The 57,671-nt window shown below is 56.5% G+C and carries 49 protein-coding genes (1 of these 49 running past the window's edge); 22 read left to right on the plus strand and 27 right to left on the minus strand.

Annotation, left to right across the window (positions count from 1 at the left end; all coding sequences use genetic code 11):
• The 3 genes from AB3175_RS08275 to AB3175_RS08285 all read right to left on the minus strand — a co-directional run.
• A partial coding sequence (locus AB3175_RS08275) for a calcium-binding protein (protein WP_367360472.1) occupies positions 1-1,347 on the minus strand: 1,347 nt, incomplete at its 3' end.
• Positions 1,348-1,988: 641 nt separating this feature from the next.
• Complete coding sequence (locus tag AB3175_RS08280) at positions 1,989-2,408, minus strand: universal stress protein (RefSeq protein ID WP_367360473.1); 420 nt, start codon at positions 2,406-2,408, stop codon at positions 1,989-1,991.
• Positions 2,409-2,447: 39 nt separating this feature from the next.
• Complete coding sequence (locus AB3175_RS08285) at positions 2,448-3,002, minus strand: HDIG domain-containing metalloprotein (RefSeq protein ID WP_367360474.1); 555 nt, start codon at positions 3,000-3,002, stop codon at positions 2,448-2,450.
• 401 nt (positions 3,003-3,403) lie between these two features.
• On the opposite strand from AB3175_RS08285, the gene AB3175_RS08290 reads away from it, so the two are divergent.
• The 3 genes from AB3175_RS08290 to AB3175_RS08300 are packed head-to-tail and all read left to right on the plus strand — an operon-like array spanning position 3,404 to position 5,988.
• Entirely contained in the window at positions 3,404-4,783 is a 1,380-nt protein-coding gene (locus AB3175_RS08290) for an FAD-binding oxidoreductase (protein WP_367360475.1), read from the plus strand.
• Between the two features lie 39 nt (positions 4,784-4,822).
• On the plus strand, positions 4,823-5,269 hold the full coding sequence (locus tag AB3175_RS08295; RefSeq protein ID WP_367360476.1) for a PPC domain-containing DNA-binding protein: 447 nt from the start codon (positions 4,823-4,825) through the stop codon (positions 5,267-5,269).
• Positions 5,270-5,319: 50 nt separating this feature from the next.
• Positions 5,320-5,988, plus strand: a complete 669-nt coding sequence (locus tag AB3175_RS08300) for an MBL fold metallo-hydrolase (RefSeq protein ID WP_367360477.1) — start codon at positions 5,320-5,322, stop codon at positions 5,986-5,988.
• Positions 5,989-5,994: 6 nt separating this feature from the next.
• Here the strand turns inward: AB3175_RS08300 and AB3175_RS08305 are convergent, their stop codons facing one another.
• Positions 5,995-6,960, minus strand: coding sequence for an MBL fold metallo-hydrolase (locus AB3175_RS08305; RefSeq protein ID WP_367360478.1), 966 nt, complete (start codon positions 6,958-6,960; stop codon positions 5,995-5,997).
• Between the two features lie 177 nt (positions 6,961-7,137).
• Between AB3175_RS08305 and AB3175_RS08310 the strand changes: the two genes are divergently transcribed.
• Together AB3175_RS08310 and AB3175_RS08315 are read left to right on the plus strand one after the other, a co-directional pair.
• Positions 7,138-8,274 carry a site-2 protease family protein gene (locus AB3175_RS08310; RefSeq protein WP_367360479.1) on the plus strand — a complete coding sequence of 379 codons (1,137 nt, stop codon included), beginning with the start codon at positions 7,138-7,140 and terminating at the stop codon, positions 8,272-8,274.
• A 76-nt stretch (positions 8,275-8,350) separates the two neighbouring features.
• Positions 8,351-9,202 carry a ferritin-like domain-containing protein gene (locus tag AB3175_RS08315; RefSeq protein WP_367360480.1) on the plus strand — a complete coding sequence of 284 codons (852 nt, stop codon included), beginning with the start codon at positions 8,351-8,353 and terminating at the stop codon, positions 9,200-9,202.
• Positions 9,203-9,321: 119 nt separating this feature from the next.
• Here AB3175_RS08315 and AB3175_RS08320 read toward each other — a convergent pair whose 3' ends face one another.
• Positions 9,322-9,537 carry a hypothetical protein gene (locus AB3175_RS08320; protein WP_367360481.1) on the minus strand — a complete coding sequence of 72 codons (216 nt, stop codon included), beginning with the start codon at positions 9,535-9,537 and terminating at the stop codon, positions 9,322-9,324.
• Positions 9,538-10,180: 643 nt separating this feature from the next.
• On the opposite strand from AB3175_RS08320, the gene AB3175_RS08325 reads away from it, so the two are divergent.
• Entirely contained in the window at positions 10,181-12,319 is a 2,139-nt protein-coding gene (locus tag AB3175_RS08325) for an HDOD domain-containing protein (RefSeq protein WP_367360482.1), read from the plus strand.
• Positions 12,320-12,350: 31 nt separating this feature from the next.
• Here the strand turns inward: AB3175_RS08325 and AB3175_RS08330 are convergent, their stop codons facing one another.
• The 4 genes from AB3175_RS08330 to zupT form a co-directional block, all read right to left on the minus strand.
• Positions 12,351-13,511, minus strand: a complete 1,161-nt coding sequence (locus tag AB3175_RS08330) for a M20 family metallopeptidase (RefSeq protein WP_367360483.1) — start codon at positions 13,509-13,511, stop codon at positions 12,351-12,353.
• Positions 13,512-13,513: 2 nt separating this feature from the next.
• Positions 13,514-14,029: an N-acetyltransferase family protein gene (locus tag AB3175_RS08335; protein ID WP_367360484.1), complete on the minus strand. Its 516-nt coding sequence runs from the start codon at positions 14,027-14,029 to the stop codon at positions 13,514-13,516.
• Positions 14,030-14,080: 51 nt separating this feature from the next.
• Positions 14,081-14,518, minus strand: coding sequence for a hypothetical protein (locus AB3175_RS08340; RefSeq protein WP_367360485.1), 438 nt, complete (start codon positions 14,516-14,518; stop codon positions 14,081-14,083).
• Positions 14,519-14,988: 470 nt separating this feature from the next.
• A complete protein-coding gene (gene zupT, locus AB3175_RS08345) occupies positions 14,989-15,891 on the minus strand; it encodes a zinc transporter ZupT (protein WP_367360486.1) in 903 nt (300 codons plus the stop codon).
• 286 nt (positions 15,892-16,177) lie between these two features.
• Here zupT and AB3175_RS08350 point away from each other — a divergent pair, with 286 nt between their 5' ends.
• Positions 16,178-17,941, plus strand: a complete 1,764-nt coding sequence (locus tag AB3175_RS08350) for a mechanosensitive ion channel family protein (RefSeq protein ID WP_367360487.1) — start codon at positions 16,178-16,180, stop codon at positions 17,939-17,941.
• Between the two features lie 13 nt (positions 17,942-17,954).
• Here the strand turns inward: AB3175_RS08350 and AB3175_RS08355 are convergent, their stop codons facing one another.
• Positions 17,955-20,657 (minus strand): glycogen/starch synthase, encoded by a 2,703-nt coding sequence (locus tag AB3175_RS08355; protein WP_367360488.1) that lies wholly within the window; start codon positions 20,655-20,657, stop codon positions 17,955-17,957.
• 355 nt (positions 20,658-21,012) lie between these two features.
• On the opposite strand from AB3175_RS08355, the gene AB3175_RS08360 reads away from it, so the two are divergent.
• From AB3175_RS08360 to AB3175_RS08380, 5 genes are all read left to right on the plus strand, one after another.
• The gene (locus AB3175_RS08360; RefSeq protein ID WP_367360489.1) at positions 21,013-21,903 is read left to right on the plus strand and encodes a DUF4384 domain-containing protein; all 891 of its coding nucleotides are present in this window, start codon (positions 21,013-21,015) and stop codon (positions 21,901-21,903) included.
• A 14-nt stretch (positions 21,904-21,917) separates the two neighbouring features.
• Complete coding sequence (locus tag AB3175_RS08365; RefSeq protein WP_367360490.1) at positions 21,918-22,733, plus strand: hypothetical protein; 816 nt, start codon at positions 21,918-21,920, stop codon at positions 22,731-22,733.
• A gap of 23 nt (positions 22,734-22,756) precedes the next feature.
• Positions 22,757-24,085, plus strand: a complete 1,329-nt coding sequence (locus tag AB3175_RS08370; protein WP_367360491.1) for a caspase domain-containing protein — start codon at positions 22,757-22,759, stop codon at positions 24,083-24,085.
• A 33-nt stretch (positions 24,086-24,118) separates the two neighbouring features.
• Positions 24,119-24,778: a tetratricopeptide repeat protein gene (locus tag AB3175_RS08375; RefSeq protein WP_367360492.1), complete on the plus strand. Its 660-nt coding sequence runs from the start codon at positions 24,119-24,121 to the stop codon at positions 24,776-24,778.
• 136 nt (positions 24,779-24,914) lie between these two features.
• A complete protein-coding gene (locus tag AB3175_RS08380) occupies positions 24,915-33,902 on the plus strand; it encodes a hypothetical protein (protein WP_367360493.1) in 8,988 nt (2,995 codons plus the stop codon).
• Here the strand turns inward: AB3175_RS08380 and AB3175_RS08385 are convergent.
• From AB3175_RS08385 to AB3175_RS08465, 17 genes are all read right to left on the minus strand, one after another.
• Complete coding sequence (locus tag AB3175_RS08385) at positions 33,850-35,001, minus strand: TolB family protein (protein ID WP_367360494.1); 1,152 nt, start codon at positions 34,999-35,001, stop codon at positions 33,850-33,852. The two genes, AB3175_RS08380 and AB3175_RS08385, sit on opposite strands and share 53 nt — an antisense overlap.
• Entirely contained in the window at positions 34,998-35,660 is a 663-nt protein-coding gene (locus AB3175_RS08390; protein WP_367360495.1) for a hypothetical protein, read from the minus strand. Before AB3175_RS08390 ends, AB3175_RS08385 begins: the two co-directional genes overlap by 4 nt.
• 10 nt (positions 35,661-35,670) lie before the next feature.
• On the minus strand, positions 35,671-36,516 hold the full coding sequence (nudC, locus tag AB3175_RS08395; RefSeq protein WP_367360496.1) for an NAD(+) diphosphatase: 846 nt from the start codon (positions 36,514-36,516) through the stop codon (positions 35,671-35,673).
• 66 nt (positions 36,517-36,582) lie between these two features.
• The gene (tpx, locus tag AB3175_RS08400) at positions 36,583-37,092 is read right to left on the minus strand and encodes a thiol peroxidase (RefSeq protein ID WP_367360497.1); all 510 of its coding nucleotides are present in this window, start codon (positions 37,090-37,092) and stop codon (positions 36,583-36,585) included.
• Positions 37,093-37,234: 142 nt separating this feature from the next.
• On the minus strand, positions 37,235-38,074 hold the full coding sequence (locus tag AB3175_RS08405) for an alpha/beta hydrolase (RefSeq protein ID WP_367360498.1): 840 nt from the start codon (positions 38,072-38,074) through the stop codon (positions 37,235-37,237).
• A 74-nt stretch (positions 38,075-38,148) separates the two neighbouring features.
• The gene (locus AB3175_RS08410) at positions 38,149-39,423 is read right to left on the minus strand and encodes a radical SAM protein (RefSeq protein ID WP_367360499.1); all 1,275 of its coding nucleotides are present in this window, start codon (positions 39,421-39,423) and stop codon (positions 38,149-38,151) included.
• Positions 39,424-39,775: 352 nt separating this feature from the next.
• Positions 39,776-40,084, minus strand: coding sequence for an IscA/HesB family protein (locus tag AB3175_RS08415; protein WP_367360500.1), 309 nt, complete (start codon positions 40,082-40,084; stop codon positions 39,776-39,778).
• A 67-nt stretch (positions 40,085-40,151) separates the two neighbouring features.
• Positions 40,152-40,397: a UXX-star (seleno)protein family 1 gene (locus AB3175_RS08420; protein ID WP_367360501.1), complete on the minus strand. Its 246-nt coding sequence runs from the start codon at positions 40,395-40,397 to the stop codon at positions 40,152-40,154.
• A 154-nt stretch (positions 40,398-40,551) separates the two neighbouring features.
• Entirely contained in the window at positions 40,552-41,967 is a 1,416-nt protein-coding gene (locus tag AB3175_RS08425) for a VWA domain-containing protein (RefSeq protein WP_367360502.1), read from the minus strand.
• A 3-nt stretch (positions 41,968-41,970) separates the two neighbouring features.
• The gene (locus AB3175_RS08430; RefSeq protein WP_367360503.1) at positions 41,971-42,906 is read right to left on the minus strand and encodes an AAA family ATPase; all 936 of its coding nucleotides are present in this window, start codon (positions 42,904-42,906) and stop codon (positions 41,971-41,973) included.
• A gap of 197 nt (positions 42,907-43,103) precedes the next feature.
• Entirely contained in the window at positions 43,104-44,393 is a 1,290-nt protein-coding gene (locus AB3175_RS08435; RefSeq protein ID WP_367360504.1) for an IS701 family transposase, read from the minus strand.
• A gap of 184 nt (positions 44,394-44,577) precedes the next feature.
• Complete coding sequence (locus tag AB3175_RS08440) at positions 44,578-44,805, minus strand: UXX-star (seleno)protein family 1 (protein ID WP_367360505.1); 228 nt, start codon at positions 44,803-44,805, stop codon at positions 44,578-44,580.
• Positions 44,806-44,903: 98 nt separating this feature from the next.
• Positions 44,904-45,320, minus strand: coding sequence for an arsenate reductase ArsC (locus AB3175_RS08445; RefSeq protein ID WP_367360506.1), 417 nt, complete (start codon positions 45,318-45,320; stop codon positions 44,904-44,906).
• A 20-nt stretch (positions 45,321-45,340) separates the two neighbouring features.
• Entirely contained in the window at positions 45,341-45,574 is a 234-nt protein-coding gene (locus AB3175_RS08450; protein ID WP_367360507.1) for a thioredoxin family protein, read from the minus strand.
• Between the two features lie 55 nt (positions 45,575-45,629).
• Positions 45,630-46,802 (minus strand): permease, encoded by a 1,173-nt coding sequence (locus AB3175_RS08455; protein WP_367360508.1) that lies wholly within the window; start codon positions 46,800-46,802, stop codon positions 45,630-45,632.
• A 24-nt stretch (positions 46,803-46,826) separates the two neighbouring features.
• On the minus strand, positions 46,827-47,918 hold the full coding sequence (arsB, locus tag AB3175_RS08460) for an ACR3 family arsenite efflux transporter (RefSeq protein ID WP_367360509.1): 1,092 nt from the start codon (positions 47,916-47,918) through the stop codon (positions 46,827-46,829).
• A gap of 127 nt (positions 47,919-48,045) precedes the next feature.
• Positions 48,046-48,393, minus strand: coding sequence for an ArsR/SmtB family transcription factor (locus tag AB3175_RS08465; protein ID WP_367360510.1), 348 nt, complete (start codon positions 48,391-48,393; stop codon positions 48,046-48,048).
• A 249-nt stretch (positions 48,394-48,642) separates the two neighbouring features.
• Between AB3175_RS08465 and AB3175_RS08470 the strand changes: the two genes are divergently transcribed.
• From AB3175_RS08470 to AB3175_RS08515, 10 genes are all read left to right on the plus strand, one after another.
• Positions 48,643-49,083 (plus strand): MarR family winged helix-turn-helix transcriptional regulator, encoded by a 441-nt coding sequence (locus tag AB3175_RS08470; protein WP_367360612.1) that lies wholly within the window; start codon positions 48,643-48,645, stop codon positions 49,081-49,083.
• 150 nt (positions 49,084-49,233) lie between these two features.
• A complete protein-coding gene (hgcA, locus tag AB3175_RS08475) occupies positions 49,234-50,355 on the plus strand; it encodes a mercury methylation corrinoid protein HgcA (RefSeq protein ID WP_367360613.1) in 1,122 nt (373 codons plus the stop codon).
• A gap of 13 nt (positions 50,356-50,368) precedes the next feature.
• Complete coding sequence (gene hgcB, locus AB3175_RS08480) at positions 50,369-50,659, plus strand: mercury methylation ferredoxin HgcB (protein WP_367360511.1); 291 nt, start codon at positions 50,369-50,371, stop codon at positions 50,657-50,659.
• A gap of 88 nt (positions 50,660-50,747) precedes the next feature.
• On the plus strand, positions 50,748-51,179 hold the full coding sequence (locus AB3175_RS08485; RefSeq protein ID WP_367360512.1) for a DUF2703 domain-containing protein: 432 nt from the start codon (positions 50,748-50,750) through the stop codon (positions 51,177-51,179).
• A 123-nt stretch (positions 51,180-51,302) separates the two neighbouring features.
• A complete protein-coding gene (locus AB3175_RS08490) occupies positions 51,303-51,518 on the plus strand; it encodes a hypothetical protein (protein WP_367360513.1) in 216 nt (71 codons plus the stop codon).
• Between the two features lie 527 nt (positions 51,519-52,045).
• Complete coding sequence (locus tag AB3175_RS08495) at positions 52,046-53,599, plus strand: flavocytochrome c (protein WP_367360514.1); 1,554 nt, start codon at positions 52,046-52,048, stop codon at positions 53,597-53,599.
• A 601-nt stretch (positions 53,600-54,200) separates the two neighbouring features.
• Positions 54,201-54,362 (plus strand): hypothetical protein, encoded by a 162-nt coding sequence (locus AB3175_RS08500; RefSeq protein ID WP_367360515.1) that lies wholly within the window; start codon positions 54,201-54,203, stop codon positions 54,360-54,362.
• A gap of 75 nt (positions 54,363-54,437) precedes the next feature.
• Entirely contained in the window at positions 54,438-54,734 is a 297-nt protein-coding gene (locus AB3175_RS08505) for a HesB-like (seleno)protein (RefSeq protein ID WP_367360516.1), read from the plus strand.
• A gap of 447 nt (positions 54,735-55,181) precedes the next feature.
• The gene (locus AB3175_RS08510) at positions 55,182-56,867 is read left to right on the plus strand and encodes a FecR domain-containing protein (RefSeq protein ID WP_367360517.1); all 1,686 of its coding nucleotides are present in this window, start codon (positions 55,182-55,184) and stop codon (positions 56,865-56,867) included.
• Positions 56,868-57,024: 157 nt separating this feature from the next.
• Positions 57,025-57,671, plus strand: partial view of a CHASE2 domain-containing protein gene (locus AB3175_RS08515; RefSeq protein WP_367360518.1) — the beginning only. Its footprint extends 1,633 nt past the window's final position; 647 of the gene's 2,280 nt are visible here — the first part of the coding sequence; the start codon lies at positions 57,025-57,027; its stop codon lies beyond the right edge, outside the window.

Below are 57,671 nucleotides of genomic sequence, written 5' to 3' on the forward strand. Positions count from 1 at the left end.
GTCATTGCCGTCGCCCCCGGAAATATACTCGATGCCCGCCGTGCCCAGGTTGAGGGTGTTCCCGACGGTCCCGTTGATGTAGACCCGGTCGTAACCGGCGCCGCCGCTGAGGCTGGAAAAGGCGGTGCCGACCGTGATCGTGTCGTCCCCGGCTCCGCCGCTGACGCTGTCGGCTCCGCTGTTGCCGGCGTTGATCGAGTCGTTTCCCGCCCCGCCGATAATCGTGTCATTGCCCGTGCCCGTGGAAATAGAATCGTTGCCGGTGCCTCCGTCTACGGAATTGTTGCCGTTCCCGACGCTGACGGTATCATCGCCGCTCCCGCCGTAGACAATGTCTCGGCCGGTACCGCCGTACAATCGGTCGTTACCTCCATTGCCATAGAGGGTGTTGTTTCCGTTGTCGCCGTAGATGTAGTCGTTGAAGTTGCCGCCCCGGAGGACGTCATTGCCGAGATTTCCGTCGATCGTCAGGTCTACGGATTGTGCGGTTCCATCAAAACTGTCGTCGCCGCTCCCTCCGGAAATATACTCGATGCCCGCCGTGGTCAGGTTGAGGGTGTTCCCGATGGTTCCATTGATGTAAACCCGGTCGTAACCGTCGTTGCCGCTGACGCCGGCAAAGGCGGTGTTGATGGTGATTGTGTCATCCCCATCCCCGCCGCTGACGCTGTCGATACCGCTGCTGCCGGCATTGATCGAGTCATTTCCTCGGCCACCCACAATGGAGTCGTTGCCCGTGCCCGTGGAAATAGAATCGTTGCCGTCATTACCGTAGACGGTATTGTTTCCATTATAAGCGTTGATCGAGTCGTTGCCGCTGCCTCCAGAGGCGGTGTCGTTACCGTTGCCGCCGTAAAGGTGGTCATTGCCTCCATTGCCGTAGAGGGAGTTGGTTCCGTCACCGCCGTAAATGTAGTCGTTGGCGTTTCCGCCCCGGAGGACGTCAGACCCGAGATTGCCGTCGATTGTCAGGGCCACCGTTTGCGAACTCCCATTGAAATTGTCATTGCCGTCCCCACCGGAGATCCATTCAATGCCCGCGGTAGTCAGGTTGAGGGAATTTCCAGCCGTCCCGCTGATGTAAACCCGGTCGTAACCGCCGCCACCGCTGACACTGGCAAAGTCGGTGGTGAGGTAGATCGTGTCATCTCCATTCCCCCCTCTGACGGTATCGGCCCCGCTTCCCGCATCGATCCAGTCGTTGCCGCCACCCCCATCAATCGTATCATTCCCTGCGTAACCATAGATGGTGTCGGCCGCATCGGAAGGAATACCGCCTGTCACTCCCGGTGAAACAGATTCGGGAGTAATTGTGTCGTTGCCGGAAGTACCTTTAATCGTAGCCATTTTTTGTATTCCTTTCATTAGTTGTTGTTGAGGCCATAAAAAATGTCATTTGTTTTTTTAAGAAACAGGTCGAAGTAAATGAATAATTCACTTGTTACCCCGTCAGATGGGGCGTGATCAAATGCTTCGAATCATCATGTCGGATGGGGAGGATGATCCGAAAAAAATGTTCTTGAGCAGGTTCATTTGTTGAATGGATATAAAAACAGATATATTCAATAAATTAAACGGTTTAACCATACCTTATCTTCGCTTTAAAGTCAATAAGCATGAAGTTCTAGATGTACTTTTCTATAAAATCAGGAAGACAGGAAGAGAGGAGATGAAAAGAATTTTTGATTGAGAAAAGACGACGAACATTGGAGAGGCTTTTTATTGCGGCCGTCCCGCTGATAAAAAGACCTTATTGTCCCCGTGCTGTTTACACGGGCAACGGTATCCAGGACAGGGACATCTGTATCAACATGACAACCGGCACCCGCGAAGGCTGCGCGGGGAGCCGAGCTGTCGGGTTTGCGGCCGCTTCATGCCTCAATAAAGCCTGCTTTGCCAAGGGTTCCTTCATGGTTGCCTGAATCGCTTCATGGGTTGTTTCCGGAAGGCACCCGCATTTGATGCGCCCTGTTCAACCGGCGTTTCCTTCACTTCACCAGGAGAACGGGGCACTGAGACAGGATTCCGATTTTATAACTGATGGTTCCCCAGTCCCGTGACGGCTCGTCCAGGTGAAGCTTGTGAGAGCTCATGACGATGAGATCCACCCCCGTTTCGGAGGCATAGTTGAGGATTTCCTTGACACGATTGCCAAAGGCGATCTTGTCGGTTACCTGGACGCCGCGGTTCTCGCAGAAGGCGACCAGGCCGGCCATTTTCTTGTCTGCGCTCTTTTGCAGGCCGGTATAAAAGTCTCTGAATTCTTCAAAGGTAGCGTCTTCGATGCTTTCTACCACATGGAGGAGGCTGACGCGAGCCTTCTCCTGCGCCGCCACCTGAAGGGTAATCTCCAGGGCTTTTCTGTTTTTTGGTGTAAAGTCGACAGGAACCAGAATGTGCTTAAACATGGTCACACCTCCGCAGCAGGATCTCCGGACCCCGGGATCTTACAGTCCCAGCTGATCGCTGATCTCCTGCATGGCATTCAGGGACAGATCCACGAACTCCGGCAGGGAAATCCCCAGCTTTTCGCATTCCAGGATGATATCCCGATTCACCGAGGCCGCGAAGTTCTTTTCCTTCATCCGCTTGACGACCGATTTGGGCTTGACGCTGGCCAGCTTCTTGTCAGGATAGACAAGGGCCGTAGCCGTTATCAAGCCGGTTACGGTTTCTCCGGCGGCGAGGGCAAAGTGAAAATCCGACTGCCGAGGCCTGCCGCTGGCCATTTCATTATGCAGGACAATGGCCTCAACGATCTCCGGGTCAACCCCCCTTTCCTCAAGGATCTTTGCGGTTTCCAGTCCGTGCACCACCAGGTCCGCGTTTACCTTCTCCACATCCAGGTCGTGCAGAAGCCCGGCCAATCCCCACCGGTCTTCATCCTGATGGAGCTTCCGGGCCAGCGCCCGCATGACGGCTTCGGCAGCATAGCAGTGCTGGCGCATCTTTTCGTTGGCAATGCAGGCATTCAACAATTCAATGGCGTCTGAACGGTCCATGCGGCACTTGATCCTCCTTGCACGAAATTGAGATTTACTCCGGCGTTAGGATGACAATTCAAGGGATGGATGTCAAGGGGATTGCTCTGGGGTGTGCCGGATTTGGAATTCGCACACGGCGGCAGCCATAAACCGCCTTCACAGGAAGAACGGTGCCGTCCTGGCCCTTCTGAAAAGGGCTTGTCCTGTTCCGTGCGGGAGAAAGCTTTTTTCTTCTCCTGTTTTGTGGTATGGGGACAAAAGGCCCCGTAGAATGGCCTTCTTAATGACGTTATTAACAAGGATCACGCGCCGGCATGACGTAAGCGGCTCAACAGGATGCGGAAACGGATCCGGAAGAGGCAGGCGAAGCCGGCGCCCATGTCCGAAAGCAAGCGGGCTGCTGTGAGGTGGATGCGAAGATGACCGAACCTTGCCTGGATGAACGGGATATCGACAATCTGACCCGGATCGTTGGGCGGGAAAGGATTTCCCGGGGGGAGTCGGTCCGTTTTCTTCATTCCCATGATGAATCCTTCCATAAGCCCTGCCTTCCCGAGGTTGTCCTCTGGCCGCACAGCACCGATGAAGTGAGCCGGATCGTCGCCCATGCCTTCCGGCGGAGGATTCCCGTGACGCCCTGGGGGGCGGGCAGTTCCCTGGAGGGAAACCCCATCCCTGTTTTCGGGGGGATCGTGCTCGATTTCCAGGAAATGAACCGGGTCCTGGCGGTCCGCCCCGAGGATTTTCAGGCGGACGTGGAGGCCGGGGTGGTCTACAAGGAACTCAACCGCATTCTGGAGGCGGAAGGGCTCTTCTTTCCCCCCGATCCCGGAGCGGCGGCAACGGTGGGCGGGATGATAGGAAACAACGCCAGCGGGATCCGGAGCGTTCGGTACGGCGCCACCCGGGATTACGTGATGCGCCTTACCACCGTTCTTTCCGACGGGCAGGTGATCCGGACGGGCAGCCGCTCCCGCAAGTGTTCCTCTGGATATGATCTCTGCCGTCTCTTTACCGGGGCGGAGGGAACGCTGGGGATCGTGACCGAGGCCACCCTGAAGCTCGCAGGGCTTCCCGCCGCCTTCATGGCTGTCCGGGCGACGTTTCCCACCCTCGGTCACGCCACCCGGACCGTCTTCGAGATTATGCGCTCCGGGATAACGCCGGGGGCCATGGAGTTCCTCGACAGGGACATCGTTGCCGTTCTCAATCGGGACCGGGGGCTCCGCCTGGAAGAATCGCCCACGCTGCTGATGGAGTTCAGCGGGTACAGTGAACGCGGGCTTGAAGATGAGATGTGTTTTGTTTCAGAGATCTGCCGGGACAACGGCTGCATCCTCCTGGACCGTGGGATCGGTCCGGAAGAGCGCAAGCGGCTCTGGGAGATCCGCCATCTCACCCACGAGTCCATCCGGCGCACTCACCCGGGATTGAAGTCGCTGAGCATGGATGTTGCCGTGCCCCTTTCCCGGTACAGCGAACTGGTGGCCCTCATCAAGGAACTCGTGGCCGGCCTGACGGCTTACATCTTCGGACATGCGGGCGATGGCAATATCCACGTCGTCGTGATGGACGATCCCGAAGACGAATCGCGCTGGGCGAGGGTGGAGGCGGCCCACAGCCGGGTGGTCTCTTCGGCCCTGGACTTCGAGGGAACCTGCACTGGAGAGCACGGCATCGGGCTGGGGAAAAAGAAGTTCATGGCCAGGGAGCATGGCGAGAGCCTGGAAACGATGAAAAAAATCAAGGAGCTGCTGGACCCTCGGGGCATTCTCAACCCCGGCAAGATGTTTCCCTGAAGAAGAGTTCAGAAAAAAAAGGATGAGCAGGAGAGACCCATGAAATTTTCACAGGCCCGCCAGGGTCGCATCTTTGTGATCCGTCTCGAAGACGGAGAAATTGTCCATGAGGTGATCGAGCGGTTTGCCGCGGAACAGTCGATTCGCGCGGCGGCCATCATCGCCGTGGGTGCGCTGGATTCGGGCAGCCGGGTGGTCGTCGGTCCGGAGGAAGGCCGTTCCACTCCCGTGGTTCCCATGGAGCATCTGCTGGAAAATGTCCATGAGGTGGCGGGAACCGGCACGCTCTTTCCCGATGAAGAAGGCCGCCCGCAGATCCACATGCACTGTGCCATGGGCCGGAAAGACCGGACCGTCACCGGGTGCATCCGGAGAGGGGTCAAGGTGTGGCAGATTCTGGAAGTGGTTCTTTGGGAGCTGCTGGGCACGCCGGCGCGCCGGGCGGCCGATTCCGCGCTGGGTTTCAATCTGCTGCAGCCGGAATGACGTTTTTATGAGTGCAGATACAGCTTCCAGAAATAAGGAGAAGAACGAACGTGAAATTTGATGACGATCTTTATGTTTACGAATGGACGGAGTATTTCGACAACAACTGCAACAGCTATTACATCGGAGGATCTGTCCAGGCCCTGGTGGATCCGGGGCTGGCCAAATATTTCCCCCGCCTCCTCGGCGAGATGGAAAAGGACGGAATTCAGCGGCAGGACATCCGCACGATCATCAATACGCATGCCCATGCCGATCACATCGAAGGAAGTTCGCTGTTCAACGGCTCCGGGATTCAGATCGCCCTGTCCGAAAAAGATCTGGCCTTTTACAAAGGGCCCGAAAACGCCATGTTATGCCGCATGTTCGGCCTGGCGGTTCCTCCCATCGAGATCAACCTTCTGCTGAATGAGGGCGAATTGATTCTCGGGGATGAAACCTTCCAGGTCCTGCTTGTCCCGGGCCACTCCCCCGGCTCAATCGCACTGTACTGGCCGCGTACCGGCGCCCTCTTTTCCGGGGACGTGATCTTCGATCAGAATGTGGGGAGGACCGATTTCCCGGGCGGTAACGGCAGTCTCCTGAAGCAGAGCATCACGCGCCTCTCCGAATTGAATGCCGAATTTCTGTTTCCCGGACACATGGGAATGGTGATCGGCCGGGAGCGGGTCAAAAATAACTTTGAAATCGTGACCCGGCATGTTTTCCCCTACATCTAGGCTTCCTCAGGGAAGATAGCGGATGGTATCGCCGGATCGGATTTCTTGAATCAGCCCTTCGCTTTTCAATTCCAGCAGGTGAACGCAGGTTTCGTGAAGCGCCAGATACTGGTCGAATTCCGGAAGGTTGCCGCCGAAAAGGTCCAGGGAGACTTTCCGCCCCGTGTCAAATCCTTGGCGAACCGCTTCCAGGATGAGTTGCTTGCGCTCCTCGTGATGCGCCTCAATTTCCCGGATGCGGGAGCACAGATCGGGAATCATGTGGCCGTGCGAAGGAAACGTGCGATCAGCCGCTAATTTTTTGACTCGCCTCAGAGATTCGAGAAAGCTTTCCAGGGGATGCCACTCGGGGTGAAAGAGGTCGATGCTGAGGTTGGGAGTTATGACCGGCAGAACATGGTCTCCGGAAAGGAGCAGCGCCTCGCGGGGAAAGAAAAAGCAGACCTGCCCCCTCGTGTGACCGGCGGCGGGGATGACCTGAAAGGCGCGATGGCCCGCCGTATGCCAGGAATAAGGGAGGAGGGGTTCATCGGCCTCGATGAGAGAAGTAACCCCCGTGAAATACAGATGAAGCTCCTGCAGGGAATCGATGAGTTCCTCCGGGAAGCCCTGCTCCCGGCAGAAAATCCGAAGGCGGCGAAACAGCTCTCCCGTCCGGTTCTGATTCCGGAGGGCCTCGGAGTCGGCCTCGGAAAGATAAACCCGGGCGCCGCTGATTTCCTTCAATCGGCCGGCCAGGCCGCAATGATCGGCATGGTAATGGGTCAGAAAGATCCGGTCGATGTCGGACACGGACCTTCCGACCTGCTGCAGCGCACGTTCCAGCGCTGAAAACCCCTCCGGAATATCCATGTCCGTATCAAACAGCGTGACCTGCCTTTCCGAAACCAGGGCAAACGACATGATATGATTCAAGCGGAAGGGCATGGGAAGGGATATTCTGTAAAATCCCCCGGCGATTTCTTCGATCAAGAATCCGAAAACCTCCATGGCTCATTGATAAGAACTGTCCGTCCTATAATTGAGGAGCGGGTCAAATGGCAACAGGTTTTTCCCCGCTGGGCTCCGAACCCCCTTTTATTTCTCTTGATTTTCTCCTGGAATACGGTCATTATTGCTGTAATTTCAATATAATCTCCAGGTATCGCTATGTTTGGAAACCGAATCACCCTGTTCCGGCTACTGGGGTTTGAAGTGCGGATTGATGCCAGTTGGGTTATCCTGGCCCTGCTGGTCACCTGGTCTCTGGCAAAGGGCATTTTCCCCGGCTCCTACAAGGGGGTGTCCGAGAGCGCCTATTGGGCCATGGGGGCCCTGGGAGCCCTGGGGCTGTTTTTTTCCATCATTTTTCACGAACTCTGTCATTCCCTGGTGGCCACCCGTTATGGAATCCCCGTAAAGGGAATCACTCTGTTCATCTTCGGGGGCGTCGCGGAAATGGACGATGAGCCTCCCAGTGCCAGGGCCGAGTTTTTCATGGCCATTGCAGGGCCACTGTCCAGTTTCTTCCTGGGCCTGGCCTTTCACGGGATCTCCTATGCGGGCAGGCAGCTGGGGTGGCCGGGAACGATTCCAGCGGTCACGTCCTACCTGGGCTTTATCAATCTGCTCCTGGCCTCATTCAACTTGATTCCCGCGTTTCCCCTGGACGGCGGCCGGGTCCTCCGTTCGCTCCTCTGGGGATGGAAGGGAAATCTTCGCTGGGCGACGCGCATTTCTTCCGGATTCGGTTCCGCCTTTGGCGTTGTGCTGATGCTCCTTGGAATCTTCAGCATCTTCCGCGGCAATTTTATCGGGGGGCTGTGGTGGCTGATGATTGGTTTTTTCCTGCGCAATGCGGCCCAGATGTCTTATTCCCAGCTTCTAGCCCGCAAGGTCCTGGAAGGGGAAAAGGTGCGCCGCTTCATGGTGACGGAGCCCGTGACGGTGTCCCGGACTCTGACCCTCGACGAGTTTGTCAATGACTATGTTTACCGGTATCATTACAAGTTGTTTCCCGTGGTTTCCTACGGCCGCCTTGCCGGGTGCATCACCGTCCGTCAGGCGGCGGAGATTCCCCGGGAGAATTGGAAAGAGCACACGGTGGGCGAAATCGCCGCACCGTGCACCCCGGACATCACCATTGGACCGGATGAAGACGCTGTCCGCGCCCTGGCGATCATGAGCCGGACGGGAAACAGCCGCCTGCTGGTGGTCGAGGGTGAGCGCCTGCTGGGAATTCTCACCCTCAAGGACATGCTGCAGTTTCTGTCTCTTAAACTGGAGCTTCGTGACTGGAAGGCATAGGGATCGCCGCCTCTGCTGCCCGGCAGTAAGGGAAAATCCACAGGAGGAATAACTATTTATTCAGGAGGAGGATTACATGGATACGAAGGAATTGATCGACATGCTGAATCGTGATTTTGCAGATGAACACGCCGCCATCATCCGCTACCTGGTCCATGCGTACCAGGAGGGGGAGGACACCCCGATGGGAGCGGGCCTGCTTTCCCGCTCCAGGGAGGAGATGTGGCACATGCACTGGCTGGGTATGATCATCGGCCGGCTGGGCGGCGAACCGGATTTCACGCCGGGGCCCTATCCCTTTGATCCCACGAGCCGGGCGACGATGCTCAAATCCTACATCGAGTATGAAGAAAAGCTGATTCCCCATTACCACGGCGAAGCGGAGAAGGTGGATGATCCCCACATACGCAGGGTGCTTCACCGGGAGGCCTGGGAATCGGCGATCCATGCCAGGCGTTTTCAGCGGATGCTGGACAAGCTCAGCCCGGAAGATGCCGGGGGGCTTCCCCAGGGCGACCATGAGCTTCCCCCCGCTTTTCTGGAGATGCTCCAGCAAGAGCTGATCGGCAAATACAACGAAATGCTCCGGCATCTCCGCCTGTCCTGGCTCTCCCAGAGGGATGGCGCTAAGGGCTGGGCGTTGATGGATCAGTCCATGGAAAAGATGAAGCAGCTGGCCCTTTTCGCGGAGGCCGTTGCCGAAGACGGAGCGGTGCCGCGTCTGATTCCCGAGAGCATGGACGCGGGGCAGGCGGTGGAGCAGGCTCTTCGAAAGGCCCTGGGAGATGTCCGGGAGGCTCTGGGGCGGCACACTCGACTGCAGGAGGATGGGGAGTTTAAAAAACATTCCGGCTTGGTGATGAAGATGGATCTTACGGTCCAGCAGGAGTCCCATCAGGCTGAAGAAATAGAAGACTGGCTGAAATAAGGCGGTTCCAATTTCCTCCCTGAAGGCGATTCAGAGACTGCCCGCTGGGCGGTCCGCTTTCAGGGAGGTGTTCCTCTTTCTTACCGTCGAACATCATTCCTTGATCCGCTTTTCCCCTCTTATCGCTTTTCTTTCCCGTGCTCGGTGATGACAAAGCATTCACCTTTCTGGTCGATGATGCGGCAGAGAACCATTTCATGCAGGCTGTTCTTTACATGAAAGAGGGGTTGCCCAAGCTGCTGAGAGATTTCTTCCGGCGTCAAGGGCTTATCAAGTAGATAGAGAAGTGACCTGGCCCTGGCCGTGACGGAGCCGTCGGGATTAACGCTTTTCATTCTTCCACCTCCTTGTCTGTCCATGTTTTCGTCGAGACCGTGACGTTCATCTGTCGAGGTTTTAATAAAAAGCAAATGCCGGGGAACGCGATGGATTCTTTTTTGCTTGTTGAAATTTGCAGCCGGAATTAAAAGGACGAAAGGTCTTCTTCCTTCCGGCGAACGGATTTTTTTCTTAGAGAGGGATCGGCGATCCAGCATCCGGTGCGAAGTCTTGAAGGAGAGGAGCCAGGGGTGACGGGGGAGGAGCATGGCGTTTCAGCGGAGGAGCATTTGTTTCCGAAAAACAGCCGTCGATCGAAGCGGGCGTCAAGGATCGTCGGGAAGAGCGTTCAACTAATTGTAGATTACTATAATTTTTTTTAAATGCAAGCAAAAAAAGAACGGCCGGTTTCACCCGGCAAATGAAAACGCCGTGATGTCGGAATGTTGGAAGGCGTTTGCCGATTGATCCGTCCCGCCTTTTTGCGGCTGCAGGCGCGGCAAGGTTGCAGATTCCCGACGTTGTCGAGGAGAACATCGGGAAGAGGAGAATCATCCTCACGGCTCGAAACGGAATGCGCTTCCGCGGATTCTCAAAGTCAAGCCGCTATCGAATCTTTTACGCTCGTCTTCAACAGAAAAGATTCTGCAAGGGAGAGATATGCCAATCAGTGTGATCTTTGCAGCGGTTCTGATCCTGCTTCTTCTGGCGTTTTTCCTTCTGAAGGGGAAAGAGAAGAAAAAACCCTGCCTGGCCGTCATCAAATCGCCGACAAAGTCTTTCCCGGAAATGGACAGAACGGTCATTTCTTCTCCGGCTCTGCCTCCGCTGCAGCCCGACGGAGAGGAGACACTTCCGCCGGGAGAGGGGTTTTCAACCCTGAACTGGGTGATCAAAAACAATATCCAGGCCGCCATGGAGGATATTTACGCGGATCACTACATCAATCCCTATCCGTTTATGCCGCCAGTGGAATATCGGAATGTCTCACCGGAAACGGTCCACATCATCCAGGATCAACTTTTTCAACTGAAAAATTTCCGTTCTGTCCACGACGAACTTCAACATATCTTAAACAACCCGGACATTCAGATATCCCATATCTCAAAAATGGTGACCTCTGATCCGGTTTTGACGGCAAAAATCCTGAAAGTAGCAAACTCTCCCTATTTTGGGATGCCCAAGAAGCTTGATTCGATCAATCATGCCCTGTTGATTCTCGGCATTGTCAACGTCAAGAATATTCTCTATCGCGAAGGTCTGCTCCGGCTTTTCCTGACTGCGAATCCCGAAAAGGATGCGGTGATGGAAAAGATCTGGCTGCATGCCACGCTGACATCCATATGCGCGGCCCACCTCCACTCTCTTTTCAGCGGCTTGAATCAAGGGAGTCTTCTGACCATGGGATTGCTTCATGATATCGGAAAGATGATTCTGCTGATGATGCCGACATCCGAGGGCGCCACGGTATCGGAAGAGCATGTGGACTCCTTGAGCCTTGAGCAGGAAGACCGGCTTTTTGGAGTCAACCATGCCGTCATTGCCGGGATTGCTCTTTCCGAATGGGGGTTTTCCGATCTCATGGTGAACGCCGTGGTCAATCACCATGTGCTTTCCTATCGAGACCGTGCATCCCTGTCTGTGGCGCGGGATCAATTTCCTTATCTTTTCGTACTGTTCATGTCGGATCAATTGGCAAAGGGGATTGCCGGCGACGAACATCTCAAGGCTGATGTTCTCCATCCCAGCTATCGCCAAATCATAGAACGAAGCCGATTGCAGGCGCTTTTACAGGAGGCTGCTTTCCTGTCCCAGATACGGGAGGCGGACGCCCTCTCCCTCCGTCCCCCGGCTGGAATGATTCACGCTCAGACCGTCTCCTCCGGGAAAACCATTTTCAAGCAGAACGGAGGCGCTCCTGCCGCCGGTGATACCGGGGCGTGCGGAAACGACGGAGACGCCACGGTGATCATGGATTCCGCAAAGTCAAAACTCACCATCGGACGCTATGAAATCCTTGCGGTTATCGGGCAGGGCGCCATGGGAACGGTTTATCTGGGGAGGGATCCCCTGATTCAGAGGACCGTGGCGATCAAGACTCTGCGTTGCGCCGACGGGGACGACATCGCCCTGTCCAGGCTCCGTTTCTTCCGGGAAGCGGAGGCGGCCGGCAACCTCTCCCATCCGAACATCGTAACGATATACGATGTGGGTGAAGGCCGGGGGATGGCTTACATCGCCATGGAGTACCTGGAGGGCTGCGATCTGAGCAAGTACTGCGCGAAAGAAAACCTGCTCTCTCAAGCGGAGGCGGCCAGAATTTCCAGGGATGTGGCCCTTGCCCTGGATTATGCCCATGAACGGGGCGTTGTTCACCGGGACATCAAGCCGGCCAACATCCGGATATCCTCGGCAGGCCATGTGACCGTGACGGATTTCGGCATTGCCCGGGTGGCTGATCTGTCAGGCACCCGCGCCGGCACGATCGTGGGTACGCCCAATTACATGTCCCCGGAACAGGTCAACGGGGAAACGGTGGACGGGAGAGCCGATCTTTACTCCCTGGGGGTGGTCCTCTATGAGCTTTTGACTGGAAGCAAACCTTTCCAGGGCGACGTTCTCGCCGCCGTCATGAACAACATCGTCAACCGTTCCCCGGCCCCCGTCCTGGAAAGAAATCCCATCGTTTCAACAGAATTGGCAGCCATTGTAGAAAAAGCGATGAGCAAAAAGCGGGAAGAGCGGTATCAGTCCGGGCGGGAAATGGCGGCCGGTCTGGAGGGTCTGATAAGCTCCTGAAGAGCCGGAACAAGCCGCATCGCTTCCGGGTTCACTTCACCGCGGGATCGTCCGTTTTTTCCGGCACAAGATTCAGGCAGAGGGCGGCATAGATCCGGGCCGCTGCCAGTACTTCCCGGAAGGGCACTTGTTCTTCCGATGTATGTGCGGTTTCCAGGGAGCCCGGTCCGAGAAGAATGGGCTTGGTCCCCGCCGCATAGAAGAGGTTGCCGTCGGAATGTGAACGGAAGGCGTCCTGGCGGAAGGGGATGTTCAGATCCGCATAAATCTCTTTTAAAAGGGAGGCCATGGAATTGTCGGCTCCGAGATCGTATCCCCCATAGGAGACGTCAAAGCTTATCTCCACGTCCAGGTCAGGGATGTAGCGATGCGCTCCCTCAATGCCCCGGCGGATGGCCTCCTGAATGATCATGGGCTCCCTGTCCGGGGGAAGGTGCAGATCGATCCAGGTTTCACAACGGTCAGGAACGACAAAGCCCGCCGGGGAAGAATTCATTTCCCGGATCGAATAGACGACATCCGACTTGTCACGGTCGAACAGGGTGTTTTTACCCAGATGCAGCAGAAGCCGCAGCATGGATTCCACGGCATTGTGGCCCAGCTCCGGCAGGGACGAATGGCTTCGCCGGCCCCGGGTGATGAAATTCGCCTCCAGGTAGCCGTAATGGGAAAAACAGGCCGACAGCCCCGTGGGTTCACCGATGACGGCCCAGGGAGGGCGGCACCTGTCCAGAAAAGCAGCGCTGCCGTCGCCGTTTTCTTCTTCTCCGACGACAAGCAGCAGGCCCACCGGCGGCCGTTCGTCAACCTGCAGGGTCTCCGCAAGGGCCAGCCAGGCCTCCACCATGGCTGCGCATCCCCCTTTCATATCGGCACTGCCCAGTCCGTACAGGACGCCTTTTTCCTCACGCGTTCCCAACGCCTCCAGATCCCAGGAGGCGACGGTGTCCACATGACCGACCAGGTAGAGAAACGGTTCGCCCGGCCCCATGGCAGCGCTGAGGTTGTAACGGTCTTCCTCAACCTCCTGATGCTCCACGGCGATGCCGGCCCCCCTCAGGAGCTTTTCCAGGTAGGCCGTGATATCCGCTTCCTTGCCGGATGGGGAGTAGATGTCGAGAAGATCCAGAAGCGTTTCATGCAGCCTTTCCGGCTGAATGGCTTTTTCCAACAGCTTCGGGTCACGGGTCATGATTAAGCCTTTTTCCTGACCGATTTTCTCTTGGCCCTGCGGGACAGGTTGAGGGAGAGAAAGAGGTGTTCCTGGCGATCCTTGAACCCCATCTTATCGAAGAATGAAAGAGCCGGCTGATTGTCGGCCGAGGTGTCGATGATGAGCATCCTGACCCCCCGTTCTCTCATCCGCCGTTTGACCTCAGAAAAAAGCCGGCTGCCGACCTGCCTCTTCTGGGCTTCCTCCCGTACTCCCAGCCAGACGAGGTAACCGTATTTCCATGGGGAGTTGTGCTTTTCCACAGTCGTTCCCAAGGCGAAGCCAAGAATCTTGTTACCCGCCTCCGCTACGAGGCAGAGCTCGCTGTCGGAATTGAAGAGGGTGGTGATTTCATACTCGTCCCAGGTGCGGTAGAGGTTTTGAGAGTACTCGGCGGTAAAAATCTCCTCGCCGATGTGGAAGACCTCGGCAAGATCGTCGATCATCAATTCCCGAATGCGCAACTTTTCTTCTTCGATCGGCGGATCCTGTTCCATACTATGCCCTCGTTTTGTTCGCGCCAAACCGGATATTCTCGAGGCGTCAAATCAGGCCATGATGTCGATATGGATGCCGACGGGAAATCCCTGAACGCCTTCCGGACGGTATGCCCGGATCATGTTCTGCAGTGACGAGGAAAAAATCCGATGGCCGGGCGTATTCGAATACCGGGAGGAGGCGCTCTCCGCGCGTCCGATGTCGTGAAGATCCTGACCCAGCTGCAAAACGGCCTTCTGCGCTTCAGTAATATTGCTTTCCCCGAGGGCGCGGCCGATGGCATCATAATCCCCGGTCAGTTTCAGGCTGACCCTGTCAAAAACGGCCGGCGCTGTCAGAGAGAGATTTTTATAGGCCAGCCTGGCTTTTTCCAGATGACCGTCATGGACGGATTGCACGAGTTCATGCAATCCGCTCCGCACCTGGCCGAAGCCGGAAGAGGTGTCCTTTGCCTGGTACGCATCGGTGTTGAAAGTTATTAGGGACAAGGGCACGGCACGAATTTCCCTTTAAAATCGTTTCATTGTAATAATGGAGAACGCTATCCGTCCGTGATTTCAGATCCATGGACGTCAATTGGTCTCAACTGCGGGATGATTCTATCATTTTTAGAAGAGAAAGATAAGGTGAAATTTTAATATTCCTGAATTTATTTAGCAACTTGTCCCGTTTTAATTGGCCGCCGGCGCGGTACGGCACAAAATGACTTGTTTTCAAAGGCCTTCAAGAGTGTGCAGCAGGAAATTCCGTCCGTTTATGCGGTGCAGGTCCCGGCCTTCCGGGTGGAAAACCTCCCCGCGGAAGGGGAACCGTCCGGATCGGCGAATTGCTCCCTCGGATCATGGCCGTTCCCCGTGGCCTTGTTGTTTCTCAGGGCAATTGACCGTGAACTGCCCGACGTGCTCAGGAGGGGGATGTATTTCGGAGGCCATCCTGAAAGAAGCCCTTTTCTCCTTGGTCAAGGCTTCATGAGCAGGAGGCTCAACGCCATGACCATCATGCCTGCGACGAGGCCATACAGGCTGTCATGGCCTTTCCCGTAGGCCCTGCTTGTCGGGAGCAGCTCATCGAGGCTGATGTACACCATGATGCCGGCCACGACTCCAAAGGAGATTCCAAGAACCTGGGATGGGATCGCCCCGGAACTGTCTGCCAGAAAGAACCGCATCGCGACATATGCGGTGAGGGCGCCGAGCGGTTCGGCTAATCCGCTGAGAACCGAATACAGGAAGGCTCTCCTGCGGTCACCTGTGGCATAGAAGATCGGTACGGACACGCTGATCCCCTCCGGGATGTTGTGCAGCGCAATCGCTGCCGCAATGGCCACGCCCAGCCCCGGGTTCTGCAGGGCGGCCATGAAGGTGGCCAGCCCCTCGGGAAAATTGTGTATCCCGATCACCAGCGCTAAAAAAAGCCCCGTCCGCATGAGCTTTCGAGAATGGGCACTGTCATTCTGGAGCCCCTTTTCCGACGGGTTCATTTTTATGGAGGACTCGGAGTCCGGGATCGGAGCCGACGCGTCATGGAGCGGCATGATCTCCGCTTCAGAGTGGGTCTCATGGGGGTTTTCGGCGGATGGGATGAGGTTGTCCACCAGGCCGATCAGCAGCATCCCCCCGAAAAAGGAGGCGGCATTGATCCAGGGCCCCAAGTCGTCCCCATAATGGTCGGTGAGGGATTCCAATCCCTTGAAGAAGATCTCTACAAACGCCAGGTAAAGCATCACGCCGGCAGAGAAACCGGTTGATACCGACAGGAACCTGTAGTCAGCCCTCCGCGCCTTGAAAGCGATGATGCTGCCGATCGCCGTAGCCATGCCTGCAAAAAGGGTCAGCCCGAAGGCGAGCCATAAATTTTCCATGGTATTCTAATCTACAGGAGTCTCACGTTCCAGCGGTCAACCGATTGTCGGCCTCTGAAAATCGGAGTCATGTTTTTATGCTCTTATGAACATCCCATCATCCTCCTTCTAAACCATCCCTGTGCAAAATTCAAAAGGTATTCCTCACGAAGGGACATCGCATCTCCCCGCCCGGTACGGGACGGCATGGCGGAAAGGGGGTTTCGTAATGACTTTACTTTGTTCCTGTAAGAAGCTATGAACATCGGGAACAGAATGCACATCAAGAAATAAAGGAAGAAAGACCATGTCAACGATCCGAAAGCACACCATGGGACTGATCCTGGCGGTGATATCCTGCCTGATGATCACATCGGGTGCATGGGCCGCTGTTAAGGGGGAGGGCGACCAGGCCGGCAAGGCGGTGCCACAGGCGGAAGAATCCTTCGACGATCCCCTGGGGCGGAGCACACCCCAGGGAACGGTCGTCGGTTTCCTGAGGGCGGTGGAGAGGGAGGACTATGAACGGGCCATTGAATATCTCGACACGAGGCAGAGGGGGAAGAACGCCCGTCAACTTGCCCTCGAACTTCAGCGGGTTCTCGATGAGAGGGGCTCCGCATCCAGGGCCAGGTTGAGCACGAAACCCGAAGGGGATCTGGATGACGGATTGCCCGCTCAAAAAGAGGTGGTGGCGTCTGTCAAAACAAAAAGGGGGCAATATAAAATCCTTCTTGAGCGCCTTCAAAAGGATGACAGCCCCAAGGTCTGGCTGTTTTCCTCGGAAACGCTCCGATCCGTGCCGCAGATCTATGAGGAAATCGAAGCCCCCTGGTTGGAGGGGCGCCTGCCCGCAGCGCTGACGGAAAACCGCCTGGCCGGTCTTCCCCTGTATCGGTGGATCCTGCCTCTGCTGATGCTCCTTGCCGCCGTTTTCTGCGGCTGGATTCTCACGGTGTTATGTTACGCTTTGCTGCAGAAGTCCATTCGCCACCGTGTTGACGAACTGGGACTGATAACACTCAGGCGGATCAGAAAGCCCCTGGTTGTTCTTTTTTCGGCGGGGGTAATCTATCTTTTTTCCTTAGGCAGTTTCTGGCTGCTGGACCGGCTCTTCTGGACGTTTCTCTCCTCGACCATGGCTCTTGCCGGCCTGACCTGGATCTGCATCCAACTGGTTGATGTTGCGGCGGAAATCCTGGAGAAGCGCAGGCCGGAGGCCGCCAGTGCCGTCATCCGCCTTTCAGCGACGCTTCTCAAGGCGCTTGCCGTCATCACGGCGCTTGTGGTCAGCTTCCACTACTTCGCCGGCATCAATCTCACAGCCGTGGTGGCCGGTCTCGGCATCGGCGGCATCGCCGTGGCCTTTGCCGCCCAGAAGACCATCGAGAATTTCTTCGGGGGAGTCTTCCTTGTCTGGGACAAGCCCATCCGCCTTGGCGATTTCTGTAAGGCCGGCGAGTACATGGGCACCGTCGAGCATATCGGCCTCCGCTCCACTCAGATCCGGACTCTGAACCGCACGGTCACCTTTGTTCCAAACGGCCAGCTTTCATCCATCGCTGTCGAGAACTTCACTCTGCGTGACCGCTTTCTCCTCCGCCATACGTTGAACCTTCGCTACGAGACGACGGCGGATCAGCTCCGCTTCATCCTGGCAGGCCTGCGTGAACTTCTGTACCGGCATCCCCGGGTGGATTCGGCAACGGTTCGCGTTCGTTTCATCGGCTTCGGACAGTCGTCTCTCGATGTGGAGATGTTCGCCTATGTCCTTGAAACAGAGCATGGGTCCTATCTGGCCGTTCAGGAGGATCTGCTGCTGCGGGTCATGGATCTTGTCGAGTCGGCCGGCAGCGGCTTCGCCTTCCCGTCCCGGACCCTTTACATGACCCGGGACGGTGGATTGGATGCAAAAAGGAAGGGTGAAGCATCCGAGACCGTTCAGCGCTGGCGGACCCGGAGCGAGCTGCCTTTCCCCGAGCATGCGCCCGGGAAGGTTGCACAGCTCGACGGTACACTGGACTATCCCCCGGACGGTTCGGTTCTGAGCGAAAAGAAGGAAGAAGATTGAGGACGGAGGCTTATCAGAGGGGGCTTCCGCCGTTGAGCCTTTCATAAATCCTGAGGTACTGGGTGATCATTGTCTGAAGGCTGTATTTCTCCCGGGCTTCCCGCATGATCCGCCGGATCTGGTCTTCACGGACGGCGAGGGGGTTCTTGTGAAAGTTCAGGCTTCTTTCCAGGCCGTACCACAGTCCGCCCGGGTCGTAATTCTTGAAAAGAAAACCGTTGCCTTCATCCTGGGGAGCACCGTCCATTTTTAACCTCAATTCCGTGATCTTGTCGTGGTAACCGCCTGTATCCCGGTTGGTGGCCGTTGCACCGAAGAGATTTCCCACCTGGTCAATCTGGCCGCAGGGCTCGTAGAGGGACGCTCCGAAGACATCGCTTGCGGCGGCATATCCGAGCATCGACAGGGCTTCATCGAAGGGATAATAGGCGATGCGCCCCTGGGAGGCGCAGGCGATGCGCCCCATAATCTCCATGTGGGTGCGGTCGCCTCCGATTCCATCCCCCACGACGGCGATCTGGGCTTCCGGATGGGCTGAAACGAAGGACTGGGCGATTGCCTCGAGGAGTTCGATGCCCTTCTGAAGCGGATCCAGTCGGGAAGGCCAGAAGAAGAGAATGGCCTCAGGGTTGACGTCCAATCCGGTTTTTTCCTGGAACACCACCAGGTTTTCGCGCTTGGCCTTCATGATGGAGTCGTCGAGGCCGTATTTCCGGACCAGGAACGGGCAGTTTTCCGGGTACATGACGGAGGCCGGGGCATTCAGGATCGCCTGGGCGGCGTTGCCGAAATATTTCACTTTGACTTCGTCCCGGACACTGGTCGGAACGATGGGCCGATCAAGAAAATAGTCCTCCACGACCTCGCGGAGAAAATGCTCTCCCACGAAATTGATCAGAGTCGCATTTTTGATGGCCGTGGCCTGGCAGTCGATGCAGGTTTTCCCATAGGATTCCGAGTAGTAGAGATGATCCGAAATGCGGTTCAGATTGATCCCGGACATCAGCTCCAGCGGAAGATTCTCCGTAAATACGTTGTGCACGGTATGCAGAACGGGCACGTCGGCGGATTTGGCATAGGCGGTTATGGCGCCACCCGCCATCCAGTCGTGGCTGTGGATGATGATCCGCCCCCCGTGCTTTGCCCGGACGGTCTTGATGACGTTGTTGACGATCTGCCGCTGGAATTCGGCAGCGGTTGAAAGGACATCGCCGGAATAGGCGCTGAGATTATCGGCAAAAATGGCGGAACTGATGAGATGGATGTTTTCGGGATCGATCTTATAGCGAAGTTCCCGCCACTGATGCTCCGTCATATGGGACTCCAGTTGGAACCGTTTCTTCAGATTCAGGGTGGCCAGGTGAACTTCGATGCCTCTGTCCAGAAGCCCCTCGCACAAGGCGGAGACCACGTCGCCCTGACCGCCGCTTTTTCCGGAGATGTATTTGGCCAGCAGCCCCATGTCGCTGGGAAGCCTTCCCGTTTCCGGCGTGATGAGAAGAATGGGTGTTTTATCCGCCTTCTTGAGGATCTCAAAACGGGTGATGGAGCCCTCCAGAACGCAGATCTTCCGCGTCAGGATCTCCGTGGCCCGGATCGTGGAATTTTCATAGGGATTGTCATAGCGGCGAAGGATCTGTTCCGCATCGACCCGGTCGTTGAGGAAGTAAATGTGATCCGATGCCGTCAGGGTGCGCCAGCGGGTCAACAGATCGCCGCCGGCCCGGCGCGCCACTCCTTCCATTCCTTCCAGATTTTTAAAGAGGTCATATTGCGTCGAGCTTTCCAGCCAGCCGAAGGTCATCCTGACGGCATCCAGCCATGAGGAGGCCGATGCACTCCGGGGGGCCAGGGTTGGACAGTGCGCGTCTTTATAGTGGGCAGCGGCCTGGCAAGGCGTTTCGACCCTGATTTCGGGATGCCTCTCCAGCGCGGCGGGAAGTCCGCGCCAGAATTCGAAGATCCCCTTGTCTTCGTGGATGTGGCCGCCGATGTGTTCCAGGTCATAGCCCAGCAGGACCACTTCGCCGTCCGCTCGGGCAATCGAGGCGGCATAGTCTTCCGGCGTCAGCGGGTGGTCGGAAAAGCGGAAGGCGATATCGTTGCTGAGAGACCGGTTCCTGGGAATCACGATCAGCTTGGATCCTCCGGCGTGAAAGATCCTGTTGGGGGCCATGGCGCCGGTTTCATGATCCGTTCGCAGATGCTGCCTCGGTTCGCACAGGATGGCGAGATAACCCATATCGGCGACGATGTCGGCTGTGGAAGCGTTGAAGATCAGTTCGGTATCCCTGAAGGAAAGGGGATAGACGCCAAAAAGCCTTCTCATGCTTTCCCGGTGCAGAGCGACCTGGTCCCGGAATTCCTGCTTATGCGGGTCGGCAAAGAGGCAGGTCAGGGAATGGTAATAGGTTTCATCAAGGAATTCGACTTGATGGTTCTTTTTCCCGACATCGAGAAGATTCCGCAGGGCATTGATCACCTCCGGATCATAACTCTGGGCCTGCTCCAGAAATGTTCCCGAGATGCTCAGGGCGATCCTGAAGCCGGGATGCTGCGGGATCAGATCGGCAAACATCCGGAGCGACGGGAGATAGGACCGTTGGGAAGCTTTCAGAAAGACTTCCCTGTTTTCCTCGTCCCAAAGAAATTTGTCCCTGTCAGGATGAAGACGGAACGGTTGATGCAGTTGAAAATAAAAAATGACAGATGGCATGGTTTTCATCAGCGCGGGTCCGCCGGACCTTCATGAGCTTGGTGCTGTTTGACGACCAGCTCACTGCGATCGGCAAGATATTGAGATTCAGGTGCTTTGTCATTTCAGGAAACTTTACGGTACGTTGACTGTTTTGCCCCACACGGGAAGATCCAGCAGTCTAGGATCTTTCTGAAATATTATCAAGCAAAAGAAAAGTGCCCCTGCTTTTTCCATTGAAGTATCATGTGGAAAAGCCCGAATGGGTTCTCTGCAGCCACGATGCCGGCTGGAGAGGACATCACCATAAAGGGCACGGTTATTGATGGGTTCATGCAGTTTCAGAATGTTACATTACCATAGAGGAGGATGAAACATGAAAAAAAGACGATTTCTCACAATCGGAGGATGCTGCGCTCTGGCACTGCTGATTGCGCTGCCTGCCATCGGCGCCGGGCCGACAGGCGCAAAGGCGATTTTCGACAGCGGCGAGGGGCCTTCCGTCTCCATGTCTTCCACGCCCGCCAAGAGCACGCCCGTCCGGAGCGTTGCAAAAAAGACCGTAAAGCAGGCCGCGCCGTCAAGGGAACGTTACACCGGCATCTCCTATCAGCTGATGCTGCTCTCTGATGACGGTCAAATGACATCGGTGACGAAAGCCCGTACATTCCGCTCCGGGGAGCGGATCAAGATGCTGGTAAGGACCAACAGGCCGGGTTATATGACCATCCTCAACATCGGGTCATCCGGTAATACGAACATTCTCTTCAATGAATATGTCGAGGCGTTCACCATGCATGAGATCCCCAAAGCAACGACCTTCAGGTTCGTCGGGAGGCCGGGAACGGAAACCCTGATGATCATGCTTTCCGACAACCCCAGCCCCATCGTGGGCGGCCAGCAGGGTGCCGTGACCGCCGGCGGCCCTTCTCCGTCGTCCTCGTCCCCTTCGTATTCTTCGCCTGATCCGGGCATGAGCACGGCGTCCACCGGTGTTGCGGATCTGCCGCCACCTCCGCCGATCGAAATTGCATCAAATATGGAAGGAGCGAAGAGCCTGCGGGGAGCCAAGGATATTGTGGTCGAAGACAACATGCAGACGACTTATGCTGTCATCTCGCCGAAAACGGGGTGGAAACCCGCCGGCAGAGGGGCCAAAGACATCATCCTTGAATCGGAAGGCGGAAAGAATTTCGGCGTTGTCCCGGCGTCCGCCATGTCCGAGGGCGGGATACTGACCATGCAGGTTAAGCTGCGCCACCACTGAGAGGGATGAAAGCCGTGAAGATGAAACATTTCCGCCGACTGATTCCTGTTCTGTTAGTGGTCTTTCTTTTCTCAGCCTGTGCGCCGCTGCCGCCGCCCGGTACGCCCCTTACACCGGAAGAGCGGGCATCGGCACAGCGCCGGTGCATTGCCACCTATACCGCGGTAGGCGCAATCGGAGGGGCGCTTGGAGGCGCCTTTATTGGGGCCGTGTCCGGCAAGGGGAAGGGGGCACTCATCGGTGCCGCGGCGGGTGCCGCCGTGGGCGGCGCCCTGGCCTTCGCCATCGCCTGGGGGCGATGCCTCGCGGCCTATTCGGATCTGACGAGCTATCCCGTCGCCGGGGGGGCGGAGACGGCGAAGCGGACAGGATACGATACCTCGCAGGGTGAAGTCATTAAAATAGAGAATTATGTCCTCAATCCCTCCGGTGTGTCCCCGGGAGGAAAAGTGCAGATGAACGGCTCCTATTACGTCATGGCGCCGGAAGGCGAACGTGAGGTCAAAGTGACCGAAACCCGGGCCCTTGCTTTTTTTGATCCCGAAAAGAATGAGTGGAAGGATCTGGGCTCGGTGGATCAGGAGGTCACGTCCGCCATTGGAACGAGGCGTGCCGAAGGAAACTTTGACATCCCCGCCGATGCACCGGAGGGCCGTTACCGCATTACCCTCAAGGTGTCCGCATTCGGAAAGACCGATCAATTGACGCAGAATCTCACTGTTGAAAAGGGATTGGCCATGGGTCCGTCGGAGTCCGTTGAAGGGACCGTCAGTGGTGCAAAATCACTGGGTAAGGGCGACGTCAAGAAGAAAGCGAAAAAGAAAAAATAGATGGAGAGCAAAAGGAAGACCTTATGAGCATTTTGTGCAACATGAAAACCGCCCCCTGCAGTCGGAGCCGGGCGGGGAGCACGCATCACCCTTCGAAGGCGCGTTTGACCGCTTCCTTTCTGCTGTGCCTGGTCGTCGCGCTCATGGTGACCATTCCGGCGCGTTCCGCGGATACACCGGTTTTAAGCTCCCACATCGACCAGATCAATGAACTGCTTCTCCGTGGCGGCATCAGTGGCGGATTCGTTGAACTTGACCCCTTTGGGCGGGTGCAGCTGAAGGGTTCCTATGAAGATGAGATACAGGTGGACCGTGCCTTCTCCATCGCTCAGACCGTCGTCGGCATCCGGTGGGTTTCACCGGTGACGCCGGAACATATCAAGGTAAAGGAATGGGAGCGAAGACTCAGCAATCTCTTTTCCCGGGCCAATGTCCTGAAGCCCGCGGTCAGGGGTGACGCTCCTCCGGGGCCCGTCCGCAACCGCTACGCCTTGGTCGTCGGTGTCGGGGAGTTCATGAGCAACATCCCGAAACTGCATTTTGCCGTACATGACGCGAACACCTTTTACCGGTTTCTTGTCGATCCGAACCGGGGAGGATTCCCCCCCTCGAACGTGACCTTCCTGACGAATGCGAATGCCACAAGAAAGAATATCGCGGCGGCCCTCGATCGCATCAAGAGGATGGCCGGCCCCGATGATCTCGTCACGGTTTATATGAGCAGCCACGGTACGCCGCCGGAAAAATTCGGCGGTGTGTTCATCGTCACCTACGATACCGAAATCAAGCCCAGGGAGAGAGTGTGGCACACGTCCATCAGTGAAGGAATCCTGCGGGACTTTATCGACAATCTGCAGGCCAAGCGGCTGGTGATGATTCTGGACGCCTGCTACAGCAACGGCGCCTACAGCAAGGTGCCGGGCTTTCTTCCCCCAGGCGGCAAATCGCTGGGTGCCGACGATCATGAGGGCTATGGCCTTTCACCCCAATACGGAAGGCGACTGCTCGGCGCCAAGGATATCGTTCTTGACGATGAAGGTCCGAAAAGGAAGGCATCGGGAGGATCGAAATCCATGGGCGGCCAGGACGGATGGGGCAAGGTCCTTATCGGCGCCAGCGGGGCCGGTGAACAGTCCTGGGAGTCGGATCAGTTGAACAACAGCATCTTTACCTATTATTTTCTCGATGGGCTCAACAGGAACAACGGAGCGGTGCAGAACGCCTTTTACTACGCAAAGCCTCGTGTCACACAGCGGGTCAAGCAGGAAAAGGGAGGCGATATCGACCAGAATCCACAGGTTGTTGCGTCACAGAGCGAATGGAACATGCCGCTCGGGCAGAGACGGCGTTAATCAATTTAACCATTTCGAAGGAGGATATTTTTTATGCTCAGCAAGTTTCATTACAGCACGATGGTTTTCGCGGCAGCGGCCCTGTTTTGCGCATCGCTTTCTCTAACCGGATGTGAAAAGGCCCAGGATGGCAAGGAAAAAGCCGAAATGCCGAAACAGGAAGCACCCGCTCCCGCCCCGGCCGCTCCAGCGGCTCCGCAGCCTGCTCCGGTGGAACAGCAGGCCCCCGCAGCGTCTGCGGATGCGTCCATTGAGGTGAAGAGCCACATCAAGCAGGGGCTGAGTTATGTTTCAACGGCGAAGAACGCACAGAACAAAGCCCTTTTTGACGAAAACATAGGGAACGCCTTGAAGGAATTTTCTCTGGCCATAGAAAAGGCTCCGGACTATGCCGATGCCTACTCAAACCGCGGCGTCGCCTATATGCAGCAGCATAAATTCAACAAGGCCCTGGAAGATCTGAAAAAAGCCAAGGAACTCAAATCGGACAGCCCTTCCATCCGCTACAATCTGGCGTGCCTCTATTCGCTGAAGGGGGATGTGGACTTCGGACTGGATGAACTGGATGCGGCTCTTGCAAACGGATTCAGCGACTATGAATCCCTGCGCAAGGATCCGGACCTCAATAACCTGCGCAAACATCCGGAGTTCAAGAAGATACTGGAAGCTCATAAAGTGTTCATCGTCAAATAATCATGGATGAGTCATCAGGATAAAAACGGCCCTCCCCCGTGCTCGACGGAGGGGGGCTTTTTTTCGCACCGGTCAAAGGCGGCGGCAGTCCGCCGTATCGAAGAAAACAGAAGGGTTATCGATTCAGGAGGCGTTCATGAGTAACACTCGAAGGGGAAGATTCAACATTCTTTTGTCAGTCTGGATTGCTCTTGCAAGCCTGCTGTTATTGGGCGCGGCTTCCATAAGCCGGGCTGATGACCTTGGCGAGCATATTCTCATGTCGATCCTCAAGGGAGATAAACCGACGGATTCGGCCCTGCTGCTCATGACCCGGGATCTGAAGTGGTACGAACAGAACATGAGCCGCCTGCCAGAGGCCCTGCAGAGCCGCGTGCAGCAGATCCGTGTGAATGTTGCCGGAGAGTCCGCCCAGATGGCGGCCCGGTCGCTGGGCGAAGCCGAATCGGTTTTCGCGGCAACGGGAAGCTGGAAACCGGGACGGGACGCCGACATCCTCTATCTCGGCAAGAACGGCGACAACGCGGCATCCGCCATCGAGTCGAGTTTTGACACGGTGACGGGCAGGATTCTCAGAAACGCCGGGAATGATCCCATTCTCAGCAAGTATCCGGGGGAAGTTCCGAAAAAGCTCTCCGCGGGCACCCTGGCCGTCTGCACGACGGAGTTGCCCAATTACGGCTACCGCAACCTCCACGACGCCTACAAGAAGGCAAAGGATGCCCTGTCACGGGGAGACTCGAAGGATGACGTCGTCCGCATGTTCCGCGACGAAATCCGTAATGCCATGACCAACAACGTCAAGGCGCATTTCGCTGCGGCCTCCAATCCCGACTACTATGGCGGCGCGACGGGGCAGGAGTGGTTCCGGAAGACCTACCTGGACGATCCCGGCAGGACCCGCGTCTTTGCCCAGGATGCCAACGGCCAGTGGACGCTCCGGCAGGGTGGTATCCAGGCCCTGCCCGACGAAATCGTCGAGCGGATCGGCTTCGGAGGCCTGGGGGGCGGGCAGGTCAAATTCACCAAGATCGCCTCGGACTATTCCCTCTTCTTTGCCCATATGCACGGCGGCCCTTCGGACAACGCCAAATACGCCATGCGCGTCTGGAAGGACATGGGGCTCAACGCCATCCAGGATCTTACCGAAGAGGAATTGAAGGTCCTGGCGGCGGCCAAGGCGGTGAGCAACAACCCCTCGCGCGCCAATCAGATCCTGGCCGAACTGGGCATGGGCAATGTGGATGACTTCAACCGCGGCATCAGCAATATGCTTTTCCGCTGGACCGAGTCCCAGATGATGAAGGACATGGGACGGATCGTCGCCGAACTGGGTTCAAGCTCGGCCCGCTCCCTGGACGATATCGAGAAAATCATGCGCGAGGCCAAGGGCAGCATGGACCTCAACGAGATCGTGGCCGGACTCAACAAGCTGAAGACCGCGCCCAACGGCAAGGCCCTGCAGGAGCAGCTGCTGGAAAAACTGAAGACGAAATTCGGCGATACCGATGCCGGCAAGGCCGCACTGCGCTTTGTCCTGAAGAACCTGGGGCTGATGGATGAGGGTGGCGAACTCACCGGCCGGATTCTCAAGATGCTCGCGAAGATGGGGCGGGTGAACAAGGCCGACCTGGAGGCCCTCGAGGCGGGTGGAGAGCTTTCGGAAGCGTTGCGGGGGCAGGTGAACCGGGTGAAAAAGGAACTGATCGCCCTGAACGCCGGGAGCATGGTCAGCCTGGACGAGACTCTTGACCTGGAGCGGCTGATGGAAGACTGGCGCCGCTCTCAGCCTGCCGCGATTCTCCAGTCGCCCGATGACGAACTGAAAAAGCTGCTGAAGGAGATGCGGGAAGCTTCTGAGAGCGACCTGAAGAAGATCGGCTGGCGTTCAGAGGAAATCGCCGTCCAGAACAAGATCCGGGCCGGTCTCAGCCCCGAAGAGCAGATGGCGAAAATGAAGGGATTCTGCGCCAAGGCGCAGCCGCGCATCGCAAAGGGGGGAGGGACGCTGCGCCAGCTGCAGTCCAAGGTGCGGGATCTGATGTTCAATCCGGCCTATACGAAATTGGGAGATCCGTCGATCAGCGTCGGCGCCTTCGACGCGGTCGTGGGTGTGGCCGCTGCGCTCTATCAATCCTACGACATCCTGAACGGTCCCGCGATGAGCCCGGAGGATGAGGCCCTGGCCCTGGAAAACGCCTGGGTCACCTCCCTTCCCATTGTGGGTGATTTTGCCCAGGGGCTGATATCGGGCGGTCAGGCATACTATGAAGGCGACGCGTCAAAGGCCCTGGATGCGGGCCTCTGGGTGACCATCGGCATCATGGGTTGTGTCCCCGGCGGGCAGCTGCCGGCGGTGGTGACCGGCATTCTGATGGCGACCAAACCGGTTGCGACGGCGGCCTACGAGGCTCGCCAGGCCCAAAACCTCATCCAGGCCTGGGTGGAATCGGGACTCTGGACGAATTCGAAGCCCAGGGAACTGCAGGGGCTCTTCGACCGCCAGGGGCTGCGCCACCCCATTACCTATGAATGGCTTCTCACCGATAAGGGGAACGTCGCGTACTCCTCCGCGAAATTCGGAGACGTGACCATCAATGACTCCATCCGCGACTACGCCGAAAAGAACATCATGCCGCAGTATCCGTCCGTCAAGGCGCTGCGCGACGCACTGAAAAGCGTCTATCCGGACTTCAACGACAAGGAATGGGACGACGAGTTCCTGGTGAAGATCAAGATCGAGGCCCGGGGCGGCAAGGGAAGCAAGATCCTCTTCGCCTCCTACAACCGGGTCCGGACCGCCGCCCTGAATCAGACCCTTTCCCATCTGAAGAAATGGGCGGAGGACGAACTGCGCGCCGCGAAAGACTACGATGCCGAAGTGACGCGCCTGCGCGACGAGCTGAAAAGGCTCGAAGAGGAGCTGAGAACGTCCAGCCTGGTGAGCAATGCCGACGCCTCGGTGGAGGCCTACTCCCGCGTCATCAAGAATGTCTGGGAGCAGGAGAGTCTGCCGCTTTCCAAAATGCGCATCTATGAGCATTATGTGAAGAGCTATGGAGAAATGGCGGGAAAGCTCCGCCGTGTGACGGACCTGCTCAGCGAAGCGTCATCGCCCTATGTTCCCTCCAACTGGTACCTTACCGGTTATCCGGAGTTCGACAAGGGGCGCATTTCCAAGATGCTCGCCATGATGGAAGCCGGTAGAAAGGGGATTATCGAGCAGATCGAACTTTTCCTGAAGGACATGAATTATTCGGAAACCCGCTACGACAGGAACAATGAATGTCACAAAACGGTTTTCGATCTCCTGGCGCCGCTGCGCTACAAGGTGGCCTTCATCGAGAACCTGATCGAATACTACGATCACCTGGCGGGGGGGACATCGACATGGGGAAGCTCTTATGAGGCGGCTCAGCGGCGGTATGCCGAAGCCCGCGACCGTGCGGCCCGGGCACCGGACTTTTCGATGCGGGCCGCCATGGAAAATGCCGCCATGCAGGACGCCTTCATGACCTTCGTCTTTTCTCTTCCCTACGGGCTTGCCTCCGGAGAGGCCGCCCTTTACAAGAGCACGGCACGCGATTTCGAGGTGCGCCTGGTGGGAGCACAGAAGGAGTTCGAAATCGCGAAAGGAGAGGGAGGAAAGGCCTACCGAGCCCTTCAGGCCTGCCTGGTTGGCGAGCTGCAAATCGATCTCCTGCTGAGCAATGCCACACCCGAACAGGACGAGGAGGTTTCGGCGACCGCGAAGGTGGTTGCGGGAAAGCTTCATCGGGACGTGATCTGGGATTGGCGGTTTGAAGGCGGGTTGAAGAAAAAAGAGATTCATGCCGATTCCGCCTCCTTCATCGTTTCCGGAAGAGGGCGGCTGACGGTTCGGCTCTACGACTGGTGGAACCCGGCGACAGGAAAATACGGCAAGGTTCTGAAAGAGAAATCCGTGGATATCGCACCCAAGGAAACGGCGGCATTGACCCTTATCGTTTCGGGTCCCTCGGAAACGGAAGTCGGCAAACCGGTCACCTACAACGTTTCGGTCGCCACAAGGGACCGGGCCCAGCAGAATCTTCTCGCCAAATCACGCATCGAGTGGCGTGTCAACAACTATCCCGTGGGTGGAAGCGACAGCTCACTCTCCTTCTCTCCCAAGGAACCCGGGTCCTATACCATCTCCGCCGCGGCGGTGATGGACACCACGGCGGGGAAAAAGACGGTTGGGACGTCATCCCGGTCGATGCTGACCGCCAGGGCTCAGAAAAAGGATGAGCCGAAAACGGATGACGTCAGTAAAACCAGTGACGGTACGGCTTCCGGGATGGATGGAGCGGACGGCAAAAAGGCGCCGCCGCCATCCTGCTCCTACGAGTATTCCGAATGGGGCGAGTGCAACAGGGGAACCAAGAAGCAGACACGGACCGTCATTGCGAAAAGCCCGGCCGGATGCGTTGAAACGTCCAAGCCTTCGCTGGAGCAGGGCTGCACCCCTCCGCCGACGGATGAAGAAAAAAAGAACCTGTATTTCAATTGCCTGTGCCGCTGTTCAAGCGGATGGGCGGGCCACATCGGCGTCTGGTATGATCCGCAGGGAAAGTCCGTTCCGGAATGCGACAGCAGCGGTCCCTGCTTCGGCGGCGCCGGGGCCTTCGGCTGCACAAGGCGCCATTTCTTCGGCGGACCGAGTGACTGTGCCAAGGGGTGCTGGGAAGGCGCCTTCGGCAAGGATACCTACGATCCGAAAAAAGCGGATGCCCTGAGGAAGAAGGAGAACAAGAAATACAAAAAGCCTCTGACGGTCAAAATCAAACCGTCGAAAAACCCCGCCGATTTCGGTGACATCATCACACTTCAGGCTGAGGCTGCCGAAGGAAGCGGCGGATACTCCTTTGTCTGGAGCGGCTGCGCCCAGGATGCGAAAGAGGCGCAGGCGAAGGTCGTCAATACCAGGGAATGCAAGGCCTGTGCGGCAAGCGTCACGGTTACCGACATGGACGGTGACAGCGCCTCGGATTCCGTGACCATTCAGTGCAACACCTTGACAGTGAAAATCACCAAAGAGAGCCCCAAGGAAGACAGCGTTCCCGTGGGCGGAAAGGCGACATTTCTTGCCGAGGTCTTCTCGGGCGACAAGCCCTATACGGGATCGACGCTCTTCTATCTCTGGGAAAGAAATCCCGACGCCATCTTCGGCGACCCGAAGAATCCGAGCTACGAGACCTCAGGAGGGTCCCAGGCACGGAATACGGCCACCTTCAGAAAGTCGGGAACAACCCCCGTCTGGGTGACGGTGCAGAGGGAAATGGAGGGCGGCAAGGTCACCGTCGGCGAATCGGAACAGATTCCCATTTCCGTCGTCAATCCCGAACTGACGGTGACGGTGACTCCGGAAAAGCCGAGCATCGGGCAGGAAGTCAAACTTCAGGTCCAGTCCCAACCGGCCATGGGCGAGGACATGATCGGCTTCTGGTGGGACATTCCGGGATACTGGAGCGGCACCGGAGACAAGGCGTCCTTCAAACCCAAGGACGGCAAGCCGGTTAACGTGACGGTTCACGCCAAAACCAAGGACGGCGGAGATGAGGTCGGCACCAAGGAAGTGACGATCACCGCCCAGGCCTATAATGTCTCCATCAGCGAACCGCGGTACCTGGAATCGCCACCGCAGATCTGGAAATGCGATACGCAGCTCGGTCAGGCCCAGAAATGCGGAATGGTGACGGTTAAACCAAATGAATTTACCGTGTTTCGCGATATCTTCCTGAAGGCGACCATTACCCCCCAGCCGGAATCTCCCCGCTACCGCTGGTCGGTCGACCCGGCGGGGAGCTGCGGCATGCCGGGCAGCGGCAGCGAAATCCGCATCAATTGCAGCAACACCGGCAGTTATACCGTGAAACTGGAGGTTACTGACACCGAGGGGGTGAAGCTTGGTGACGCGGCCCAATCGGTGAACATCTCCATCTCTAAAGAAGCCCTGGAGGGGTCGGACAAGGCCAGGCAGGCTGCGGAAAAACTTGTGAAGGCAAAGGGGCTCGTCGCTCAGGGGAGCCTAGATGAGGGGATTGTGCTGGCCGGGGAGGCGGCGGCTCTGAATCCGAAAAATACGGAGGCGGCCACCCTGGTCCGGAATTGGACGGCGGAAAAGCAGAAGGTCCTGACCCATGTGGAGTCGTGCAGGAAGTTCATCGAGTCGAGTAAAATTTCCGAAGCGAAAAAGGAACTCGACGAAGCGGCTAAACTCCACGGAAAGTACAAGCCGGTTCTTGAAGCCGGGGATCTTCTGAAAAAGAAGCAGGAGGAGATCGCGAAGGCGAAGAATCAGCAAACACAGAAGCTTTCCCAGGCCAGGCAGCTTGCCAACCAGGGAAAACTTGATGAGGCGGTCGCCCTTGCCGAGGAGGCTGCAAAAATGGACGCCGCCCTTGCCGCACCCGTGCTGGCCGAACTGGGGGGCGCAGCCAAGAAGAACGGCTGGGACGCCCTGCACAAGGCCGATTACACGACCGCAATCAAGCGGCTGGAGCAGGCCGTCAAGCTGAACCCTGCGGACGCCGACGCGAAGAAGAAGCTGAGCGATGCGAAGGCCTATGCGGCGCAGTGGCCCCGGATCGAGGCGAAGGCCAGGGAGTTCGACGGCTACATCGGGCAGAAGAAGGTCTGGTCCGCTCACAAAGCCATGCTGGAGCTGCAGGACATCCTGCGTCCCCTGGCGGCCGGCCAGTCGACGGAAAACCCCGTCTGGAGGCGGGTCAATGACGATCTGAACAAGGGGCTTGCCTGGTACACCGAGTTCTCGAAGCAGAGCTTTGCAGAGTGGACGCGCCTGTTCAAGGAGCAGGAATGGGAGCAGGCGGAAACGCACCTGAAGCAGGTGATGACCCAGGAGCTTTCTCCGGCCGATGTAAAGCAGTACACTTCGTCGCTGCAGATGGTCAATGCCAGGTTGGCCGAGCGGCGCGAAGCGATGCAGTATTACGAAAATGCAAAGGCGAATTTTGCAAAGGGAAGCCCGGCTGACGCCAACGGCCTGGGCGCGGTGGCGAAGGAACTGAAAAGCCGAGCCGGGCGCTTCAAACAGGGCGATCCGCGGCGCGGGCAGCTTGAGGACCTCGCTGCGGCCATGGAAAAGGGGCAGAAGGGCCGCAATGCCAAGGAATATGCAAAGACGTTTTTCGCCAACGGAGACCGCTATTACCAGGCCAATGATTTCGAACCCGCCGCCAGGCAGTATGCGGAAGGGCTGAAGGCGATCAAGGAAAACGGCGACATCTCCGATCCCGACTATGCCAAGTATTATAAGCTTCTCGAGGACGCCTCGGCCAAGGACAAGAGGTTCAAGGAGCTTTATGCTTATGCCGCCGGTCTTGCCATGACGGACAAGCCCCTGGATGAAGAGACGATCAAGAAAGGGATCGGCGCATCGGAAGAGGCCCTGAAGATCCGTCCGCGAAACGGCGACATGGAGATTCACTGGAACAAACTGAAGTGGAAGCTCGCAGAACTCCAGCGGACAAGGGCGCAGCAGCAGGAGGCCGCACGGAAATGCGAGGCGAAATGGGTTGAGGGAACGGCACTGTACGATGCAGGGAAGCATGCGGAGGCGGCTGCGAAGTTCAGGGAGAACATCGCCTGCGCACCGGGCAACCGGGAACGGGAGGCTTATGTTCAAAAGCTCGTGGACACGCTGAACAGGCAGGCCGCCGCGAAACAGGCATGCCTGGAACTGCGCCGGCAGGGGGATGCCTTCGCCGCCAGGAAGCAGTATTCGGAAGCCGTGGGCAAATACCGCGAGAGCCTGCGCTGCCAGCCCGATCCGAAACTGGATGAGTATATCCGGCAGATTGAAGCGGAGATGAAAAAGCAGGCCGACGCCAAGGCGAATGCCGCCCGCGCCAGGCAGCTGCGCGCGGAAGGCGAGCAGCTCCAGAGCTCGAAGCGTTATCCGGAAGCGGTTGCCAGGTACAAGCAGAGCCTCGCCCTTGTGCCGGACAAGGCCCTTTCCGATCATGTGGCCCTTCTGGAGCGCGAATTATCGAAGCAGGCGGAACAGAAAACCCTTGCCGACCGGCTCTGGAAAGAAGCGACGGCGTCCCTGAACGCCGCAAGGCCGGAAGAGGCCCTTTTGAAATTCAGGGAAAGCGTGAAGGCCTGGTCCGATCCGACCCGCTCCGCCTACGTGGCGGATCTGGAGGGGCGCAAGGCGCAGGCCAAGCGCCTGAGGGCTGAGGGTGCTTCCCTTCAGCAGCAGCGGAGACTGGCAGAGGCGATCTCAAAGTACCGCGACAGCCTGAACTACTGGCCCGACCCGGCCTTGAACAGCCACATAGCGCAACTGCAGTCGGCGGCGAATAAACCGCCGGTGCAGAAAACAGCGCCGTCGCCCATTAAGACGACGCCTGTGAACAGCTCGAAGGCAAAGGTGATTTTTGACAGCGGTAATATCGGCGGCGTTTACAACAACCCCACGAAACCGACGGTCATAACCGTTTCGACCCCGCATGTCATCACCCTTATTCAGAATTACCACTGGAACAACGCCAGGGGATCGCGTCCCGGCACGATAGCCCTTCGCAGTTCCGCCGGCGTTCTGTACGGCCCCTGGCAGACAGAGGGAATGGATGGCCAGGGCGGCGTCAAAAATGCCAGCTGGATCTGCTATCCCAATATCACCGTTCCGGCGGGTTCGTACACGGTTGTCGATTCCGAACCCTCGACCTGGGCGCACAACAGCCAGTCCGGTGGCAGGGGATTCACCCGCGTTGACGGGTATCCTGCGGGGTCTTCAGCCGTCGGCAGCCTGAGGGCCACGCCGCCGGTTTCCGGGATGGCGTCTGCCTCTTCCGTGACAGCGGAGTATAAAAACGCATCCCGGGAAAACGTTCATATCTTTACGGAGGGGGAATCCTTCTCTCCGTCCAACCGGCTGAAGCCGGGGGAAGAAAGGAACGTCAACGTCCGGCTTGGAAATGAAGGGGGAGTCACCTTCAAGGCGGGGCGTGGAGGAACGATTTTGGCCAGCGCCCGCTGGCAGGGTGCCGGCGGGCAGGCAGGGCGGGTTCCCATTGTTACCTTCAACGATTCGAACCCTTTTGGGATGCTTTCCGTGACGACAGGACTTCGATAGGGCCCGTCGAGTTTCCAGGCTTCAGCGCCGCCCCTGCGGGTTCGGAGGCGTCGGCGATGATCTGTTTCGGAATGGCTCCCGGCTTCAGCTCCAGGATCCAGAGATTGGAGGAAGCCTTTTCGCTCCAGCGGTTGACCCAGCGTTCAAAAACGATCGCCGTGCCGCTGCGGACAAAAGCAGGGCTGGCCCCGGTCGTTACATGGACCAGCCTTCCCGTTTTCCGGTCAACCAGGTGGATTGTGTCGTCCGAGCCTTCCGATGTTGCAGGAGAATAGCAGAGAACCGTCTGCCCGTCGGGGGCGAGGCTCGGGTTCCAGTGGGGTGTCGAGTCCTCGGCTTCGGGAGGGAACCGGAACAGGGTCTTCCCCTTCAGATCCGACAGGGCAAAACCGCCCGAGACGTCGCTTCCGCTTTCCTGCCAGAGGATCAGCCGCCCATCCGGCGAAAAGGCCGGGTTGCTGTAGATGTATCCCGCATCGAGCATCGTCCCTGGATGGCGCAGCACGTTCAGGGTGCTTCCCGTCTTGAGGTCGGCGATGCTGACCGACATGGTGGCGTAGACCCGGGTTTCATCCTTCTTCCCTTCGTTCCGGACTTCCGAGAGGCCCACGAAGACCAGGCTCTTCCCATCAGGAGAAAATCCCGGATGCTCTGCCGCGAGAATCCCGTCGAACTTCATTCTGCGCGGCTTTCCGTCCGCGGCTTCAATCAGGTAGATCTGCCCGAAGCCCGTATCGGGGTAGAGGTCCTTCTCGGTGCGGCAGAAAAAGGCCACCTGCCTGGCGTCGGCTGAAAGGGCCGGCCCGCCGCAGTCCCCGATATCCGTCAGCCGGCGCTGACCGGTACCGTCCACCTTGGCGATCCAGATGTCGCCCTGGCGGACAAAGGCGACGGTTTCGGCGGCGGAATCCTCCGCCATGGAGGTTCCGGCCATCAAGGCGATGGAAGCAGCCGTTGCCAGCACCACCAGCAGAAAAAAAAGACGGCTTCTGCGGATCTCTGTAAAGAGGCCCCGCTTCGGAACCCCGGGCTCAACAAGGGATTCTGCTTTCATGGGAATTGCCGATCTCAGGGAAAGGATATGGCCGGATGCGTTCATTGTTTCACCTGTCTTCTGTATTCTTCGATGGGGATCACCCGGTCCGTTACCGCGTCGTAAAAGGAGACCTTTCCGTCGAAGGCATCGACAAGGAACGTCATGACGCGGACGGTGTGTGTTCCCTGGTCTTCCCCCACGTACACCTCATAGGCGGCGGCCGGTTCCCCCGGTTTTGCCTTTGCGTCAGGCATGCCGGTGATCATGGTAAAGGGATGTACCTCCGTTCCATTCAGCCGGGTCGCAAAGGCTTTCACCTCGGGAAGATCCCAGACGATCTTTTCTGCCTCTGCTTCGGTGAGCATCCCGGGGTGCGTGGCTTTATTTTGCAGAGCCGTCTCATCTGCTGAAGGGCAGTCCCCGATGATTTCCATATCCGTCGGGCACACAAAGGTTCCGTTGTAGAGATCGATTCCTCCCGTGGCCCGGATCAGTTTCCCGTCACAGCCTGAGAAATCGAAAGGGATATTGCTGCAGGGGTTGATCCGGAGAGGCCGCTCATGGCGATACTGCTCCGGGTCCCGGATGAGCATATTTGCATTCTTGACGCAACCCGTAACCGGTTCAACCGGAACGGGCAGCGATGCCATGGCCGGCATCGGTTCAAAAAACGCCAGGCAGGCAAGGGCCAAACAAAAAGCCATCAGGGTCTTACGTTTCATCACCAGTCCCCTAAGGTCCAGTCGGTGCGTTTTTCTGCCGACTCGTTTCGACGAACCAGTCGATCAACCGGCGGGCGATGCTGATCTTTCCGGGGATGTTCGGCAAATTGTCCGGGTGAAACCAGCCGGCATCGGCAATTTCCGTTCGGTCGATTCTAAGTTCGCCGCCGGCATATTTCGCGGTAAAGCCGATCATCAGGGAATCGGGAAAAGGCCAGGGCTGGCTGCCGAAATAACGGACATCCCGAACCTTGATGCCCACCTCTTCCTCGATTTCACGGTGAACGGCATTTTCAAGGGTTTCACCCGGCTCCACGAAGCCGGCAAGAACGCTGTACATGTCCGCCTTGAATCTTGTGCCGCGGGCCAGAAGTACCTGGCCGTCCTTTTCCACCAGCATAATCACGGCCGGTGAGATACGAGGGAAAACCACCATCCCGCAGCCGGGGCATTGGCGGGCGTTTGCATCCTTCGCGGGGGACATCTTGCTGCCGCAGCAACCGCAGTATCGGGCCGTTTCCTCCCACTCCAGCAGATGCAGGGCCTTCATGGCAACGGCAAACAAGGGCTCGCTAAGAAATCCATGGAGTTCACGCAATCCGTAAAACCCCGATTTCGACGGGAGAGCAGCATGCTCTGAGACCTCGGCGAAGTAGCAGTCAACCCCCGCCAACGTCCCCAGGTGCTTCTCCCGGATCGACGAAAGGCCAAGCGATGCCGGATCGACGATTCGGGGAACGGACACGGATCTGCCTTCTTCCAGCACCAGGATCTTGTGCGCTGCGAATATGAACCACCACGCCGGATCCATTTTCGCCGATGGCGGACATCCAGAGGGAATCCATGGCCCGCTCATCCGTTTACAACCCCTGTTGTTTGAAGCCAGTCTTCAGCCGGGTTCATATCGCGTTTCCCCATGTCCTCAAAGTATTCCCGCCTCAGCAAGGGCCTTTCCGTAGTCCGGCTGATCAGCAATTTCGGATACGACCTCCATGTAGCGGATCACATCCGACGGATCGATGACAAAAATTGAACGTGCCAGGAGCCTCAATTCCTTGATAAGCACGCCGTAGGCATGGCCGAAGGATGCGTCCCGATGATCCGAGAGGGTCCTGATTTTCTCGATCCCGGCGCTGGTGCAAAATCGAGCGATTGCAAAGGGGAGGTCCATGCTGATATTGATGACGGATACCCCGTCTCCCAGGGTGCCGGCCTCCTCATTGAACTTCCGGGCCTGGAGGTCGCATACAGGCGTATCGAGGGAGGGTGTCACACTGATGACTTTGACCTTTCCTGCAAAATCGGAAAGCTTAACCTCGGTCAGATCCTTGTCCAGGGCCGTGAATTCCGGTGCCCTGTCACCAACTTTTACCTCGTTGCCCACCAAAGTCAACGGGTTTCCGGCAAATGTCACAATCCCTTTTCTTTCCATAACGTCACCTCTCGTCAGTGTTCTCCAACATGATTCCCTTTGTCGACATGTTATCATTCTAATGGGACGGTGTAACCTTCTCTATGAGGGCTATCGTGGGGCGCTCCATTGAACGGGCAGTAGGCAGGGATGACACCTGTCTTCACGGTCCTGACCTTTCGCCCCCGGTATTCAGAAAGTCCATGACCTCGTCCCACCAGTCCAGTTCGGGATGGCTCGGCCAGTCATTGTGCCCTGCGTTTTCAAAAGTCCACATGCGCTTGGGAGGAGAAAGGGCATGATACAGCCTCATCGTCAATTTGTTGGGGATGATTTCGTCCCGTCCGGACAGGATGACGGCGACTGGGCCTCCATAAGCATCCAGGTTCGCCACATTATCATAGCGATCGCTGAGAAAGAGCTTGACGGGGAGCCACGGGAACTGGGCTTTTGCTATTCCCAGCAGCGAATCCCACGGGGTAAGCAGGACGACGCCCTGCGGGCGCAGCTCCTTATCCGCAGCCAGGGCGGATGCCACGCCGCAGCCCAGAGATTCTCCCCAGAGGTACAAGGGACCGCCGAATTCCCCTTTGGCGCGAAGCGCTGCCCGCCGGGCGTCGGCGACAAAACTCTGTTCGCTCAACTCGCCGGAACGGCCGCCGTAGCCCGGATATTCGGCCAGTACGACGCGGTAGCCCCGCGCTTCCAGTGCGGCCAGATAGTAGGTCCGGAATATGGCGGGACCGCCGTTGCCGTGAAAGATGACGATCGTGCCCTTGAAATTCGCCGGGCCTTTCCGGCTGACGATGCCCTGATACCCTCCGTCTGGCCCGGGCCACAGAAGCAGGTCGTTCTCCGCAGTGTACCGCCGGATGTCAGCGATGGTGTATGACCCGGGGTAATAGAGCATGTTTTTCTGAATGTCGCATCCCAGGAGAACGGCGATGATGCTTCCCAGGATGCATCCCCTAGCGGTTTTCATCAGGATCTGTGTTGACGTCACAGTGTTTCTCTTCAGCCCCTGTGCCGATTTCACTTCTAAGGGCTCGCTTCGGGAGCTTCGTTCGCGGCGCCCCGTCATGTCATGCAGTAGGGGCGGTCGGCGGCCCACTCCCCGATCATCGGATCAAGCCAGTCATCGAGGCCCCTGGCCAGATAAAACCGCGGGATGAGCAGGTCATCCCCTCCGGCGATATGGCCTTCGCTGCGGGCGACCTTTTCCAGCGCCGTTCCCGGATAGATCCGGATTCCCTTTGTCAGAACCAGTGCATCGAGCTCCAGGGAATCGGCGAAATCCATGCTTTTCCGGACCGATTCTCTGGTTTCTCCGGGTCCGCCGAACAGGAGGAAGCCCATTCTACGGATGCCGTGCTTCCGGAGCAGCTCGGAAGCGGCCCGAACCTGATCCACGTTGTACCTCTTGTTGAGATTCTTCAAAATGGCAGGGAAGCCGCTTTCGAAGCCGAGGCTTACCTCAAGACAGCCGGCCGCCGCCATCTTCCGCACCAGCTCTTCGTCCACAAAACCTGGATAGAGGATGCATTGCCAATGGATTGCCAGACCGGCGGAAGCAATCGCTCCGCAGAGATCCTTCGCATACTTCGGCGGCAGATTGAAGGTGTTGTCGACAAAGTAGAAATTTTTAAAGCCGGCGGCCACATGGTCGGAAAGCGACTGTACAACCGCATCAGCAGGACGTGTCCTGATCCGGGTTCCCTCGAGGGCTGGAGTGGAGCAATAGCTGCACCGCATTGGGCATCCACGCCTGGTCTGGAGGGGAACCCAGATTTCCGCCCGGACGTCATCCGGCACGGTCCAGAGCGAAGGGTCGGGGAGAGGGAGCGCCCCAAGCGCCCCTCCCTCGGTGCGTTCCCCTTGCACTTTCGAGCCGGGGAGGCAGAGGCTGGCGATGCCCGACGGATTTTTCTTCAGCTCCAGCGCCTGGAGAAGAGCCGGAAAAGCCACTTCCCCCTCGCCGCAGATCCCCATGTCCGCCTTCAGGTAGCGGAGCGCCGCTTCCGGGAAGATGCTGAACCCCGCACCCCCCGCGACAATCACGGCGCCGGAGAAGGAACGGCACAAGGCGATGGTGTCGCGCACAGGTTCCAGCAGAAATCTCGTGTCGGCCATGTTCTGGTTGTCGATGTTCCTCACCGAGATTCCGATGACATGGGGTTGATGCTTCCGTATTGCGTCCCGGATGATTGACGCGCTGTTTCCGTTGCCCATGAGATCGAGCAGATGCACGTCGTGTCCGGCATTTCTTGCGGCAACGGCAACGCAATTGAGGCCCAGGGGAAGGGTCGTCATGTAGAGCGTTTCGGAATTGGCGGAAATGAGCAATACTCTCATGGGATAGTTTTCCTGATGATACGTGCAATCCGCTGAAAAAAAAGCAGCTCGCCGGAACCTGTCATTCAGGTGGAGGACCCTGACTCGGCATGAAGATGACAACATGATCGGGATTATGTACCCCGTTTGTCGTGGCCCGGACGTTCATAAGGAGAGCATATCGGCCTGCGTGATGTGTCCGGATAAGGGTGGAGCCGAATCAATCAAAAAAACAAGGTATTCCGAGAGCTGCACAGGCGATTTGATGCCGCTGCGGCCAAGGCCGGGGGAATCCGCCGTGCAGGGATTTCCCCAGCCTTGCCTGTCGTTTCGAAGGTCCTGCTTCGTCCGGTTTGTGAAGCGCCTTGTCTCCTCACGAACAGCAACCCCCCTCGCAGCTCTCCTCCGGCAGGCTGGAAGTGAATTGAAATCCGGCCTGTCCGCAGGCTTCTACAAAATCGAGCTGGATGGGTTTGGCCCTTTCCAGGAGGTCTTTGTCGATTGCAAAGGTGATTCCCTGTTGCGTAAAAACCGTATCGTTTTCCTGAGGCTCATCCAGAGCCATGGCCAGAGAGGCGGGGCCTCAACAGCTCTGCAAAAGAATCCGGACCGTGGTGGGCCCGTGCCGGTTCGTCATAAAATCCTTGATCATGTCCCCTGCTTTTTTCGAAACTTCGATCATGGCTTTTCCCTCCTTGAAATTAAAATAGGTTCACGCGGCTCTCTTCCCGAGAGGCCTGTCAGACGGATCAGCCAACGGCGAAAAGCGGAATGCCTAACGTCATGCGTGACCTCCCCAGAAAACCGACAATCACGTTTTCCCCATCCACGATGACCGGCACGGTCCGTCTGCCGTCGGAAGAGGCAAGCATCTCCTCCAGTTTCTCCGGGTTGCCGTCGACATTGATGAAAACGGCCCTCTCGCCGTACGCCTCACGGGCCTGCCGGCAATAGGGTCAGGTTTCCGTTCCGTAAATCCTCATTTTCTTTTCCATAAATGCCCTCCCTGCGCTATCGGTCGTTCCGGGGCCAGCCGCTATGGCATCATCTTTTCAGATGTCCGCCGTTGTGTCAATGGTGTCGTCTCTGGGATCTTCCTTCATAATTCAGGGCGTCTTTTCAATTTCTGCCGACTAAGTTCCTGTTGGATCAAAGAACAAGGCTGGTGATGAAAGTCCGCAATTCATTGAGATTCTGGCAGGAGCGGACGTCGTCGCAGAAGGGGCGGTAAATTTCAATGGCGCTATCGCCGACGCCCCAGAGCCCTTCAGGTTCCGGATTAAGCCAGATGACGCGGCGGCAATGGTCCCGAATTATATCCAGAATCTGTGCCTTTGGATCAAGAAAATTCGTTCGACCGTCGCCCAGAATGATCACGGTGGTCTTCTTGTCGAGAATGTCCAGAAATTCTTCCTGGAACTGGGAAAAGGCCATTCCGTAATCGGAGATCTCCAGATCCTCGTCGATATGGCTGCGCGTCTCGCCATTGCCATAGACCACGTAACCCGGCAGCTCCAGTTTGAACCTGGTCATGATTCGGTCGATGGCATCCATGATGGCGTGGTCTTTCATCGTTTCGCTCACGTCCGTTACGCGGGCAATGAACACGAAGCTCCGGACCCGGCTCAGACAATCCTGGATGGAATAGAGGATGTTGAGCATGAAGGGAACAGCCTTCCAAACGGAGTAGGAAACGTCGCAGAGCGCTACGATCTTTGCTTTTCGCTTTTGTCGCCGGCGGAAGAAGAGCTCCAGGGGAATGCCCTCGTAACGGGTGGCTCGGCGGAGTGTCTGCTTGATATCCACGATTCCACTGCGTTTTCTGCGATACTGCCTGGAAACTAGGTCCCGCAGCTTACGGGCGAGACGTTCGATGGCCGAATGAACCTCCCTGGCCTCTTCTCGAGTGAGTTGGAAAAAGGGGACTTCCTCGAGATTTCTGGCCCGCCCGGCAGCGGAATCGGCATCTGCTCCCGGCAGCTTATGGCCGGGCGGGACGTCGGCCTCCATCTGACCGGCAATGCCCAACCGCTCCAGCAGGAGGTCATCAAGACTCCGCCCTTCGATGTCGGCGCCCTCGAGATCGCTTTCCGTCAGGAGACGATCGGTCCTTCCGTGGAGAACCTTCTTCTGGATGGCGGAGAAGATTTCGGAAAAGGAAAGTTCCGGCTCATCTGCCTCAAGATCCAGGATTTTTTGAAGCTCCCGGAGGAACGCAGCCCGGTTGCCTGCCAGAAAATCGAGAAACTCCAGGGCGGAATCGGATCTCTGGGCTTCCTGGCTGAAGGTGTCCACCAGATCGATCAGGCGGTTGGACAGCGCCAGGGAGCGCATGTCGTCAGCGCCGATTTGCAGGGTGTGGAAATAAAGGTCATAAATTCTGTCAAAAAGTTCCCGGTCCTTTGCCTCCTTGACGAAGTTGGTCCGCAGAGCCACACAAAAAGGCTCTTCGGGGGTGAAGTCGATCAGCTCCAGGCACCGGACGGCGTTAATGACTTCCGACGTGGAGACCCTCAATCCTCCCGCGCGGCACAGGGTGGCAAACTGCAGGAGCGCTGAAAGCATGGCCTACCCCCTCAGGCTGAGCTTAAACCGTCTTGCGGCGGACGGGGGAAATGATCCCGAACCTTCGTGTGCGTCCGCCTCGCTCTTGCAAAGGACATTCAAGGTCCCCCGGATCACTTCCGGCTTGATTTCGAACATCTGCAGGGCGATGAGGGATCGCGTCCAGTCCACGGTTTCCGAAACACAGGGCTTTTTCTTCAGGTCCTGTCCCCGGATCGTCCGGACGGCCTCGACGATCTTTTCGGCGAAAACCCGATCTATGCCGGGAAATTTCACTTCGAGAATTCCCAGTTCCCGCTCCTTGTCGGGATAGTCGATGTGCAGGTAGAGGCAGCGGCGCTTGAGGGTGTCGCTCAGCTCACGGAAGGCGTTGGACGTGAGAAAGACGAAGGGAATGTGGCGGGCGCCTTTTGTCCCGATCTCGGGGATGGTCACCTGAAAATCACTGAGCAGTTCCAGGAGAAAGGCTTCGAACTCCGGATCGGTCTTGTCGATCTCATCAATGAGGAGCACAACCGGTTCTTCAGAAGTGATGGCCTGAAGGAGGGGACGGGGATGAACAAATCGGTCGGAAAAAAAGGCATCCTCCTGCATGGCGATCCGGTTCATCGCCTCCGGAAGCGTCCGGGCGTCGGCAATGATGTCCTGGATCTTCTCTTTCAGCATCTGGGTGTAGAGGAGCTGTTTGGAATATTCCCAGTCATAGAGGGCCTTGCTCTCGTCGAGCCCTTCGTAACACTGGAGCCGGATCAGATCCCGCTTCAGCGCCTTTGCTACGGCCTTGGCCAGTTCCGTTTTGCCCACGCCCGCAGGCCCTTCCACGAGGACCGGTTTCTGGGTCGCTCCCGCCAGGAAAACCACCGTGGCAATTTCCTGCGAGGTAATGTACCCTACCTGTCGAAGCTTTTTTTCGGCATCCGCCACATTTTTAAAAGACATCCCAGGCTTCCTCGTGTTCAATGGGCTGGAATAGGCCGGACAATATCCCTACAACGACAAATGAAAGTTAATGGCATTGCTTTTTCTTTCTATGAGACAAATAGGCACGATGATTTCGCCTTTGTATTCCGGCCACTAAAGAAATGACGCTGTCAACATCAAATTTTCGGAGGGGAAGCACGACCTCCAATAAGATCCTAAGCTGCGATAGCGTAACAGAGGGTGCTTTTTTTCCCCAACCTGATCTTGAGGTGCCAGAGAAAAAAGTGAGCCAGCATACAGGTCAATATGTGATGATGCCATCCGGAGAATTTCCTGACCTCGTACTGATCAAGCCCCAATTCCGACTTGGCTTCTTCAAAACATTGTTCGATCGCCCATCGAACGCCGCTGAGCCAGACAAAAACCGGCAGGCGGGTGCTTCTGGGAGCATTGCTGATGAAGTAAGAATAAACGGGCTCCGCACCAAGGGTTCTTTTGACAATCAGCCACACGGATTTACAGGGCAGGCCATTTCGGTGCAGAAAGATCTTTCTCTTCATAAATTCGTAAGCAATCGGCCCTTTCGCGCCCTCGGCAACGATTCTCCTGTACCAGAAGTAGTTGTTCAAATTCCGGGCAAAAGCTTCCACCGTCACCGGGGCTTTTTCAGTTTCAGAAAGAACGGTCCGAGAGCGCTGCTCTCCTTTGTAAGTGTAGGCCTTCTTGCGGGTAACGGGAGAGGTGAGCCAACAAAGCGTGTCACAGGGTACCGCAAGAAGGTAAGTCTTTCCCGGATGTTTCTCAATGGCCTCGATAAACTCGATGCTTCTACCATAGGCCGTATCGGCAACCACGTATCGAAAGGGAAGAAGTTCCTCCTTCTGGACATGATCCAGCATCTCGATGGCCAGTTCCACCTTGGTCTTAACCGTTTCGCTATCGGGCAATCGGCACTTCGACCGCCTGTCTTTGTAAGGTTCGGAAAACCACTTCTCCGGAATGAACAATCGCTTGTCCAGAAGGGCATAGCCATGAGGAGAGGCATAGGCTGCAAAAACTCCGACCTGGCAGTTTTCCACTTTTCCCAGAGAGCCGCAGTATTGACGGGAAACACCGATGGAATCATTGCCCTTCTTGACAAACGATGTCTCATCAAAAATCAAAATGCCATCGCCATGCGCCATATCATCCCCGATCAATTGATGATAACGCTTCGCGATCAGGTCTTCGTCCCATTGGGCATCGCTGATCATCCGCTGCATGGAACGGACGGTCCCACCTTCGACCCTCAATGCAATAGGCTCTATCGATTTCCTGTCCAGTTCGCTGAATTGTCCAACCATGTAATGAAAGAAATTCTCGCGAGTTTCGCTACGTGTAAAGCAACTCTGAAAGGTGCTATGGAATCCCCTCAATTCATCCATAAACCCTTCAACGTCAGTCTTTTCTACAGCGAACTTCGGTATGCTAAAAATCTCTGTTTCACTGACATTGTTAAAGATCATGCTGTCCTCCTTCTGGATAATTGATCCTTCAGGAGGATTATTGTTCATATAATTTTTGTTGTCAAATATTATATGTCGTTGTAGTGATATATTTGCTTTAATATTCACATAGTAAATGCTTAATTTCAATGGCTTGGTTTGCATTAAACTCGTGTTTCTCTCCCCGAGAGAATTGCTATATTGCTCAGCCGCCTCCGGAACCTCCGTCCGGCGAGAAGCCGACCGTCACTTTTCCCCCATCCACAATGACGGGAATAATCCGCTTGCCGCCTGAATAAGCGAGCATTTCATCTAGTTTATCCTGATCGTCCGCCACATTTATGAAAATGGCCTTTTCTTTATAGGTTGCACGGGCCTGGCGAGTAAAGGGACACGTATCCGTTCCGTAAATTCTGATTTTATCTCCTGACATCGTTTTCTCCTTTCTTTTCAATGAGAGCCATGTTCCTGGTCTTTAGATACCCTTTGCCGAGGCCAGGAATTCGCATATCCGGTTTAAGGATTCAGATTTCAATAGGTTTTTAGAATCCAAACCCGAATCTCGTCCCGAACCCGCCGGAAGGCGGCAAGGACATCGTCTTCAGAACCTGTTGCCGCAGCCGGATCTTCAAATCCCTGATGGCGTTTTAAATGAGTTCCCGGAACGACGGGGCAGGTCTCCTGGGCATGACCGCAAACGGTCACCACCTCGTCGAAAGGCTCATCCCCGAAGGAAGAGAGTCCCTTGGATCGGTGACCACGGATGTCGATGCCGATCTCCGCCATTGCCTCAATGGCCCCGGGATGGACCCTCGTTGGTTCGGTGCCGGCGCTGAAAGCATCGTAGAGGCCCCCGCGCAGAGATCGGAGAAGTCCTTCAGCCATCTGCGACCGGGAGGAGTTATGGGTGCACACAAAAAGAATCCGCTTTTTTCGGTTCTTATCCATCGCTCTTTCTCCTGGAGAGATCATTTCTTGAGCCAAGCCAGAATTTCTTCTTTTTTCGGGATTTTCCCCACGGATTTTACCTTATCGTCGATGATAACGGCCGGAGTTCCGAAAACGCCGTATGAGGCGATTTTCATCACGTCGGTTACTTTTTCGATTTCCGCGTCCACGCCGGCCTCGGCGACGGCTTCCCGGACAAGCTGTTCCGTTTGTTGGCAACGCGTACATCCCGGTCCTAACACTTTAATTTTCATAACAATCTACCTCCATTAAAAGAGTTGACTAAACTTTCTGATGATAAAGGATATTTTATAGAGAAACCAGCCAGCCATAACCCATCCCAGCCAGAGTGGAGAATAGGATTATGATTGAGCAGAAAACAAAGGTCTTCTTCATCCCCATGATACCGACAATGACGATCATGTTAGGCAGGGAAAGAGCCGGACCTGCCAGCAGCAGGGAAAGAGCCGGGCCCGGTCCCATGCCCGAACCGATGAGCCCCTGGAGAATGGGCACTTCCGTCAGCGTGGCAAAAGACATGAAAGCACCCACAATGGCGGCAAAAAGGTTTGCCCAGAGGGAATTCCCGCCCACCAGGGTCTGGATATAGTGCTCGGGAATCAATGCCGGATAACCGGGACGGCCCAGTAGAAAACCTGCTACCAGAACACCTCCAAGCAGCAGGGGAAAAATCTGTTTCATGAATCCCCAGGTGGCCTCGACCCAGTGAGTCAACTCGTCCGTGGAAAACCAGGCTTTCAGCATGACGCCAAGCACAACCAGCAGAAACGCCGTGATGAACCATTTGGCGGCAAACAGGAAGGCCCATATTCCGGACACGCCGGGTGCCGGGCGGGCAAAGGCGGCAAAGACCAGGATCAGCACCATGGTGAGCAGGCACACAGGGCATCCAAGGGTGCGGGTTTTTTCATCTTCATCCGGGAAATAGACGTTCCCCGCCATCCGGTTGGCGTCATCTCTTCGGAATATCAGGGACATCAGCAGACCGGTGAGAACGGCAAAGGACACCGCGCCGATCGCCCTTGCCAGGCCCAGTTGCCAGCCGAGAACTCTGGCCGTGAGGGCAATCGCCAGGACGTTGATGGCCGGTCCGGAATAAAGAAAGGCCGTTGCGGGACCGATGCCTGCGCCTCGGGTGTAGATTCCGGCAAACAGCGGCAACACCGTGCAGGAGCAGACAGCCAGTACCGTGCCGGAAACCGAAGCCACGGAGTAGGAAAGGATCTTGTTGGCTGTGGAGCCGAAGTATTTCAACACAGATGCCTGAGAAATAAAAACGGCAATAGCCCCGGCAATGAAAAAGGCGGGAATCAGGCAGGTCAGGACATGCTCTTGAGCGTATTCCTGGAGCATCAGAAAGGCCTCTAGACCTGACCGGCGAATGATGGGATGACCCCAGGGGATGAAATAAGCCCCAAGAAAAACCAGTACGATGATTAATAGCTTGTAACGTTCTTTCATACAAATCTTCCTTTTCCCAGGCGGTTAGTCGCTACAGGAAACATGACAGATTCCCGTGGGAGTTTCCTTGGCGTAGGGGAAGTATTTCTTTTTGAACCAGAGAGCCACGTTCACCAGAAAAATGAGAACGGGAACCTCCAGCAGTGGACCGATGACGCAGGCAAAGGCCTCTCCCGAATTGATTCCGAAAACGGAAATGGCTACGGCGATGGCCAGTTCGAAGTTGTTCGAGGCGGCCGTGAAGCTGAGGGTTGTGGACTCTTCGTAGGTGGCCCCCACTTTCTTTGACAGGTAGAAAGACACGAAAAACATCGCCACAAAGTAAATCAGCAGGGGAAGGGCGATCCGAATCACATCCATGGGCAGTTCAACGATGTACTCTCCCTTGAGGGAGAACATGACGAGGATTGTAAAGAGCAGGGCAATCAAAGTGATGGGACTGATCTTCGGGATGAACGTCTCTTCGTACCAAACCTGCCCCTTTGTCTTCAGGCCGACGAACCGGGAGATAATCCCGGCGATAAAGGGAATTCCCAGATAGATGAAAACGCTCCGGGCGATTTGTCCAATCGAGATATCAACGACTGCCCCTTTTAGACCGATCCAGGTGGGAAGAATTGTGATGAAAAGGTAGGCATACAAGGAGAAGAACAGGACCTGGAAGATCGAATTAAAGGCTACCAGGCCTGCACAGTATTCCCGATCGCCGTCTGCCAGGTCGTTCCAGACGATGACCATGGCGATGCAGCGGGCCAGGCCGATGAGGATCAGACCCACCATGTAGCTGTGATAGTTGGAGAGAAAAGTAATTGCGAGCAGAAACATGAGAATCGGACCGATGATCCAGTTCTGAACGAGCGAAAGCAATAGAACCTTGCCGTTGGAAAAGACCTGCCCCAGTTTTTCGTATTTCACCTTAGCCAGGGGCGGGTACATCATCAGGATCAGCCCGATGGCAATGGGGATGTTGGTTGTTTCGACCTGAAAAAGGTTGATGATGTCCCGGATGCCGGGGTAGAGGTACCCTCCAGTTACGCCGATAAACATAGCCAGAAAAATCCAGAGGGTTAAAAACCGGTCTAAAAAAGAAAGTCGCTCCACCGCTGCGTGTGCCATAGTGCCTCCTTTTTTCAGAATAGGTGCGCCGCGAATCTGGTTTCAGAGAGATCAATCATCGCATCGGATAAACATGGAATCATATTTCCATTTGGTAATATATCTCGCAACCTGCCTACAGGCATCCTCAACGCCGGCAAAGAATCTCTTCACGGCGAATACAGGGGATTTTCTCGATAAGCTGGTGTACATCCTCGTCATCCTCTAACCAATGGAGCAGGTTGCCCAGCATTGTCGCGGCATAGGGGCTGTTCTTCCCGTCTGCGGGATAGTAATTCACCCACTGCCCATCCCGCCGGGAATTAACCAGCCCGGCTTCTTCAAGAATTTTCAGATGTTTGGAGGCCGTTGGTTGGGCGATGCCCAACGCGGCCTGGATCTCGCAGACGCACATGACCTTGTGCTGCAGCATCTTCAGCACCTTAACCCGATTGGGATCGGATAGGGCCTTGGTCACTTTCAGAAATTCTTTCATAAAGGAACGCTCCATATTCTTTTTGAGTAATATATTGGGCTTGACTCTTCCTTGTCAAGTTAAAACTATCCAGCTTCTTTCAGCAGTTCAATTATAGTTGACAAACGCAACTAATTCTGAGAAAAAATCTTTCAGACAGTAAAACGCACCTTGATGTTGGGATGCTTCACTGCGGAGAGAAAGGTATTGATCGAATCTGAAGCAAGACAACTAATCGGATTGATTGAAAATATAACATACGCCTTCGGGATGCAGAGCATTGAGGGCCGATGCTGTAACGAAAATATCTCCCACGGTGAGTTTCGCGCCTTGCAGGTTGCGTTGCATCAGAATAGCTGCACCATGCAGGATATCGCAAGAAGTGCGGCGGTTACGAAGAGCGGTGCAACCCGCATCGCCAAACGCCTGGAAGACAAGGGGCTGGCGAATCGTCAGCAGGACAGGAAAGACGGACGGATCTGCTGTGTCACTCTTACGGAAGAAGGCCGAACGCTTCTGAACCGGATTGAGGATCTGCTGATGGCTAAAATGCAGGAGATTCTGGCGGTCATAGACCCGGACATGCGGGAAATCCTCATCATCAGCCTCAGCGCCTTTGTTCGGGCTTCAGAGCGGAAGGGAATTAGCGAAAGTTCGCAGCGGGAAACCTGCTGTATACCGGAGGGAAATCATTTCTCCGGAAATGGTTGATCTAATCAACTATAGGGTGAGAAGATTGATTTTTTTACTACGGAGGCATCAGAAAGAAAAGCCTCGGAACGTTTTTAAGGGCGCCAGACGCCGGAGATAGGCATGGCCGTGGGACTCAATGACAAAATGTCTCTGAAAACAATCGATAAGATGCAGTTGAAACTGGCACCGATAGGCTTAAGCTCAGCGGGAGGGGCTTACTCCGACAAACCTCCCTGCTGAGGTCCCCCAACCTCTGCCGGCGGTGGGGAAATAAATGAGAATGTTCCCGGTTTCATCAGATGGCTGACGACCGGAGTGGGACGGGTTCCGCAGATTGCCACGACGCTTGCCTTTACAGACCATTTCGGCCGTTGGAAGGCCCGGTGGAGTATCGGTCGGATGAACTATATGGTGCCGCCGGGCCTTTATGCGATCGGCGCCCCGACAGCGGATGATCCGGTGCTGGTAACAGCCAACTACAAAATGAGTTATGACATCGTCCGCAGCGTCCTGGGAGGACGAAATGTCTGGCTTCTCGTCCTTGAGACCTATGGCATCAATGTGTGGTGTGCGGCGGGAAAAGGCACCTTCAGCACGGAAGAGCTGGTGCGGCGCATCGACTTGTCCAATCTGGCAATGGTGGTCACCCACCGCCGTCTCATTCTGCCGATCCTTGGGGCTCCGGGGGTGGCGGCTTACGAAGTGACAAGACGAACCGGTTTCAGCATCCGGTACGCGGCCATCCGGGCTGAAGATATTCCGGCATACCTGGACAACGGCATGATGACAACGTCTGAAATGCGGGAGCAGACTTTTACCCTACGGGAACGAGCTGTGCTTATCCCCGTGGAATTGGTGCAGGCCCTCAAGCCAACCATTGTTGTGGCAGCAGCGCTGTTTATCATAGCGGCACTGTTGCAGGCACCTAAGAATGGCCTCGTGACGGTCTACGCCTATCTAGGCGCAGTGATTTCCGGTGTTGCCATTGTGCCGATGCTTCTTCCCTGGCTGCCCGGCAGGAGTTTTTCCTTCAAGGGAGCTCTGACAGGATTTGCATGGATGGCAGCCTTCTATCTTCTTGCCGGGGGGAGAGACTGGAGCGGACCGATGACCGTCGCTGCCTTTCTTGCCCTACCGGCAGTGAGCGCCTTTTACGCGCTAAATTTCACCGGATGCACCCCCTACACTTCGCGCTCGGGGGTCAAAAAGGAAATGCGGGCTGCAATGCCGGCTATGGGAATTGCTTTTGCCTTGAGTGCCATCTCTGTATTGGCGGGAACATTGCTGTGAATCTGGGGTTCTTATGAAAAATTTCAGCTATTTGCGCAATGTGTCAACACTGGCGTTGGATACGGAAAAATGCGTTGGTTGTGGCAGGTGTCTGGAGGTCTGTCCGCACCAGGTCTTTTCACTCGCAGGGAGAAAGGCTCGGATAATTAACTTCAATGCATGCATGGAGTGCGGCGCCTGTGCCAGGAATTGCCCTGTCCATGCTCTCTTTGTCGATGCCGGCGTTGGTTGCGCAACAGGACTCATCAATGAATGGCTTCTTGAACAGAAATTCTATCGTGTCCGTAAGCAATGCTGTGGATGACTTATGGCTATCCGGTCGGTCGTGTCGGGTCTCTTCTTCCGCGATCGTTTTCTGCGCGTCTAATGAATGATAATGATAGTTTGAGGTTATGATGAAAGCCATAACGATCCGCTGGAAAAGGCTTGTTGACGGGGAGGATCGGACTTGCCCTCGCTGTGGCATCACCGGTGAAACCGTTCAAAGCGCGGTCGGCAAGCTGAAAAAATCCCTGGCCGAACTGGGCATTGAGGTGATCTTGAAAATGGAAGCCCTCAACTTTCCCATGTTTTCCCGGGATCCTCTTCAATCCAACCGCATCTGGGTTGGAGAAAAACCCCTGGAGGAGTGGGTCGGAGCTTCCGTGGGGCAGAGCCCCTGCTGCGGGGTCTGTACCGATTCGGAGTGCCGAACCCTGATCATCGGGGGCAACACCTTTGAGGAAATTCCGGAGAGACTCATTATTCAGGCGGGTCTCCTGGCTGCGGCAGAGCTTTTTGCAGACGTGCCGCCGCAAGAAAACCACCAGAAAAATAACCATTAATTAATCAGGAGGTTTGACATGTCACCACAAATCACTTTAGGTCCCTGTTTTTGATGACCGGGAGAACCCCAGGAATACCGTGCCGTATTCTTTCCCGATGGATCCAAGGTCAATGTGACGGGTTTGAACGCTATTTTTCAACATGCTTACAAGGAGGGGAAAATTCCCGATAAGGAGACCGCTCAGTACCTGGTGAGCCAGTTGGGGGAAGTCAATTACATTCCCCCCAACAGCGTCAGAGAGTACGAACATGCGATTCTGAAACACTATGAAGAATATTTCGCTGTGATGGAAAAGCGTCGAAAAGAGAACGATCCGGCTGAGAAGAAGAACGGCTGAGGGAAACTCGGAAGCAGGGATGGACCATCGACCGGGTAGATCCTCTTCAATTTTATTGACACATAATCAGGAATTTCCTATATTTTACCATCGGAAAAATCAGGTTCTTTATCAAACGCAAGTATGATCATGTCCATGACAGCGCAGGGGCTCGTCCGATCCGGCAGCCGGGTGACCACTGGAAGGACAGCGGCCATTTGACAGAGTACCCCGATGATTTGCCTGAATATGCAGGCATTCATTCCAGCACTGTGCCGATCGAACAAGAAGCCGCTTTTGATCGGCACACAACCTTAGGTGGGTACATATGGAACCAAGTCGAAGGAATTTTGTCGAGGCCCTGGGTTCCGGCGTAAGCATTGCCCCGGCATGGCCGGTTTGGTCACCACCAAGAAAAATGATCCGGTGCTGTGGAAAGACCCGCAAGCCAAGCCCCGCTATGCCAGCGTGGGCTGCCCGCACTCCACGCTCAACCAAAGGAGCTTTCCGCCGCGGCTGCAAATAACCTTAACCTATGGAGGTGGACCATGAGCGAAGCGTCAAAGCGAGCCCAAAGCGTATCGCGGCGGGATTTTATGAAGACGGTGGGAGGAGCGGCTGCCGTGGCCGGAATGGCTATGGGCAGCGTTGCCATTCCGGGGCGTGATGCCGCCGCCGCGGGAGGAGAACTGCCCGCCAAATGGGATCAGACCACGGACGTGGTCGTGGTGGGAAGCGGATTCGCCGGACTTGCCGCCGCCATCGAGGCGCGCAACGGCGGCGCAAACGTGATCGTGATCGAAAAAATGCCGGTTCATGGCGGCAACTCGATCATCAACGGCGGGGATTTTGCCGCCGCAGGAAACAAAATGCAGAAGGAAGCGGGAATCCAGGACTCCGCCGAGCTCATGCTCAAGGACATGATGAAGGCCGGTTCCTATCTGAATCACCCCGAACTGGCCAGGATGGTCGCCGACCAGTCCAACGCAACCCTCGAGTGGTGCGAGAACTATGTGGGCGCCAGCTTCACGAGGCTCAACTTTCACGGCGGCCACTCGGTGAAGCGGTCCGTGCAGACCGCCAATGCCTCCGGGTCCGAGCTGGTCAACAAGATGATGGTCAAGGCCCGGTCCCTCGGGGTAAAGTTCGAAATGCGCACCAAGCTCGTGCGGCTGCTGTCGAACAGGGAAGGAAGGATTGTCGGTCTGGAAGTGCTCAAAGGATATCGCTTCCCCGATGACAAAACCGGAAAGACAGCTTTTATCAAGGCCGGCAGGGCCGTGGTCCTGTGCTCGGGCGGCTTCTCACAGGACGTCCGTCTGCGCCAGGTGCATGACCCCCGCCTTACGGACCGCTTTGACTCCACCAACCAACCCGGCGCCACGGGCGAGGCTCTGCTGGCGGCCTGCATGGCAGGCGCCATGGACGTCCAGATGGACTGGATCCAACTCGGCCCCTGGACCAGTCCCGATGAGAAGGGATTCGGCCACGTCCCCCTCTTCTGCGAAAGGCTCGTCGGCTATGGACCCATGATCGACCCCGGGACTGGCAAGCGCTTCTTCAAGGAAACGGGGAACCGGAAGGAGCGGGCCGATGCGATCATCCTCATCGGGCATCCTGTCATCATTTTCGGTGACTCCTATGCCGTAAACAAGCAGGTATTCCCAATCGCCCTGAAGAAAGGCATGGAGGCCGGTGCGATCAAGAAATTCGACACCCTCGAGGAAATCGCGAAAAGTTACAACATCCCCGCTGACGCCTTCCAGACGGAAGTCAAGCGCTGGAACGCCTTCGTCGACAAGAAAAAGGACGATGACTTCGGCTGCATGATCTTCCCCGAAGCCAAAGCGTCGGAGACCCCGCCTTTCTACGTCGCCAGGCTATGGCCCCGCGTCCACCACACCATGGGCGGATTGGTGATCGACCAGAATGCACAGGTCACGGGCTTTGGCATGGAGCCGATCAAGGGGCTTTACGCCGCCGGAGAGGTCACCGGCGGGGTTCACGGGGCTGTGCGCCTCGGCAGTGTGGCCATGACCGACTGCGTCGTCTTCGGGCGCATTGCCGGAACGAACGCGGCGAAAGAAAAGCCGTGGGGTTAACCCCTCAGGGATCAGGACATTCCGGGAGGAAGCCGGACTGCAACCTCTGCCACCACCAGCATGCCCGGAGCGAAGACTCCCGCAGCCAGTGCCACAGCTTCAACTTCAAGGTGCCCTGAAGGCCGCCGGAAGGGGGCTCAAATGGGAATGGGCGTGCTTTTCCAATCGCCCTGACCGCTTCATAAAGAAAGGCAGGACCCTTCACCGGCCCTGCCTTTCCGCTTTCGGACCGGCATCAGAGGCTCCGGACAGCCGTTGATCCAGGTATCCGCTTCTGCCGATCCAGCGCCATGGCGCTCCCGTTTTGCCTCGAGAACCTCCCGTTTCCGGTCGCGGCACGCCCCGGAGCCACCGGCGGATGCACCGGATGTCTGCGTTTTGAAAAACAAAAACAGTTGACACGATGAATGATTTAGGTTGATAACTGTTCCGTTGCTCCGAGGGGAATGGCCCCCGTTTTAGTTGAATCCTGTTGCCGCCGCCGGGAAGATTGTTCCGGCAATCGCCGAAGCGCGTTCAACCTGCAACTTTCATCACCTTGTCCATTTTCAAGCTTCGTAAAGAAAGGAGGGAATGGTTCCATACCGATGGGAGGAGTCGCTTGTTGGAAGCGGACGCTGCTTTATGTGAATGTCGATTCGATCTCCCTGTTTTAGATGCCAGGGGAATTCTGAGAGTCACGGTGGGAAATGCCGTTCTTTCGAGAGCGGCTTCGGTCGGGCTGGCCAAGGCCGTCGACGAACTGTGTGCCATACTGGAGTAGTGCATTGGCGCGAAAGAACGTTATCCTGGAGAAGGCCATGCATCGCAACGCTCCATTTCCATGAGGCATAACAACATGATGATTCTGGACGTGACGGAAAAAGCCGACGCGGCGATCAGGCAGTTTCTGGAAAACCGGACCGGGTCCTCCACCATCCGGATCCTGAGGCAGAATGCCCTGGGGCCCGGGTTGGCGATGGTTATTGACGAGCCCGGGGAAAAGGATCTGACGGTCACGGTCCGGAACATCGCCTTTGCGATCAACAGGGACCTTCTCGATAAGGCAAGACCTATCCGGATCGATTTCGTCGAATGCGGGGGACGGAAGGGATTTCTGCTCACTTCAAGCCTCCCCACCGGTGGATGCGGCTGATCATGGCGGTTTTTTCGGGTTTCAATTTCCGGCACCGGCCCGCTTAACCGGGGAGAGGCTTTCTGTGCTCGGATGATCCGCTTTACGCGGGATTCCCGGAAGCGAGGCGGCCATATCAGGCCCGTTGGAGAGTTCCAGGCGATGAAATGGACTCCATGGACATAAAAACGCCCCCGCCATGAACGTTTCCGGTGAACTCCGCCCTCCTCCGCGGCATTTCTTCCCGTCTGCCGCAACCATCTCAGGCTTGTTCCCTTTCCTCTCGGTATGACGATCCTAGGCCACAGCCTGTAGCGGGGAATGAACGAGGTCTCGTTTTTGTCGGTCCGGTAAGATGATGCTGCAGGGCATTTGGATCGGTTGATTTCCTTTGACAAGTATGCAGATCTCGGGTATCTCTGACTCCTTATTTAAGTTGAATAAAAAAGTTAATTTATGGAGTGTACAATGAAAAAGTGTGCTCTTATTCTGATGGTTCTCCTTTTCTTTGTTGCCCAGCCGACAAACGGCAGTGCCGGCATGAAGTCTTCATCCGCAGAACGCTCTACCCAGGACGATCAGATACCAGATACAGGTTGCCGTAAAGATTCCCGCAACTTCAGCAAGTCCGGCCACAGCAGTGGAACGCCGGCTGATCGGAAGGTCCGGGTTTGTTCCAGCACGAAAAAAAGGCTTAAAGGCAGTCGATATTCCGGGAAGCCTGTTCCCTCCCGGAACATGACGCCCCTGAAAGGTTGTGTGGCCCTGGTGCAGGGAGAAGCCCGCATGCAGCTGAGAGGAAAAGGGGACTGGATAAGCCTGAAAGCCGGGGATCATATTCCTCCCCGGAGCAACCTGAGGACCGGACGGGACGGCGCCGTGGAAATCAAATATGAGGACGGCAGCAGTTTATTGCTTCGGTCCCACACGGAGGTAACGATCATCGAAGCCTGGAAGACCAGGACATCCCGACTGCTGCGCGATTTTTTCCTCAGCGCCGGGCGGGTGACAGCAAAAGTCCAGTCGGTCATGGGGCGATCATCCCGATTTCGCATCCACACCCCGACGGCGATTGCGTCGGTTCGAGGAACGGAATTCCGGGTCACCGTGGACAAGGAGCATGAAACCTGTGTGGAAGTCCTCAAGAGCCGCGTCACCGTCGATACGGCCACAAAGGTCATCAACCTGGCGCAGGGTGAAGGCGCCAGAATAAAGAACCCGGCCAGGCCGCTGCCCCCGCGGAAACTCCTGCTTGCGCCGAACCCCCTGGGCCTGGAATCTCTTTACAACACGGCGCCGGTCATTTCGCTCGCCTCTGTCGGCGGCGCCCAAGCCTATCGCGTGATGGTTGCGAAGGATGAGCAGGGGAAGCAGCTGGTGTGGGAACGCGAGGTCAGACGCGGCGAGCGCGTGACCATGAGCGGTCTTGACGACGGTTCCTATTTTCTCCTGACTCAGAGCATCGATCCGATCGGCCTGGAAGGCGTTCCCTCCGAAGCGTTCCCTTTCACAATCCGGGAAAATCCTCTTCCCCCGATGCTTCTTACCTCCGGGTGTGAGCGCCGGGGTGGAGAAAAGGCGGTGACCCTGGAGTGGTTGTCTGTCGCGGACGCGGCACGATATCACCTTCAGATCAGCGAGGACGGGGATTTCCGGAATCCTGTCGTGGACAGGCCCGATCTGGCGGCCGTGTCATTCAGGGCTGAGGGACTGGAAAACAAGCCCTATTCGTTCCGGATTCGTTCCGTTGCCAGGGACGACAGTCCGGGAGGCTGGTCCGATCCAGTGGCGATTCCCGCACCCTGCCCGCCGCAGGCATCCTCCGGCGCCTGGCCGGATTTCTCTGACGGCATGATCACCCTGAGGTCAAGGAGTGCGGGCGAAGGCTTCAAGTATCATGTTCAGATAGCCAGGGACGATCGATTCCAAGAGATCCTGGTCGATGAGAAGGTGGACGGGCCGGAGATATCGGTCAGAAAACCGAAGGAATCCGGAACCTACTTTGTCCGGATCGCTTCCGTCGACGGAAGCGGCAAAACCGGCAGTTTTTCCCGGCCGCAGAGTTTCGCCATCCAGAACCGGTTTCCGCCCGAATGGATTGGGATTGGGAGTGGAACCGGTCTATTTCTTTTGCTTCTGCTTTTTACCCTTTAAGGCTACCCGGAAGAAGGGGACCGGAAAATCGCTTCCTGCCGTCGATCAGGGCTCCGATCTTTGGCGAAATGCAGGCTTTCAGTCTTCCGTGGTCTGCCGTCAAGGGTCATGAAGCTCTTGTCCGGGGCATGACTTTTATGAAAGAGCACCGCTGTCCATGATGCCCATCCGGAAGATTCTTCTGGCTGCTTTATGCCTGCTGCTCCTCCTCGGCCTCGAGTATCTCGGTTGTTTCGAAGGGATGAACAATTATTTCTACGATCTCGCCTTTCGTTTTCGAGGTCCGGAAAGGCCCCTGGACAAAATTCTCATTGCAGCCGTTGATGAGAAGACGCTTGACCGACTCGGACCCTGGCCCCTGAAACGAACCTGCTATGCTTCCCTCCTTGAAAAAATGAAGCCCTCCGGCATTGTGGCTTTTGATATCCTCCTGTCCGAGCCTTCCCCCCTTGATCCTCTTCTTGCCGAGGCCATGAAAAAAGGCCCTCCGGTTGTTTTGCCGATCCTGATCAACGAGGACCTGATGATTGAGCATCCTGCCCGTGCGCTCTCGGCATTTCCTGCGGGACACGTTCATGTTGAACGGGGGATCGACGGGGTAGCCAGGGAAGTACATCACACGCTCTATTTTCAGGGGCGGCTGCTGCCGTCGTTTGCTTCGATGGTCCATGAACTGGCGGGAGGGCGCTCCCTTTCCCGGGGAGCCCACCCCCCGGAGCCTGAGGACGAAAAAACCATTTTTCAGGAAAATCTCATGAGAATCAATTACGCAGGCGGTCCGGGAACCATCCCCCGCGTTTCTGT

It is taken from the genome of Syntrophus sp. (in: bacteria) (genome assembly GCF_040768185.1).
GTDB lineage: Bacteria > Desulfobacterota > Syntrophia > Syntrophales > Syntrophaceae > Syntrophus > Syntrophus buswellii.

Excerpts from the sequence above, each read along its gene's own strand:
- AB3175_RS08280 (WP_367360473.1), bottom strand. The coding sequence starts at position 2,408 with ATGTTTAAGCACATTCTGGTTCCTGTCGACTTTACACCAAAAAACAGA.
- AB3175_RS08285 (WP_367360474.1), bottom strand. The coding sequence starts at position 3,002 with ATGGACCGTTCAGACGCCATTGAATTGTTGAATGCCTGCATTGCCAAC.
- AB3175_RS08290 (WP_367360475.1), top strand. The coding sequence starts at position 3,404 with ATGACCGAACCTTGCCTGGATGAACGGGATATCGACAATCTGACCCGG.
- AB3175_RS08295 (WP_367360476.1), top strand. The coding sequence starts at position 4,823 with ATGAAATTTTCACAGGCCCGCCAGGGTCGCATCTTTGTGATCCGTCTC.
- AB3175_RS08310 (WP_367360479.1), top strand. The coding sequence starts at position 7,138 with ATGTTTGGAAACCGAATCACCCTGTTCCGGCTACTGGGGTTTGAAGTG.
- AB3175_RS08315 (WP_367360480.1), top strand. The coding sequence starts at position 8,351 with ATGGATACGAAGGAATTGATCGACATGCTGAATCGTGATTTTGCAGAT.
- AB3175_RS08320 (WP_367360481.1), bottom strand. The coding sequence starts at position 9,537 with ATGAAAAGCGTTAATCCCGACGGCTCCGTCACGGCCAGGGCCAGGTCA.
- AB3175_RS08325 (WP_367360482.1), top strand. The coding sequence starts at position 10,181 with ATGCCAATCAGTGTGATCTTTGCAGCGGTTCTGATCCTGCTTCTTCTG.
- AB3175_RS08330 (WP_367360483.1), bottom strand. The coding sequence starts at position 13,511 with ATGACCCGTGACCCGAAGCTGTTGGAAAAAGCCATTCAGCCGGAAAGG.
- AB3175_RS08335 (WP_367360484.1), bottom strand. The coding sequence starts at position 14,029 with ATGGAACAGGATCCGCCGATCGAAGAAGAAAAGTTGCGCATTCGGGAA.
- zupT (WP_367360486.1), bottom strand. The coding sequence starts at position 15,891 with ATGGAAAATTTATGGCTCGCCTTCGGGCTGACCCTTTTTGCAGGCATG.
- AB3175_RS08350 (WP_367360487.1), top strand. The coding sequence starts at position 16,178 with ATGTCAACGATCCGAAAGCACACCATGGGACTGATCCTGGCGGTGATA.
- AB3175_RS08355 (WP_367360488.1), bottom strand. The coding sequence starts at position 20,657 with ATGCCATCTGTCATTTTTTATTTTCAACTGCATCAACCGTTCCGTCTT.
- AB3175_RS08360 (WP_367360489.1), top strand. The coding sequence starts at position 21,013 with ATGAAAAAAAGACGATTTCTCACAATCGGAGGATGCTGCGCTCTGGCA.
- AB3175_RS08370 (WP_367360491.1), top strand. The coding sequence starts at position 22,757 with ATGAGCATTTTGTGCAACATGAAAACCGCCCCCTGCAGTCGGAGCCGG.
- AB3175_RS08375 (WP_367360492.1), top strand. The coding sequence starts at position 24,119 with ATGCTCAGCAAGTTTCATTACAGCACGATGGTTTTCGCGGCAGCGGCC.
- AB3175_RS08380 (WP_367360493.1), top strand. The coding sequence starts at position 24,915 with ATGAGTAACACTCGAAGGGGAAGATTCAACATTCTTTTGTCAGTCTGG.
- AB3175_RS08385 (WP_367360494.1), bottom strand. The coding sequence starts at position 35,001 with ATGAACGCATCCGGCCATATCCTTTCCCTGAGATCGGCAATTCCCATG.
- AB3175_RS08390 (WP_367360495.1), bottom strand. The coding sequence starts at position 35,660 with ATGAAACGTAAGACCCTGATGGCTTTTTGTTTGGCCCTTGCCTGCCTG.
- nudC (WP_367360496.1), bottom strand. The coding sequence starts at position 36,516 with ATGAGCGGGCCATGGATTCCCTCTGGATGTCCGCCATCGGCGAAAATG.
- tpx (WP_367360497.1), bottom strand. The coding sequence starts at position 37,092 with ATGGAAAGAAAAGGGATTGTGACATTTGCCGGAAACCCGTTGACTTTG.
- AB3175_RS08410 (WP_367360499.1), bottom strand. The coding sequence starts at position 39,423 with ATGAGAGTATTGCTCATTTCCGCCAATTCCGAAACGCTCTACATGACG.
- AB3175_RS08425 (WP_367360502.1), bottom strand. The coding sequence starts at position 41,967 with ATGCTTTCAGCGCTCCTGCAGTTTGCCACCCTGTGCCGCGCGGGAGGA.
- AB3175_RS08430 (WP_367360503.1), bottom strand. The coding sequence starts at position 42,906 with ATGTCTTTTAAAAATGTGGCGGATGCCGAAAAAAAGCTTCGACAGGTA.
- AB3175_RS08435 (WP_367360504.1), bottom strand. The coding sequence starts at position 44,393 with ATGATCTTTAACAATGTCAGTGAAACAGAGATTTTTAGCATACCGAAG.
- AB3175_RS08440 (WP_367360505.1), bottom strand. The coding sequence starts at position 44,805 with ATGTCAGGAGATAAAATCAGAATTTACGGAACGGATACGTGTCCCTTT.
- AB3175_RS08445 (WP_367360506.1), bottom strand. The coding sequence starts at position 45,320 with ATGGATAAGAACCGAAAAAAGCGGATTCTTTTTGTGTGCACCCATAAC.
- AB3175_RS08450 (WP_367360507.1), bottom strand. The coding sequence starts at position 45,574 with ATGAAAATTAAAGTGTTAGGACCGGGATGTACGCGTTGCCAACAAACG.
- AB3175_RS08455 (WP_367360508.1), bottom strand. The coding sequence starts at position 46,802 with ATGAAAGAACGTTACAAGCTATTAATCATCGTACTGGTTTTTCTTGGG.
- arsB (WP_367360509.1), bottom strand. The coding sequence starts at position 47,918 with ATGGCACACGCAGCGGTGGAGCGACTTTCTTTTTTAGACCGGTTTTTA.
- AB3175_RS08465 (WP_367360510.1), bottom strand. The coding sequence starts at position 48,393 with ATGAAAGAATTTCTGAAAGTGACCAAGGCCCTATCCGATCCCAATCGG.
- AB3175_RS08470 (WP_367360612.1), top strand. The coding sequence starts at position 48,643 with ATGCAGAGCATTGAGGGCCGATGCTGTAACGAAAATATCTCCCACGGT.
- hgcB (WP_367360511.1), top strand. The coding sequence starts at position 50,369 with ATGAAAAATTTCAGCTATTTGCGCAATGTGTCAACACTGGCGTTGGAT.
- AB3175_RS08485 (WP_367360512.1), top strand. The coding sequence starts at position 50,748 with ATGATGAAAGCCATAACGATCCGCTGGAAAAGGCTTGTTGACGGGGAG.
- AB3175_RS08495 (WP_367360514.1), top strand. The coding sequence starts at position 52,046 with ATGAGCGAAGCGTCAAAGCGAGCCCAAAGCGTATCGCGGCGGGATTTT.
- AB3175_RS08505 (WP_367360516.1), top strand. The coding sequence starts at position 54,438 with ATGATGATTCTGGACGTGACGGAAAAAGCCGACGCGGCGATCAGGCAG.
- AB3175_RS08510 (WP_367360517.1), top strand. The coding sequence starts at position 55,182 with ATGAAAAAGTGTGCTCTTATTCTGATGGTTCTCCTTTTCTTTGTTGCC.